A 53877-nucleotide genomic window follows, 5' to 3' on the forward strand; every position below is an offset into this window, starting at 1 on the left:
GGCAGTGGTGATCAGTCGATGCGGTTGCTGCTGAGCGGCCGGAAAAACGAAGTGCGATACACCGGAACGCCGCGAGTGCCTTGGACGACTTGGGTGTGCGGAGAGGAGCTCTCGTCCCTCAGGTGCTGCAAGACCTTCAGTCGGCGATGACCGGAATTCTCACGCTCCATCCGATATAGGCGCTGGCCGAGTTCGTCCATGTCGTCGTAGTGCATTGTCATCGCGCTCCCTGTCGCTGCGCACGAAGACGCTTCGCGGCTTCTTCGATCTCCATCTCCTCAGCACGCTTCAGGGCAGCCTGGTGAATGCGCTGCTGGCGTTCCCCTTCGGCCTTCAGGCGCTCTTCGGTGGTCGGCATGACTGCCTTGCGAGCTGCGATGTCGGCGGCACGTGCCTGCGTCATCGGTAGCGTGTGTGCGGTCAGCTGGTGCAGCTCAATCTCTAGGGAGCGGCGGCGCGGATGATCCGCTGGGATGACCATGTGGGGCTTGCCGGTGTTCTTATCGAAGGTGCCGGTGGTTTCGCTCAGAAGCTTTGTCACTGCGTCACGGCGACGTTCCACCTGACGGATCATCTCTGCCGGGTCAGTGGTGTGAAGCATCTCCGTTTCTTCGTCGGCCGAGTACGGCTGCTCGTGGTCGACGCGGAGCTGCTCCACGGATGCGGACAGGTTCTGCTCAAAGCTGGCGATGTGGTCGGCGTAGGGGGTGTTGTTGGTGGTCATGGGGAGTCTCGGTGATGTGATGGGATCAGTTGGCGGTGGTGGCAGATGCGAGCGCACCTGCCCAGAGCTTGCTGAGCTCTGCGTCGACTTCCGCCGGGGTGGCGGCATCAAGCTCAGCTGCGACCTCAGCGAGAACGCTGTATCCGACAGTGCCTACATGGCGGGCGACGACTTCGGTAAAGGTCAGACAGCCTTCAATAGCGCGGATGGCGCGGAGCTGATTGACGATGGTCAGCAGGAAGGCGATCTGCTGTTGCTGCGTGATCGTTTGTTGGGTGTCGTGCATGGGAGGTATTCCTTTCGGGCGCAGATGTCCGTCCGTGCCGATGGCTCAGCACGGATGAACGGTGGCGGTGGGTGGTTGGATCAGGGGTACAGCAAGACACGCACGGAAGGTGTGCGCAGAGAAACCGGCGGGAGGCCGGAAGGAGAGCCAGCAGGCTGGCAGGATGCGGGATCGACCGATGCCTACAGGAGGAGCCTGAGGTGGTCTTGAGGGAAGTCCTCGGGTTTTACCCAAGGAGGGAACTGGTAGGAGGGAACCTGTAGAAGGAACCTACTGAAGGAACTCTAAGAGGGAACCTTAAAGATAAACCTTAAGGTTTTTAGGGTAGCACCACTGTCAAGCCCTCCATTTTTTGGTCAGCAGCGCAGTCCGATCTTTGGTCATCATCAGCTGCGGCCTCCTCTACCTCATGCCGCGTCGGGTCTAGAAGCTGGGCCGCTGGGTAGGTATGGAGATGAGTGAGTGTCTCCGCTACGGCATACCCTGCAGGAGCTCTCAGCGGTATTCGTGAGGGTGCCTCTCGGGTACTGCGTGACAGGTCGAAAAAGGGAGTGATCAATTTCCCGAACAGGGTCGCTGACGTGCGTGGCGAAAAAAAGCAAAACAGAGGAGCCCGGACGCGCGCGGGCAAATCGAAAAAGCCCATGCGCTCGCAGGGAGCGCACGGACAACACCCACCGAGGCCAATCGGTAGAAGGGGCGGCAACGCTGCGTGCGTTTATTCGATTGTGCGGCCTAATTGATCGTCGGCGATCTTGCAGAGAACGTGATCAGGCGAGCACCGGGATTCCGAGGAGTGTCCTCAGGTTCTCCGAAGGTGAGTGGTAATGCGGCCGGTTATCCGAAGGTGGGCGCTAATTGAATCGGCGCTCAGTGCTGCAGCTCTCCGAGGGTGTGTGCCAATAGCACTCGGCGGAACCCTCAGGCCATCCTGCGAGGAGCCTCAGCGCCCACCATGCGACGGATGGCGGTGATCTGGTAGATGTTTCCCCTGCTGTTCTTGTGGCCGGCCTTGGTCAGCTCCTCGGCGATCTCTCGCATCGAGCGCCGTTGTCCCGTCGCAGGGTTCCGGCGGTAGAGCTTGCGGGCCAGCGCGACAACCTCAGGCTGCGTTTCGGCCATGCTCTTCCGCCCCTCACACTTGCCGTGTGTGGATCGCTTGCGGTCACGGGCTCCCCTCAGCTTGGCAACGGTCATTGCCTTGTCGAACTGCGCAACCGCGCCGAGGATCTGCCGCACCATGACGGCAGTGGGTGTGTCGTCGAGGAAGTTGTTGGGAGAGTCGACCGCGATCAGTTCGATGCCGCGTGCCTGCAGTAACCGATACCCGGTCTCTTGAACGATCAGGTCACGCGCGAAACGCGATGCGGTTTCCACAAGGATCGTGCGGATCTCTGGGTGTTCCCCCAAGTAGCTCAGCATCGCGGAGAAGCCCGGGCGATCTTGAATCAGGTCCGAGCCCGACACGGCGGCGTCGTAGAACGGAGGCTCGTGAACGATCAGCCCATGTCGCTTGGCGTAGTTGGTGATCGCGGTCAGCTGCCTCTTGTGGCTGTCCTTGTCTTGTCCGGTGTTCGTGGCCGAAGAGGTGCGGAGGTAGGCGACTGCTGCTGCAGGCTTGGAAGTCATGGCGTCCGTGCATATTGGCTGACCTGAGGCCAAGCATGCCAAGGCTTCCACGATGAACGCAAGCACCAAATCTCAAGAATTGGTGTTTATTTGATGGGCATACCAAGGACTAGTCGGGAACCTGATCGGCCTCTCGGAGCCTTGGTCGCATGGGGTTGTCAGCATCAGCTGGCCCCTTTGTCCAAGGTGTTGACCATCCGACCATGAGCACCAAGGGATTTCTTTTTGCGCGTCCCCTTGAGGCCGCCGTAGTGGCGACAGCACCGCATCTCCGACGCGACGGGTCGATGCGATACCCACTTGGATTCCCTTTCGCACCCCTCAGGTCAACGGCTGCCATCCACTAACGGCAGGTCCGAGGTCGGGGTGCGGAGAAACTTTGCAACAAGCATCTCCTCACTCCTTTGGCAGGGGAACGAGGCTTTAGCCTAGCGCTGATGATTCGTTACACACAACTTGGCGGGTGATCGAGGGAGGCCCCACGGGGGTAATCACTGCGCTTGATCGATCGATACCGCTTCGGATTTTTGCGGCAAAACGGCTGAAGTAGTTCCAATTGCTGGCTATGATCGGCCAGAGGCTTCGGTAGGGGGAGACACAATGAAGCGCAGTGTTCTTGGCCTATTGCTCACCCTGTCATGTGCCGCAGCCTATGGGCAGGTGGGCACGTCGACAACGAATTGCTTCGCAGGCGTAGCAGGGGATTTCCACTGCACTACTACTCAAATCGCGCCGCCTCCGCCTCCGCCGCCGATGCCTGTTTATCAGGCGCCTCAACCCGTGGTGGTTCCCAACGCAGCTCAACTTCAACTCCAGCAGCAATTGTTGATGCAGCAACAACAGATTCGGATCTTTGAACAGCGCCAGGAACTCGACGCCCAGCAGCAAGTTGTGAGTGCGCCCAAAGCGGCGCCAGATAATACGGATCTGAAGGCAGCCTACTGCACAGGAGTTGTGGAGGCCCAACTACGTGTTTTCAGGCCGGCCAGCACGAATACGGCAACCAGTAGCGGGCTGCGGGAGCAACAGACAGCAAAGCTGCAGCGACTGAGGGCTTACATCAATCCGCGCCTACAGACGCTCGATCCGGCACCACTGCTGGCTGCGCGAGCGCAGGGAATGGCGGATTGGCCTCTGGGCGAGAAGCAAAAAACGCAATGTTTCGTTGAGTGCTTTCAGGGTGAGGGTGACCATTCTCATTGCGCTGCGCAGTGCGATGGTGCAGGCGAGGCATCTCAGCACCTGAAAATATGCGAGAAACTCAGCTTCATGCCCTATTGAGTTTCAGAACGGGGGCTTGCGGTTCTGGATCGTCGACACTGCTTCGAATCTTTGTCGCAAATCGGCCGTGTAAGTCCAGATGCTAGACTTTCGTCAGATACTGAGGATTAGCTTCAATAAATTTGTCGGCGCTGAACGGAGTCCTACGCGACGCGTACGATGATCTGCAGTGAGTGCAGTTCGTATTAGCAGTGCCGATTTGCGGGCCGGATAAATAGATCAGCCGATGATCGACTTGCCAGCAGCGAGAGCAGAACGGGTCGCCTGTTGGTTTTCCTTCGGCATCCGCTGTGTAGAAGGCATCCAACAGGCGCACAACCGTTGCCTTCAGTTGCAGGGTATCTCGCAGTTCTTCTATCTCGTGCTGAAGCCGCTGTTTCTCATCCTTGGATGCGGCGAGTTCGATCTTGATGTCCGCCAAGGAGTTAATCAGTTCGGCTGCACGAAGTTTTAGCTCCGCGACTTCTATCGCACTGGAGGCTCCCGCAAGCGCCTTTGCGATTTTTATCGAGCCCTCTACTGCCGCGTAGGCTCGACCGATCGAATCGATGTCCATGATTGCCCCCGTGGATGTACGCGAGAGCATACCAACGAAAAAGCCCCGAGGTTTCCCTCAGGGCTTCTTTGAAGGTGTACTAGACGGGTGTACTAGCGTTGCGCTAACTCGTCTTGTAATGCCTTGAAATACAGGATTTTTCTACAACTGGTACCGGTGATAGGACTCGAACCTACACGACATCGCTGCCAGCGGATTTTGAGTCCGCCGCGTCTACCATTCCGCCACACCGGCACTGCAGCGGGTCATTATGCCGGGTTCAGTGGACCGGGTCGAGCCCCAATTGACGGTCGGTGCGCTGGTACTGGTCATGGCCCAGCGGCTGGAAGACGGCGCAGTGCGTCATCTGGCCGGAGTAGATGTGCAGGCTCACCGCGACGGCGTTGTCGCTGGGGTTGCGGATGGTGTGGTACTCGTGGGGCGGGATCAGGCTGCCAGCGGAGCCGGGGCCGGCCTGGATGGAGCCCACGGGCTGGAAGCGGTAGTGGCCGTCCTCATCTGCAAGGCGCTCGTACTGCACGACTTCCAGCGCACCGCTCCAGACGCCTTCCACGCACCACATGCCGCAGTGGTCGTGGATGGGGGTGCCCTGGCCGGGGCCCCAGGTCATGGCGACAACGCAGTAGCCGTGGTCTTCGCTGTGATACAGCTCGCGGCGGGCGTAGCGGCCTTCGGCGGTTTCGAACACGCACTCAGGCAGCGTCACTTCGTTGTTGCGGATGAGGCTGCACAGGCTGTTGCGGAGGCTGTCGGTAACGGCGCGGGTGCAGTCGTTGGAGACGGCGGCGTCGATGGCATCGATCAGCTTGCGGGAACCGGGGAAGTCGAGGGTGAGCATGGTGTTCTCGGGTTACGGCTGCCGGGCCATCTTAGCAGCGCTGGCCCGGGCACGCAGACGGTCGTTCAGAGTCGGGCGAGGAAGCCGCCAATGGCCCGGCTGTAGTTGGGGATGTCGACCAGAAAGGCGTCGTGGCCCTGGGGGGAGTTCAGCGCCACAAACTCGACGGCGGCGCCTGCCGCTTTCAGGCCCTCGGCAATCTGCTCCTGTTGCTCCAGGGGGAACAGGATGTCGGTGCTTACGCCAATCACCATGGCCTCTTCGATGCGGATGCGCTTGAGGCCCTCCATGATGCTGCCGTCGCCATATTCGGCGATATCGAACCAGTCGCTGGCGCGCGAGAGATACAGATAGCTGTTGGGGTCGAAGGTGTGCACGAAGCGTTGCGCATGACCCTGGAGGTAGGACTCCACTTCGAATTCGAAGCCGAAGGGGTTGTCGTCGCGATTTTCGGCTTCGAGGCGGATTCGAGCGAAGCGGCCGTTCCATTCCATCGCCGAGCGGTAGGTGATCACACCAAGCTTGCGGGCGATGCTCATGCCATCTTCGGGGTAGCTGGTCTCGCTGTAGTGGCCCTTGTTCCAGCGCGGATCGAGGCGAATGGCCTCGCGCTGCAGCGAGCGGATGGCGATGGCGAAGGGTTGCGCCTGCGGGGCGGTGTCCACGCTGATGTGGGCGCGCACGCTGCCCGGATGCAACACCATGTAAGCCAGCGCGCTCATGCCACCCATCGAGCAACCGATGAGGCAGGCGAGCTGGTCGATGCCCAGGCTGCTCACCGCGGCATGCGCGGCGTTGGCCACATCCTCCAGTGACAGCTCGGGAAACTGCAGGCGATACGGCTCGCCGCTGGCAGGATTGATCGAGGCGGCGCAGGTGGAACCCTTGTCGCTGCCCAGCGAGTTCACGCAAATGACGAACCAGCGCGAAGTGTCGATGGCTTTGCCGGGGCCGATCATGGCCTCCCACCAGCCATCTGACGGGTCTTCCGCGTTGGAGGCGGCATGCGCGCTGGGCGAGAGGCCGGTGAGGATCAATACCGCGTTGTCACGCGCGGGGCTGAGTTCGCCCCACGTTTCGTAGGCAACACGGGCGCCGTGGAGTTCGCCTCCGCGCTTCATCGCAAAGGGCGAGGGAAGGGCGAAGTAACGGCGCGCGTCATGAGTCATCAATGGACCTTGTCGATATCTATTTTGATAGGTGTCCGCGTGCTGACATCGACGACACCGGCATCGCCCTCAAGGTCACCTGCCTGTGCCATGCCCTGGCCGCTCTTGCTGATGCGGGCGCCGACGAACACGCGTGCCGCGGAGGATAGTTTGAGTTGGGGTGTCATGCCCATCGCGTCGGTGAGCGTCACGGTGGTGGGCAGGGTGGTGGCATCCAGCCGGGCCACAGCCAACGGCATGGGCGGGCCTTGTTCCGCGCGGGCGTAGACGAACAGGGTGTCGCCCGGCGCCAGCTTGCTCTTGAGATCCGGGGAGAGGCTAACCTGTACCTGCAGCGCAGCGCCTTGAGTCTCGGCCGACCCCTGGGCGTCGGTGGCCGGCTTGCTGTCGCCGCCAGCGCGTGCATCGGCCACGGCAATCTGTTCGGCAACCGCTTTGGCTACGTTGGAGCCCGGTTCCAGTTGCGGCTGCAGCTGGCGCCAGGTGGCCGCCGCTTCGGCGTACTGGTCGTGCTGGAACTGACTGATGCCAAGCAACCACAGGCCGTGTTGGCTCTGCGGGTCGAGTTTAACGGCGCGCTCCAGCAGATCCCGTGCACGGCCTTCGATGCGGTGATCGTCGCGCAGCAGCGAATCGGCTTCGGCCCAGCCCACCATGGCGGCGCTGTTGTTGGTATCGATGCGCAAGGCTTGCTCGTAGGCGGCACGCGCCTCGGCGGAGCGATGCATGACCGCGCTGGTCTGCCCGAGCAGCATCCAGCCTTGCAGGTCGTCAGGCTGCTGCGCGAGGTGCGCTTTCAGTTCCTCGACGGCTTGGTCGATGCTCAGCCTGGACTCGGCGTGCTGCACACCATTCAGTGCCACCGGCGTGCCGACGATGAGATACAGCCCGACGGCTGCCATTGGCATGGCAATCGATACGCATAGCGCCAGCGCAAAGATGCCACGCGACCGTCCCTGCATGCGCCCATGCCGTACCAGTGGCAACAGCAGCAGTGCCAGCGCCACGGCGATCATCGCCGTGGCGATCAGATAGAAACCAAGCTTCACCAATCGTCCCCTTCGTCGGCCGCTTTGTCGTCCACGGTGTTGACGGGCGCCACGCGGCTGCGCCGGCGAATGGTCACCACCACCACGGCCGCGCCTGCCAGCAGGATCACCAGCGGACCGAACCACAACAACAGCGTGCTCGTTTTGACCGGCGGGTCGTACAGCACGAAATCGGAATAGCGGTCGACCAGATACTGTTTGATCTCGTCATCGCTCTTGCCAGCCTGCATCTGCTCAAACACTTCATGGCGCAGATCGCGGGCGAGGTCGGCATTGGAGTCGGCGAGATTTTCGTTCTGGCAGACCAGGCAGCGCAGTTCGCGCGTGAGATTCTGGAAGCGTACTTCCTGCGCGTGATCCTTGAAGGGCAGTGGCTCAATGGCCTGAGCAAAGGCGAGGCCGGCGATCAGGAACAGCAACGCGAACAGCACCTGAGGGAGCGCACTTTGTGCGCGACGCCATGTTCGCCGCTTTGTCTGGTTGTCGCCCACAGGGTGGGCTCCCACAGAAAAGGAAAACGGGCGGATCATGGCTGCTCCTTGGCGAGAGCTGCGATGGCCGGCTTCAATTCCTTCTCGATCGCTTCCGGCGTCAGCGGCCCGATGCGCTTGTAACGAATCACGCCCTTGCCATCCACCAGAAAACTTTCCGGCGCGCCATACACACCGAAATCGATGGCGGTGCGTCCTTCCTGATCCACGATCACCATGTCGTACGGATCACCGTGTTTTGCCAACCAGGCCTTCGCGTCATCCGCCGCGTCTTTGTAGTTGTAACCGATGATGGGCACGCCGATGGACTTGCCCTGCGTCATCAGCACCGGGTGTTCCTCGCCGCAGGCGATACACCAGCTGGCAAACACGTTGATGAGATACGGCTTGCCCATCAGGGCTTCGCGGCTGACCGTCTGGGTGGGGTCGTCCAGCTTGGGCAGCACGAAGGCAGGGGCGGGCTTGTTGATCAACGGTGAAGGCACTTCGCGCTGGTCGTGCTGGGTGTTCCACCAGATGCCGAAGCCGAACAGCGCCACCAGCAGCATGAACCCGAAGAACGGCACCAGGCGGCTCATGCACGCGACTCCTGCAGGGCAGCGGCCGGCACCGCTTCGGTTTCTGCAACGCGTTTGGCGCGGAAGCGGCGGTCAGCGGCGGCAAAGAAGCCGCCCAGCATCATGAACAGGCCGCCAGCCCAGATCCAGCGCACGAAGGGTTTGTCATACAGGCGCAGCGCCCACGCGCCATCCGGCTGCGTGCGATCCATCGGTTCGCCCAGTGCTACGTACAGGTCACGGGTGATGCCCGGATTGATGGCCGACTCGGTCTGCACCTGGCCGCGTGTGTAAGTGCGCTTCTGCGGGTGCATCACTGCCACCTCGCGCCCGTTGCGCATCACCGTCACTGTGCCCTGGTCGCCGTGCCAGTTCGGGCCTTGCGTTTCATGCACGCCATCGAAGCGGAAGTCATAGCCGCCGATGCTTTCGGCCTGGCCCGGCGACATGCGCACGTCTCGCTCAACGCTCAGCGCATTGGTAAGCAGGACGCCGGCGAGGAACACGCCCACGCCAAAGTGCGCGAGCAGCATGCCCGCCATTTCCGCCGGATAGCGGCGGCCCGCCGGCATCTCGCGCCAGCGCTTGACCACGTAGAGCAGGGTGCCGAAACCGCACCACACGGCGGCGGCCGTGCCGGCAATCGCCTTGGTCTCACCGTCGGTAAGGAAGGCGGCAATGATGGCGCACGCTATGGCGGCGAGGCCGGCACGCCACATGATGCGCTTGAGCAGAGGCGTATCGCTCTTGCCCCAGCGCAGATACGGACCAAACGGCAGCAGCGCCACCACAGGCAGCATCAGCAGGGTAAACAGGAGGCCGAAATACGGCGGGCCCACCGATACCTTGCCCAGGTTCAACGCATCACCCACCAGCGGGAACAGCGTGCCCAGCAGCACCATCGCCGCTGCCACGGTGAGCATCAGGTTGCCGATCAGGATGGCTGTTTCGCGCGACACAACACTGAAGGGCTTTCCGCCCGCCACCTTTGGCGCGCGCAGCGCGTACAGCAGTAGCGAACCGCCAACGACCACGGCGAGGAAGCACAGGATAAACAGGCCACGCTTCGGATCCGAGGCAAAGGCATGCACCGAGGTCAGCACGCCCGAGCGCACCAGGAACGTGCCCAGCAGCGACAGCGAGAACGCGAAGATGGAAAGCAGGATCGTCCATGCGCGCAAGGCGCCGCGCTTCTCGGTCACGGCCTGCGCATGGATCAGCGCCGCACCCACCAGCCACGGCATGAAGCTGGCGTTCTCGACGGGGTCCCAGAACCACCAACCGCCCCAGCCCAGTTCGGCATACGCCCACCAGCTGCCGGCCACGATGCCCGCAGAGAGGAACGCCCACGCCACATTGGTCCATGGCCGCGCCCAACGCACCCAGGCCTGTTCCAGCTCACCGCCGAGCAATGCCGCAATGGAGAACGCAAACGCCACCGAGAAACCCACGTAGCCCATGTAGAGCACGGGCGGGTGGAACGTCATGCCAGGATCCTGCAGCACCGGATTGAGATCGGCACCGTCGGCCGGCATCGGCAGCAAACGCAAGAACGGGTTGGAGGTGAAGATGATGAAGGCAAGAAAGCCGACGGACACCAGGCCGAGCACGCCAAGCACGCGTGCCACGAATACCTCGGGAAGATTGCGACTGAACACCGTCAGCGCGAGCGTCCACAGGTTGAGGATGAAGATCCACAGCAGCAGCGAACCTTCGTGCGCGCCCCACACCGCTGCGATGCGGTAGTACCAGGGCAGGGCAAGATTGGAATTGTCGGCGACGTACTGCACCGAGAAGTCGAACTGCAGGAACGCCCACACCAGCAGCACAAAGGCCAGCGATACAAACACGGCCTGCCCCGCCGCAGCGGGGCGCGCAACGGCCATCAACGCGCGATGGTTTCGCCAGGCGCCGATCAGCGGCAACACGCCCTGCGCGAAGGCCAGCAGCAGGGCGAGGATCAGCGCGAGTTGACCGAGTTCCGGTGTCATTGCGGCTTGTCCTGTCCGGCGGTTTCGTCGACTTGTTTGCCTTGATGCGCCTTGGCCATGGCGTCCTTCAGCTCCTTCGGCATGTAGGTTTCGTCATGCTTGGCCAGCACTTCGGTGGCCATGAAGCGTGCGTTGTCCATATGCCCGGTGGCGATCACTGACTGGTTGTCGCGAAACAGGTCCGGCAGGATGCCGGTGTATTCCACCGGCATTGAGCCAGCGGCATCGACCACGGTAAAGGTGACCTTGAGCGAATCGCTGCTGCGCTGGATGGAGCCTGCCTTGACCATGCCACCGAGGCGGAAGGTCTTGTAGCTGTTGGCCTGGCCGGTTTGCACCTGGCTCGGGGTAAACAGGTAGTTCATGTTCTGCTGCAAGGCGAACACGATCAGCCCCACCGCGACGACCGCTGCTGCGGCGACGAGAAGAACGATGGTGAGTCTGCGTTTGCGAGTGGGGTTCATGTATCGCTCGTGGTGTGATCGCTCAGGGCGATGCAGGGGTGCGTTGTTGCTGGCGAGCACTCTGTCGCGCCATGCGTGCGCGCAGTTCGCGCAGGTTGCGGCGGCGGCGCAGGCCGGGGCTGAGATAGTCGGCCGCCAGCACGATGAAGAACACCGCAAAGGCCGGCCATACGTAGGCGGCGTAGCCACCCATCGTCAGGAAGTGATCCCACGAGAACGGGCTCATGGGCGGCCCTCCTGATCTGCAATCTGACGCACCCAGTCTTTGCCGCTTTCCATCGACAACAGATCGGTGCGCACGCGGCCAAACAGGCTAGCGATGTAATAGAACTTGGTGGCGACCATCATGGTCAGCAGCGGCCACAGCATGTCGCTGCTCATCTTCGAGGGACCAAGAATGCGTACCGTGGAACCCTGATGCAGCGTGTTCCACCAGTTCACCGAGAAGTGCACGATCGGCACATTGATGATGCCGATGATGGCGAGAAACGCCGCGGCGCGCGCGCCCTGGCGACGATCCTCGAACGAGTGATACAGGCCGATCACGCCCAGATACAGAAACAGCAACACCAGTTCCGAGGTGAGTCGCGCATCCCACGTCCACCAGGTGCCCCACATGGGCTTGCCCCAGAGCGAACCGGTGACCAGGGTGATGAAGGTGAAGGCCGCACCGATGGGCGCCGATTCCATTGCCACCACTTCGGCCAGCTTGATGCGCCACACCAGCGAGATGAACGAGGCGACGGCCATCAATCCATAGATGAACAGGCTCATCCATGCACAGGGCACGTGGATGAAGATGATGCGGTAAGCATCACCTTGCTGATAATCGGCCGGGGCCAGTACCAGGCCGCCGTACAGCGCGATAGCGCCAAAAAGCAGAGCAAGGCCAAGGGCCCAGGGGCGCAGTACACCCGCGAAACGGTAGAAGTTAGGCGGCGAGCTGAGCTTGTGCACCCACAAGGGGATCCAGTTGGCCATCGTCTTATGCGTCCAGAGCTATGCGGAGGGCGGCGGCACAGGCCAAGGGGGCCAGCACCAGCGCCATGACCAGCGCAGCGCCAAGCCAGGCGATGGGTGCAAGCCACGGCAGCCCCTGTTGAGCCGCGGCGACAGCGCCTGCGGCAAAGATCACCACGGGTACGCAAAGCGGCAGCAACATCAGCGCCAGCAGCATACCAGAGCGTCGCGAGCCGGCCGTGAGCGCCACCAGCACCGCTCCAAGCAGGCTCAGTAGCGGTGTTGCCAACAGCAGTGCATACACCAGCACGGGCATCACCGCGGTGGGGAGATGCAGCATGCCGGCGAGCAGCGGCGCAATGACGATGAGCGGCAATGCAGTGGTTACCCAGTGCGCTAGGATTTTCATGCCCAGCATCAGCGCCAGTGGCTGAGGGGACATCATCAGTTGCTCCAGCGAGCCATCCTCGATATCGCCGCGGAACATGGCGTCCAGCGCGAGCAGCATCGCCAGCAACATGGTCACCAGCACCGCGCCGCCCGCAATCCGCTGCAGCAAGGCGTCTTCCGGGCCCAGCGCAAACGGGAACAGGGTGATGACGATCAGGGCGTACAGCACCGGCATGGCGATATCGCCACGGCGGCGCCAGGCCAGGGTGAGGTCGCGGCGCAACACGGCGGCGCAGGCGGAAGCGAGCGTCGCGTGACTCATGCGTGCATACGTACCCGTTTGGGTTCGCCCTGGAGAAAGCTCACCGCGCCATGGCTGGTCACCAGTGCGGCGCCACCCTCCGCGGCATGCTCGAGCAGCAGGCGGTTGACCAGTTCGATGCCGGTGCGGTCGAGATTGGCGTAGGGCTCGTCCAACAACCATAGCGTGGCGGGAAGCAGGAGCAGGCGGGCGAGGGCGGCGCGCTTCTTCTGGCCGGCAGAGAGGCGGCGCACGGGTTCATCTTCGTACCCGGCCAGGCCGATATCGTTCAATACGTTGGTGACGTCACGGCCCGGGCGCTTGCCATACGTACCCGCAGCAACGGCAAGGTTCTCGCGTGCGCTGAGATCAGACTTCAGCCCGAGGTGATGGCCGAGGAACAAGGTGTCACCAAGGTGCTCGATGCGCCGCCACGGCTGGCCACGCCAACGCAGTTCGCCCTCGTCCAGGTGCAGCAAACCGGCCAGGATGCGCAGCAAGGTGGTCTTGCCGCTGCCGTTGTCGCCTTCGACCAGCGCCACTTCGCCCTCATGCAGGCAGAAATCCAGGGGACCAAACACGGGTTCGTCCTGGCGGTAAAACGAGAGCGCCCGCGCTTCCAGAAGAAGCTTCTGCGGCGAGGGGGCAGTGGCAGACAGGGCAGTCATCGCGCGATTGTCCGAAATGCCTGACAGGCTTGTCCATGCGGCGCGGTGCCGCCAAGGGGGCCTGTCACGGGGTGAGGGATCAGCTGGCCTGAGATGGAGCAGCCATGGGCGGAGGCTTTCATCCCGGCGCGGCGAGCAGGCGAAGACGGGCAAAGCCCTGGCCATCGCCATGGACGTATGCGTTCTGTCCGAACGCCTGGCCCAGTGCATCGAAGGCGCTGGCGGGTGGGCCAACGACAAACAGGCTGCGCTCATGCCAGCCATTGCTGCCCACGCCCACCGCTGCGCGCGTGGCGCGGACGTGTGGCATTTGCTTCAAGCGCTGCAGCAACTGTTTTTGGGCGAGCTGGTTTCGTGCCCGCGACTGGGGCTGGGACAAGGGATTCCATGCCGTGATGAAACCCCAGTGGTAGTAGCCCGTCAGGTCACGCAAGGTGTCGGGCAGCGGGCTATCGATGCGGATGCTGGCCCAGCCACCGCCCGTCAGGCGCACCCGATAGTCGGTGGCCCGATAGGCGGCGAGCAGTGCCTCATCCATGCAGCACGTCAGGCAACGGCGGCAGCGTGGCGCGCAATGCTGCGACCGCGGCATCCAGGTCGACTGAACGGGCGTGCGTGGACCCACGCAACAGCTGTTCAAGCAACTGATCCTGCGCGCGCCCGCGTTCAAAAGCGTAGGCATAGGGCAGGTGAGTAAAGGTGACCATGCGATAGCGCGCCATGAAATGCTGCGGCGCCCGTTCGGCCAGCAAAGCGCCGAGTTCACGTTTGGCGAGATAGTGCGGATCGGCGACGGAGTCGCGCATCTCGATGTAATTCTCCAGCGCCATCGCCGCGATTGCGTCGCTGTTGGGCTGGCGAATGCGCTGAAACTCGGCGAATACCTCGGCCGTATCGTCTGGCGCTTCGGCCAGCAGCGAGGCCAGCACGACAGTGTCTTCGAAGCCGCAGTTCATGCCTTGTCCGTGGAACGGCACGATGGCGTGGGCAGCATCGCCCACCAGCAGTGCGCGCCCTCCCAGATGCCAGCGCTCCAGGTAAAGCGTGGACAGCGTACCTACGGGGTGGCCGTCGTAGTCCGCAGCAAAATCGGGAATCAGCGGCAGCAGATCGGGGAAATCGTCCTGGAAAAACGTGCGCGCGGCGGCAGCATCGGGCAGCGTGGTGAAGCTGGGGTGTGCGCCCTGCGCTGGCAGGAACAGCGTGACGGTGAAGGTACCTTCGGTGTTGGGTAGCGCGATGCACATATAGCCGCCGCGCGGCCAGATATGCAGGGCATGGGGTTCCAGCGCGAACTGGTCGTGCCCGCCGCTGTTTGTCACCAGATCGGCCGGAAGCGTGCCTCCTGATGGAATCTCCAGTTCCTTGTAGGCGTGGCCCAGGCCTTCGATGCGCTCGCCCAGCGGCGCGTGCTTGCTCATCGCTGCACGCAGGGCGGAGCCGGCACCGTCGGCGCCAATCACGACGGGGGCGTCGATAGTGCGCTCGGCGCCACTTTCATCGGCAAGTCGGATGCGGCCCGCATCGAAGTCGGCATCGACCAGCGACTGACCAAATTGGAACCGCACGCCCGCGGCTTCCGCAGCATCCAACAGCAGCATGTTGAGGGCGCCGCGCGAGACCGACCAGATCACTTCGCTGTCGTCCACGCCGTAGCGCTGCAGACCGGAACGGCCGTCGCGGGTGTGGACCATGCGTCCGCGCATCATCACCGCGCGCTGGAGTACGTCGTCCGCCAGCCCCGCCTGCCGCAGTGCGTGCAGGCCGCGCTCGGCCAGCGCCAGGTTGATGGAGCGCCCGCCGACAAATCCCGCGATGCGCGGGTCGGGGCGCTTCTCATACACATCTACCGCAAATCCACGTTTGGCCAGCTGCTGGGCAAGCAGCGCGCCGACCAGGCCGCCGCCGATGAGGGTGATGTGCTTCGCCATGGAGCTCCGCTGATAGGCAATGCGTGAAGCGCCAAGAGTAGCGGGTCAGCGGCGGGCGGGCGATGGCAGCATGTGCGGGGGCGGTTACCCGCATTCGCGTCAGGGGCTGAGGAGCCGTCATCCCAGCGAAAGCTGGGATCCAGTGCCGTGGCTCTGACGCATTAAAGTCGCTGGATGACCAGCCTGCGGCTGTTGTGAAGCGCTTCCTGCTTTCGCTGGGATGACGATTGAGAGCAGGGGCGCAGGAAGAGGGCGTCAGAAGCTCATGAAATACCCGCCGTTGACCGGCAGGTTGGCACCCGTGATGTAACCCGCATCGTCGGCGGTGAGGAAGGTGACGGCGCGTGCAATGTCGCCGGGCAAGCCGAGGCGGCCCACTGGAATATCCGCAACGATCTGCTCGCGGATATCGGCGGGCACGGCGGCGACCAGCGCCGTGTCACAGTAGCCCGGCGAAACGGTATTGACCGTAATGCCCTTGCGTGCCGTTTCGCGTGCCAGTGCCATGCCGAAGCCGTGCACGCCCGCTTTGGCGGCCGAGTAGTTGGTCTGTCCGAACTGGCCAGTCTGGCCGTTCACCGAGCTGAGGTTGACGATGCGGCCGAAGCTGCGCGCGCTCATGCCCTCGACGACGTTGCGGCACATGTTGAACACGCCATCGAGATTCACGCGCATCAGCTCGTGCCACTGCTGTGGCGACATCTTGCGCAGGCTGGTATCGCGGGTAATGCCGGCGGCATTGACGAGAATATCCACACTGCCGTGGGCCGACTCGACCCGGCCGATCAGGTCGGCGCAGCTTTCGAACTGGCTCACATCCGCGGGTTCGAAACGAATCGCGCCATTGAGATCAGCTACTTCCTGCTGAAACGCATGCAAACGCTCTTCGCGTGCGGGTAGGTCCACGGCAATCACCTGACGCCCGGCCTGCGCCAGCTGGCGGCAGATCTCCGTGCCCAGGCCGCCAATGCCTCCGGTCACGATGGCAACGCGTGGCGTTTGGGCAGACAGGCTCATGTGAAGGACTCGTGCACATGCCGCACGGCAGCACGTGCTGTGCTGCAGCGGCGGAGGGAGGGAAGGGCCGGCGCTGCAACAGCGCCGGCAGATGACTTAGCCGGGCTTTTTGCCGCCGCGCGGCGGCGTCTGCGCCTGGGTGGCAGCGTCGAGCAGGCCGCGCTGCATGTTGCGCCAGGCGTCCATGTTGCGCTCGGTCAGCTCGTTGAGCATGGACCAGGGCGTCTGGCCCAGCAGGCTGTTGAGCTGCGTGCGGAACTGCTGCTGCTGGTCCAGGAAGACCTGCAGACTACGCTCCAGATACGGGCCCATGAAGCCCTGCAACGAGTCGCCATAGAAGCGGATGATCTGGCTGAGCAATTGAGGCGACAGCATGGGCTGCCCCTTCTCTTCGTGCTCAGAGATGATCTGCAGCAGCACCGAGCGAGTAAGGTCCTCCCCACTCTTGGCGTCGCGGACCTCGAAAGTTTCGCTATCCAGCACCAGCTGTCGGACTTCCTCCAGCGTGATATAGCTGGAGATCTCCGTGTCGTAGAGCCGGCGGTTCGGATACTTCTTGATGATGCGGATAGTTTGTGCCATGCGGCACAAGCTAGCAGAACGTATTGCGCCGCACCAGTCGCCCAAGTGGTATCCATTGCTGCACTGGTCGGCGCAGCAATGCCCCTTGGATCAAATACCTGCCGACAGAGGGCTTCTTAGTGCCCCGGCGCGCCTCCGCTGCCGAAGGGCGGCTTGGCCAGCCAGATCACCGGAATCAGCAAGACAAATAGCACGGCACACAGCCAGAAAATGTCGTTGACCGCCAGGGTCAGCGCTTCCCGGTTCACCAGCTGGTCGGTCACTCCCAGCGCCTGCGAGGTGCTGAAGCCGGCCCGGGTCAAGCCCTGGATCACCTGCGGGGCTGCCGGGTTGGTCGGCACGACGCTCTCGGTCAGGGTGGCGTGGTGCAGGATGCCCCGGTGCTGCCACAGGGTCACGGTCACCGCGGTAGATACGCTCGACCCCAGGGTGCGGAAGAAGTTAGCCAGGCCGCTGGCGCTGGCGAACTCTTCCGGCTTCAGTCCGGCCAGATAGATCTGGTTGAGCGGAATGAAGAAGCAAGGGATGGCAATGCCCATGATGAAGCGTGGCACCACCAGCGTGGAGAACGATGCCGTGCTGTCGAAACCGGAGAACCAGTACGCGGTGGCCGCGAACACGATGAAGGAGAACGTGACGATGCCGCGCAGATCCAGCCTGTCCATGTTGCGGCCGATGATGGGCGAAAGCAGGAAAGCCAGGATGCCCACCGGCGCCGTCGCCAGGCCCGCCCAGGTAGCGGTGTAACCGAGCGTCGTCTGCAGCCACAACGGAAACACCACGTTGATGCCGAAAAACGCAAACATGCCCAGCGACAGGGCGATGACGCCGGCCGTGAAGTTGCGTTTGCGGAACAGGCTCAGGTCGATCACCGGGTGTTTGGCGTGCAGCTCCCACACCACCAGGAAGACCAGGCATACCACCGCAATCAGCCCCAGGGTGACGATCAGCGGCGAGGCGAACCAGTCATGGTCATTGCCATTGTCGAGCATGAACTGCAGGCAGCCCACGCCGACGACCAGCAGCACCAGACCTATCGCGTCGATGGGTGCCTGATAAGTCTTGGTTTCACGCTTGTGCAGCAGCGTCCAGGTGATGATGCCCGCGAGCACACCCACCGGCAGGTTGATGTAGAAGATCCACGGCCACGAGAAATTGTCGGTGATCCAGCCGCCCAGAATCGGGCCGAAGATGGGGGCGATCACCACGGTCATGGCCCATAGCGCCAGCGCGATGCCTTGCTTTGCCTTGGGGTAGCTGGCCAGCAGCAAGGTCAGCGACAGCGCCACCATCGGGCCGGAGCCGGCGCCCTGCATGAGGCGCGCGAACACCAGCATCGGCATGGACGTGGCGAGGCCGCAGAGCATGGAGAACACCACGAACAGCATCACCGAGACGACGAAGGTCTTCACTTCGCCGAAGCGCCGCGCAATCCAGCCCGTGAGCGGCTGCATGATGGCGCTGGCGAGCGAGTAGGAGCTGATGGTCCAGGTGCCTTCGCTGGCGCTGACGCCCAGGCTGCCGGCGATGTGCGGGACGGCGACGTTGACGATCGTGATGTCCAGCACCTCCATGAAGGTGCTGAACGCGACCGCGATGGTCAGCAGAACCAGCGCGGTGCCGTGCAAAGGCGGCAGCGGCTTGATGTCATTGGGAGTAGAGGCCATGTCGGGCTCGAGTCGCGGGTCAGTTAGCGCTGCGCTTGCTCAGATTGGCCTGGATAATCTTCTCGGCTTCCTCGTCGGCCTTGTTGGCCATCTGTTCGTAGACGTCCGTTTGCGCAATCGGCTGACCGTTGCCGGGGGCGGCATTCATCGCGCCCTTGTCGTTGGTGATATCCACCGTGACTTCCGTCGAAAGGCCCACGCGCAGCGGATGCTGATCCAGTTCCTTGTCGTCGAGCGCGATGCGCACCGGCACGCGCTGCACGACCTTGATCCAGTTACCGGTGGCGTTCTGCGCTGGCAGCAGCGAGAACACACTGCCGGTGCCGGCGCCAAGGCCGATCACCTTGCCGTGGAACTCGGCGCTACCGCCATAGACATCCGCCACCACCTTGGCCGGCTGGCCGACGCGAATATGGCGCAGCTGGTTTTCCTTGAAGTTGGCGTCCACCCACAGGTCGTGCAGCGGCACCACCGTCATCAGCTGCTGACCCGCCTGCACGCTGTTGCCAACCTGCACGCTGCGCTGGGCGACGTAGCCGGTGACCGGGGCGTAGATGTTGTTGCGCCGCGCAGCGATCCATGCGGCGCGGAAATTCGCGCGGGCCTGTTCCACCGATGGGTTGGTGGCGATCTCCGTGCCTTCGACGGCAGCGCGCGTGGCTGCTGCCTGCGCCACCGCGGCGTCCAGCGAGGCCTGTGCCTGATCGACGCTGTCACGCAGATGCTGCACGGTTTCGGGCGCTTCGGCCTGTTCGGCGATCAACGGCTGACGGCGGGCAAGATCGGCTTGCGCCTTCTTCAGGTCCACCCTGGCCTTGGCAACCTGGGCGTCGGCGCTAGTGGCCGAGTCGGTCTGTTGGCGCACCTGGCGCACCACCTGCGCGAGCTGGCTGCTGGCCTGCTGCAGTCGCACGTCGGCATCGGTGCTGTCGAACTTCACCAGAACCTGACCGGCTTCGACGCGCTGCGTGTCATCCGCAAGGATGGCCACCACCGTGCCAGGCACCTGCGCCGAAATCGCCACCTGATTGCCGCCCACATAGGCGTTGTCGGTCGTCTCGCGAGTAGAGAACACGAACAGCCACAGCAGCACCCACAGGCCGCCGGCAAAGAGGAGAACGAAGGTGACGATGAGCAGCGCGCGCCGCCGCTTGGCCGGATCCTTTGCGGCCAAGCCGCTGTCGTTATCGTTCTTAGTGACGGCGGAATCAGTGGCGCTCATCAGTGGCGTCTCCGGAAAGGGTCGCAGGGGAAGTGGGGGCAGGCGTGCTGGAGACCTGATCAGGCGTACTGGCGCGATAGCCGCCGCCTAAGGCCTTGATCAGCGATACATCGGTGGACAGGGCTTGCGCATGCAAATTGACATCGTCGTCCTGCAGCTGCAGCAACTGCGCCTTGGCACCAAGCGTTTCGCGAATATCGCTGACGCCGCGCTTCACGCGCGCTTGCGCGTTGTCGAACAACTGCTGATTGGCAGAGATCTCATGGGCCTGCTCCTTGCGCCGGCCATCCAGTTGTTGCGCAGTAAGACTCTGCGTGGCGACATCGCGCGCGGCACTGAGCACGGTGCTGTTGTACTGCGCCACCGCGGTATCTAGCTGGGCCCTGCTCACGCCGTAATTCGCGTCGAGCAGGCCGCTGGTGAAGATCGGCAAATGTAGGGCAGGCGTGAGCGCAAACACACGGCTTCCACTACTGAACATCTTGTCCAGATCAATGCTGGACAGGCCCGCCATAGCGCTGATGCTGATATCGGGATAGAACTCCGCACGCGCAACGTCGGTCTGGCGCAGCGCGGATTCCACCTGCCAGCGGCTGGCGGCGATATCCGGCCGGCGTGCCATCAGGTCGACGCCAACGTTGTCCGGTAGTCCGCTGTTGGTGGCGGGTAGGGCACGTGGCTCCATGGGCGGCAACTGTGCAGGCGATACGCCCAGCAAGCTTGCGAGAGCGGCCTGGCGAATGCGTTCGGAGCTTTCCAGGGCCACCAGCAACTGGCGCGTCGCGGCGAGTTGTGCCTGCGCAGATTGCACGGTGTCAGGGCGGTCTACGCCCTGGCGCACGCGAAGTTGGGCGATGCGTAGCAGTTGCTCCTGCGTTTGCACGGACTGCTTGGCAATGCCGATGCGCGCCTCGTCGGCCAGCCATCCGAAGTAGGTGTCGGCTACCGTGCTCTGAATCGCGAGCGCTGCCGCGCTGTGTTGCGCTTCGGCGGCGTGGGCCTGATCCACAGCGGCCTCGATGGTGTTGCGCTTCTTGCCCCACCAGTCAAAGTCGTATTGCGCCTGCACGCCGATGTCGCCCTGGTTGTACCAGGTGAAGCCAAGGAATTTGGGCGGAATCAGCCCGTTATCGCTCAGGCGTTGGCGAGCCACCTGCGCGCTGCCATCGACACTGAGCCCGGCCTGGGCTTTGGCCACCCGGATCGACTGTTGAGCAGAGTCGATGCGGGCATGCGCCTCCGTCAGATCGGGCGAGCCTTTCATCGCCATCGCGATCAATTGATCGAGCTGCGGGTCGTTGTACTGGCGCCACCACTCGGCATCAGGCCAGCCAGCGCGCGTGGCGGTCTGGAGGCCTGCCAGGGGAACATCGTCGCGAATGGCGGGATGGCCCAGTTTGGCGGGGATCGAACAACCGGCCACGGCCAACGCAACGGCGCAGGCAAGTGCTGCGCGCTGGGCCATTCCGTGGCGAATCGGGATGCGTGAAGTCATGGACTAGGGTCCGAGCGATGAACTGAATCGATGTCGAGAAGTACCCGCCGCAACAGACGTTCAAGCGTGCGCTTGTCGCTGGCATTCAGGGATGCGAAGGAGCCGAGCACTTTCGGGAATAGCGGGGGAAGCATCTTTCGCACCAGGCGTTTGCCAGCTGCGGTGATGGTGAGAACGATGCGCCGCCGGTCTTCCGCGCTGGGAGCGCGGGTAATGAGTCCGGCTTTGACCAGCACGTTACTGATGCGCGTCATATTGGTCGCGCCTTGCTGTGCAAAGTCGCAAAGCTCGCTGGGCGAGGCACCTTCGGGCGTGCTGTAGAGAATCATCAGCGTGCGGAAGTCGCTGTCGTTGAGGCCGTGCGGCTTAAGCTCGCGCTCCAGCTCCGTGAGCATGGTGGTACCGGCCAGCATAAGCAGCCGGGTCAGGCGTACTTCCTGCTGCGGGACATCAGGAAGCATCTCGCCCACGCGGGCGATACCGGCATCCATATGGTCCAGGCATTCATTCAGCTTGCTCATTTCATCAGAGAATAGTTCGCTGGTGAACTATTAGGCTAGCACCGCTCCCGTGACGTCTACAAGCCTTCAGGGAAATTGAAACAATCGCATCGCGTTCTGCGTGGTGGCGGCTGCCACGGATGTTTCACTTTCATGGCGCAATTGTGCGATCACGCTCAGCACTTCCATCAGGTGGGCCGGCTCGTTGCGTTGGCCGCGATGACAGGCGCCGGGCTGATCGGGCGCATCCGTTTCCAGTAGCAACCATTCGATGGGCATGCTCGCGACGATGGAGCGGAGGCGTTGAGCGCGGTCGTAGGTCACCGGGCCGCCGATGCCAAGATGAAAGCCGATGTCCCACAGTCGCTGAGCCTGTTGCAGGCTTCCCGAAAAACTGTGTACGACGCCGCGCAGCCCGCCGATGCGCTTGAGGGTGGACGTGACCTCGTCCACGGCGCGTCGCGCATGCACGATCACGGGTAGGTCAAAGTCGCGAGCAATGCGAAGCTGGCGGTGGAAGTAGTCGCGTTGGCGCTGCGGGTCGAGTTCGGGCAGAAAAAAATCAAGGCCAATCTCGCCGACGGCGATGGCGCGATGGGTTTGCAGCTGTGTCACCAGTTCGTCCAGGTGGGCGGGCTGGTGCTGATCCAGGTACATCGGGTGCAGCCCGTACGCCGGGTGGGCTTGCGCGTGGCTTGCGCAGAGCGAGGCGATGCGTGCCCACGAGGCCCGGTCAATGGCGGGCACCACGATATGCCGGATTCCGGCCTCGCGCGCGCGCTCAAACATGGCCTCCTGGTCGGACTCAAAGCTCGCATCGTCGATGTGGGCATGGCTGTCGGTGAGCTCGAGCACAGTTTCAGGCGTCCTGAGTTTGAAAAAATGGCTGGCTTCGATCTAAGCAAACATTCAGTGACCCAGAGGTTCAATGGTTACGCTGGGATCGAATTCGAGCAGGAGCGGGGGCGCTCCGCCGGTCCAGACAGGAGAATATTATGAACAGGTTGGTCGTTTCGGCGCTGCACGTTGGTTTCGCCGGTGTATTGGTGTTGGGTCTTTCGGCGTGCAATCGGGACGCAAACGCTGACGGTGGCGTCGGCGCCATGGCGCAGCAGCAAGGCGCTTCCAATGGTGCCAAGTACGCGCGCGTCGTCAACGTAACGCCCGTGCGCGAGGCTGCCAGCGCGCCGCAGCAGCAGTGTCATGACGAGGTGGTCACCACGCACAAGCCGGTGCAGGACACGCATCAGATTGCCGGTACGGCCATTGGTGCCGTCGCAGGCGGCCTGCTGGGTAACCAGATCGGCGGCGGCAAGGGGCGCACGCTGGCCACCGTGGCGGGTGCGGTTGGCGGCGGTTACGCCGGCCACGAAATTCAGAAAAACCATCAGGAAAACGCAACGCAGCAGACCACGCAGCGTCGCTGCAACACGGTGCAGGGCAACTCCGGCGACCGGGTGGTGGCGTACGATGTGACTTACGAGTACAACGGTGTCACCCGCACTGTACGAATGGATCGCGATCCGGGCGACAGGCTGCAGGTACAGGAAGGTGTGGTAGCCGTATCTGACGCTCACTGAGGATTCACGCCATGCAGACACTGCTTAAACATTTGGCTGTCTTGGGACTAGTTTCCGCAATAGCATTTCTTTCGGGATGTGAGACACCCCCGCAACGGCAAGTAACTTATACCGGTGCGTCCAATCGTTGTGAGCAGTGTGGCGTGGTCAGTGACATACGCCAGATCCAGACACAGAAAGGTTCGTCGCCGCTCGGCATGGTCATCGGCGGCATCGCCGGTGGCGTGATCGGCAACCAGTTCGGCGGAGGTAGTGGCAAGACGCTGACGACGGTCGCCGGCGCAGTGGCCGGTGGCGCGATCGGTAATCAGGTGGGCAAGAACTCGGGTGGTCCTGACGTCGCGTGGCAGGTCACCGTCAAGCTTGATGACGGTCGCTATGCGACGGTGACGCAGGCCGCTGACCCGCAGGTTCGTCCTGGCGATTACGTGCAGATTCGCGACAACCTGGTTTATCGACTCTGATAAACGGACGTCTGGACGTCCAAATAAAAAAGGCCCTCTTGCGAGGGCCTTTTTTTATTGCGGTTATTCTGGTTAGTTGCTGACAGCGTAGAAGGCGTGATCGCCAATGGTCTTGACGCGCTTGGTAGACCACGCGGGCGAAGATGCGAGCGTAGCGAAGTGATCTGCCTGTGGCACATACACTGTGCGCTCTCCCTTCGGCAGGCTCCAGTTGCTGATCGAGTCGCCAGCAATCTTCCACGCCTTGGTCCAGGAGTTGAGATCGGTTACTTCGAAACTGCTCGCGGTTGTTGTCAGTGCGAATTGACGCGGAGAGGTCACTACCTCACAAACGCTATCGCCCCAGGTGCCGCGGTCGCGACGACGAAGGGCCACTTCGGCCACGGCGTATTGGCCGATGGTCGATTCACTGCGTGCCTCGAGATACACCGTCGTGGCCAGGCAGGTCTGGTCCGCGAGGGGTTGGGGCAGCACGGACGCCAGCCACAACAGCATGGAAAGTTTCATTGTCTGCCTCCAGCGTGCTGTACGCGCGAGGTCGATACTGCTGACTTCGACGCGCCGTTGCGGTGGACGGGCGGGCAGGCCGTTCCACCTGGATTAAATCGCCTCGACCGAAACTTGTGGTCAGGCGGTTTGCCACGGGATTGTGGCCAGTCGAGCGGCTGATCCGGTGCCACTCAAAACTTTTTGTGCTGCAAAGCCATGCTCGGGTACTAACGACCACGTTGCCTGCAACTGCATCCGCACCTAATGGCGGCATGTACTCCGACATTTCTGTCGGGTCGCGCTGATCCGGACCCCTCCGGTTCGTCGCGTATGTGGGCACCTCGGGCAGTGGGTGCCATTCAATTTAGTTGGCGGAGCCTAGTGGTCAGTTCCGCGTCTGGCAAGTGCCGTCGTTCACGTCACACTCACATTCATGATTTTGCGCGAGTGCATTTGCGTGATTGTTTCTTACGCTGACCAACTCTGTACAACGCGCAAGGTGATGCTTTCGTCGATGGCGACAGATGCATGGCTCTTCAGCAGGTCGATGACGTCGTCATCGATGACGGCAAGTGCGGTGGCACCGCCTTCATCGTGGACTGCATCAAGCAGTTGACCCACTGTCTTGCCGTTCTGGCGCAGCACGGTGCCCCCAGTAAGCTTTGGCGACAATACGACGCAATGCATATGCCGCTTCAGGCCACCGCGATAATGCAGGCGCGCGACGATTTCCTGGCCCGGGTAACAACCTTTGTCGAACGCGACGGCCTGCAATCGTTCCAGCGAAATGGCCTGCGGCAGCAACTCACCGATGGTGCTCGCGGGGAGCCACGGCCAACCCTCGCGAATCTGCAGCGACCGCCAGGTGTCATCGGAAGCATGACCTACGACGAGGCTGTGCGTGCCGCATCCGTAAATACGGAGATCACCTTCATCGTGGAAGGCGTAGGTGTTGAGCGCCGGTCCGGTGCCGAGGGCGCGAGTGGGCTGAGCGGACAGCTTTACCTTGGCGCGAAATACGAAGCGCTGCAGCCCTTGCGCCAGGGATGCGGCATCGCCACCGCGCAACAGCAACAATAGAGAGTCATGGGCGATGCGCGCCAGGTGAAACAACGCGCGCACGCGCCCCTGGGCATCCAGCCAGGCGCTGAACTGCCATTGCCCAACGGATAGTGCGCTCACGTTGCTGCTGAACTGGCCTTGCGCAAACGCTATGGCGTCGGCGCCTTCGATGAGAAGCGTTTCTGCGGAGTGGTCGGTGGTCATAAGCGAGCGAGGTTGGGGGCGGGCTGGCGGTTGCACAAGGGCGGAGGGTTGCTGGCAGACCATCGCCCGGCCGTCAAGGTTGTGCTGAATTTACGCAAGTATTACGCTTTTACAGCTTTCACATACCATGTCCGATACTTCCTCCCAACCTAAGTCCTCGCCGGCTTCCGTTCCCGCGGAGCAAGCGACCGTGCCCGCCGTTCCGGCAACGGAAAAGACCCCGGTGGAGCGGCCGGCCCCGGATCCCACTCGCTATGGCGATTGGGAGAAGAACGGGCGCTGTATCGACTTCTGATCCGCCGCGCCGGCTTTTTGCGTCGGTGCGTCGGAGATAGGGAAGGGCGGTAAAGGGCATCAGCGATTCCACCCAGGATAGCCGCCATGGCAGATACGCAACGACCGCTCTCTCCCCACATGGGCATATATAGGTGGCAAGTGCAGATGGTGACCTCCATCGTGCACCGCGCTACCGGCATTGCCCTTTCCGTAGGAACCCTGCTGGTGCTGTGGGGGGTGTTCTCCCTGGCCCATGGCGAAGACTCCTATAACCAGTTCAAGACCTGCATCGGCAGCCCGATCGGCCTGGTGCTGATGTTTGGCTGGACGTGGGCGCTTTTCTATCACCTGTGCAACGGCATTCGTCACCTGATCCAGGACGGTGGCATGGGTTACGCCATCCCGCAGTTCGTCCGTTCCAGTTGGCTCGCGATCGTCGGCAGCATTGTGCTGACCATCATCGTGTGGGCCTATGTGCTGATGAGTGGAGGTGCGGCATGAGCGCGAATGGTCAGCAGCACGACGTGCGCACCCAGTTGCGCAATCCTCTGAAGCGCGCCCGTGGCCTCGGCTCGGCGCAGTCCGGTGTCGGCCACTGGTGGACACAGCGTGTCACCGCCGCGGCGCTGGTATTTCTCGCCCTGTGGTTCGTGGTGACCGTGCTCAGCATGTTGCACGCTGACTACGCGACCGCCCACTCGATCGTCGCCAAGCCGTGGAATGCGGTGCTGTTGGTGGCATTCGTGCTCACGGTGTGCTGGCACGCAGTATTGGGCCTGCAGATCGTGATCGAGGACTACGTCCATACCCGCTGGAAGGAGGTCGCCCTCCTGGTGCTGGTGAAGTTCATTGCAGTACTCGGCACGCTGGCGACGCTGATGGCCGTGCTGCACGTGGCGCTGGGAGCCTGATTCGATGGAAAGCTACAAGATCCAACAGCATAAGTACGACGTGATCGTGGTCGGCGCCGGTGGCGCGGGCCTGCGCGCCACCTTCGGCCTGGCCGAAAAGGGCCTCAAGGCCGCGTGCATCACCAAGGTGTTCCCGACGCGCTCGCACACGGTGGCGGCGCAGGGCGGTATTTCCGCCGCGCTCGGCAACATGGGTGAAGACGACTGGCGCTTCCACTTCTACGACACCATCAAGGGTTCGGACTGGTTGGGCGACCAGGACGCCATTGAATACATGTGCCGCGAGGCGATTCCGGCCATCATCGAGCTGGAGCACTACGGCGTGCCGTTCTCGCGTACCGAGGAAGGCAAGATCTACCAGCGCCCGTTCGGCGGCATGACCACCCATTACGGCAAGGGCACCGCGCAGCGCACCTGCGCCGCGGCCGACCGTACCGGTCACGCCATCCTGCACACGCTGTACCAGCAGGCGCTGGCGCATGACGCCACGTTCTTCATCGAGTACTTCGCCATCGACCTCGTCTTCGACGAAGAGGGCGTGTGCCGCGGCGTGCTTGCGCTGGACATGAACGAAGGTACCTTGCACTTCTTCCGCGGCCATGCGGTGGTGCTCGCTACCGGCGGCTACGGCCGTGCCTACTTCAGTGCCACCTCGGCGCATACCTGCACCGGTGACGGTGGCGGCATGGTGCTGCGCGCGGGCCTCGCGCTGCAGGACATGGAGTTCGTGCAGTTCCACCCGACCGGCATCTACGGTTCGGGCTGCCTCATCACCGAAGGCGTGCGTGGCGAAGGTGGTTACCTCACCAACTCCAACGGCGAGCGCTTCATGGAGCGCTACGCGCCGAACGCCAAGGATCTCGCTTCGCGTGACGTGGTCAGCCGCGCCATGACGATGGAAATCCGCGAAGGCCGTGGCGTGGGTGAGCACAAAGACCACATCCACATCAACCTGATGCACCTGGGCGCCAACGTCATTCACGAACGCCTGCCCGGCATCGCCGAATCGGCGCGCATCTTCGCCGGCGTGGACGTGACGAAGGAGCCGATCCCGGTCATTCCGACCGTGCACTACAACATGGGCGGCATCCCCACCAACTATCACGGCGAAGTGGTGCAGAAGCACGGCGACAACGTCGACGCTGTCGTACCGGGTCTGTTCGCGATCGGTGAAGCGGCCTGCGTGTCGGTGCATGGCGCCAACCGTCTCGGCTCCAACTCGCTGCTCGATCTGGTGGTGTTCGGCCGCGCCGTGTCGCACCGTTGCGCCGAGCTCATCAAGCCGGGTGCGCCGCACAAAGATCTGCCGGCCAGCGTGCTGGACAAGGCGCTGGGCCGCTTCGATGACCTGCGTCATGCCAAGGGCAGCCAGCCGACCGCAAAGATTCGCGCAGAAATGCAGCGCACCATGCAGTCCGATGCAGCTGTGTTCCGTACCGGCGAGTCGCTCAAGGAAGGTTGCGAGAAGATCTCGAAGGTGTACGACTCCTTCAAGGACGTCGGCGTCAGCGATCGCTCGCTGGTGTGGAACTCCGACCTGATCGAAACGCTCGAGCTGTCGAACCTGCTGGGCCAGGCCGTGGCCACCATGTACTCGGCCGAGCAGCGTACCGAAAGCCGTGGCGCGCATGCCCGCGAGGACTTCCCTGACCGCGACGACCACAACTGGCAGAAGCACACGCTGGTGGCGGTTGATGAAGCTGGCAAGCCGAACTTCGATTTCCGTCCGGTGCACATGTACACCATGACGAACGATGTCGAAGTCGTGCCGCCCAAGAAGCGCACTTACTGATACCCGGACTGGAGAGCCACTGTGGCAGAGTTTTCGCTACCCAAGAATTCCAAAGTCCAGCCGGGCAAGCACTTTCCGGCGAAGGACGCAAAGAAACCGCGTACGTTCCGCATTTACCGCTGGTCGCCGGATGACGGTCAGAACCCGCGCATTGATACGTACGAGGTCGACATGGCTTCGTGCGGCCCGATGGTTCTGGACGCGTTGCTGAAGATCAAGAACGAGATCGACTCGACGCTGACGCTGCGCCGTTCGTGCCGCGAAGGCATCTGCGGTTCGTGCGCGATGAACATCGACGGCACCAATACGCTGGCCTGTACCAAGGCCATCGAAGACTGCGCCTCGGGCGACGTGAAGATCTACCCGCTGCCGCACATGCCGGTGGTGAAGGATCTGGTGCCGGACCTGACGCACTTCTATGCGCAGTTCGCTTCGATCAAGCCCTGGCTGCGCACGCAGAGCCCGGCGCCTGCCGACAAGGAGCGCCTGCAGTCGCCGGAAGACCGCAAGAAGCTCGACGGCCTTTACGAGTGCATCCTGTGCGCCTGCTGTTCGACCAGTTGCCCGAGCTACTGGTGGAACGGTGATCGTTACCTCGGTCCGGCGATCCTGCTGCAGGCCTACCGCTGGATTGTCGACAGCCGCGACGAGGACACCGGTGCCCGCCTGGACGATCTTGAAGATCCGTTCAAGCTGTATCGCTGCCACACGATCATGAACTGCGCGCGCACCTGCCCGAAGGGTCTGAACCCGGCCAAGGCGATTGCGGAGATCAAGAAGCTGATCGTCGAGCGTCGCGCGTAAGCTGTTGCTCTTTCCCTCTCCCCTGCGGGGAGAGGGTAGGGTGAGGGGTGGGTGCTCGCGACAGGGCCTCCATCTGCCGCGCTTGAGGCAAGATTGACCCCTCACCTCAATCCTCACCCCGGAGGGGAGAGGAGGCACACTTAGGAGGCACTTCGCGCAATGGACGAAGCCCGCATCAAACGCCTCCGCTGGCGCACCCGCCGCGGCACCCGGGAACTGGACGCCTTATTTGGCGGTTGGCTCGACGAGCGCTTTGCCGATGCCGACGAATCGCAGCGCCAGGCCTTCGATGAATTGCTGGATGTGCAGGACCCGGACCTGTGGGACTGGGTGATGGGGCACGCCAAAGCGACCCGCCCGGACTGGCAGGCCATCATCGATGACATCCGCACCCGCCATCGGCTTTGAATACCGTCCTTCACGTTGGTTAGGCCGCCTGCTTTGCGCAGTGTCGGTACTGGCTGTGCTGTCCGTCTGGCTGAGCGGCGTGCCGTGGGCAGTAAAGCTGTTGCTGGTCACCGTGCTTGTAGCCGCGGCATGGCGCACGATCGCGCGTTTGGCCGATTCCCGGGTAACCGCTGCAGGCTGGGGCCGTGACGGCGGCTGGAGCTTGCGCATAGAGGGCAGCGAGGACGTAGCGGCCACGCTGCAGGCTTTTCGAGTGGTCGGTGGAACCGTGGTTTGGCTCAGACTCAGCGTGCCAGGCCATGGCGGTGCGTCGCTGTTGTTGGCCCCTGATAACAGCGATGCCGATATCCGTCGCCGTCTGCGCATGCGCCTGGCGTTGCCTGCATCGGCAGGCTCACTCGCTACGGGCACTCTTTCCGAAAGACGTGGTCCTACGGTTTAGCCGCGTATCAGGCGATAATCGGCATCCTTCGGGCGGCCAGCCCTTTTTGACCCCATCAAGCGACCGCCCATGTTCCGACCGCTAGAGCTTTTCATCGGCCTGCGTTACACGCGCGCCAAGCGTCGCAATCAATTCATTTCTTTCATTTCCACCGTTTCCATTGTGTGCATCGCCATCAGCGTGACGGCGCTGATCACCGTGATGTCGGTGATGAACGGATTCGATGACGAGCTGCGTTCGCGCATCCTGGGCGCCATCTCGCATGCCACCGTGTCGGGCATGCCGGGGCAGGCGGTGCAGGAGTGGCCGCGCGCCGTGAAGATCGCCGAGACCAACAAGCACGTGAAGGGCGCCGCGCCCTACGTGGAAAGTGAAGCGTTCCTGCAGGCACGTCGGTCCACTGGCGGCTTGTTGCGCGGCATCGAGCCGGCAGAGGAGCCGCGTGTGTCAGACATCGGCCAGCACATGGTCGATGGCAAGCTTGACGCACTGACGCCGGGCAGCTGGAACATTGTGTTGGGACGCGAACTGGCGTTGCAGCTGGGCGTGGCGGTGGGCGACAAGGTCATTGTCGCGGTGCCGTCGTTCCAGTCCTCGCCGATTACCGGCAGTGTGCCCGCCTTGCGCACGTTCACCGTGTCGGGCGTATTCGAAATGGGCATGCAGGAGTTCGACTCGGGCCTGGCGCTGGTCAACATGACGGACGCCGAGCGACTCAACCGGCTCGGCGGCCCGACAGGTATTCGCCTGCGCCTGGACGATATGTTCAATGCGCGCGAAGTGGCGCATGAGCTGGCTGATCAGCTTGGTCAGGTATATCGCGTGGATACCTGGATGGACAGCCACGCCAATTTCTTCTCCGCCATCTCCATGGAGAAGAAGGTGATGTTCATCATTCTCTCGCTGATCATCCTGGTCGCGGTGATCAACCTCATCTCGATGCTGATGATGCTGGTGACCGACAAGCAGGCCGACATCGCCATCCTGCGTACGCTTGGCTCCACGCCGCGAAGCATCATGGGCATGTTCATGGTGCAAGGCGTGCTGGTCGGTTTTGTCGGCATCGGCTTCGGCGTGGGCCTTGGCGCGTTGCTGTCGTGGAAACTGCCGGTCATCGTGAAGTGGATCGAGCACGTCACCGGCGTCACCTTCCTTTCGCCGGACGTCTATTACATCAGCGAGCTGCCGAGCAAGCTCCTGGCGAGCGACGTGGGTTGGGTGGCCTTGATCACCTTCTTGTTCTCGCTGCTGGCCACCCTCTATCCCGCATGGCGTGCGTCGCGCACCCAGCCCGCGCAGGCGCTTCGCTATGAATAAGCCCATGAGCCATAACAACGACATCGTGCTGCGCGCGAGCCATATCGCCAAGACCTACGAGGAAGGCGATCTGAAGACCGACGTGCTCTCCGACGCCAGCTTTACGCTGAAGCGTGGCGAGACGCTCGCGATCGTAGGCGCGTCGGGTTCGGGCAAGAGCACGCTGCTGCACATCATCGGCGGCCTCGACACGCTCACGCGCGGTGAGGTGGAAGTGGAAGGCAAGAACCTTTCGCGCCTTTCCGATGCGGACCGTGGTCGTGTGCGCAACCGGTCGATGGGTTTCATCTACCAGTTCCATCATCTGCTGCCCGAATTCACCGCGCTGGAGAACGTGTGCATGCCGCTGCTGATTCGCGGCGTGGCCATCGCCGAAGCGGAGAAGCAGGCCGCGGATTTGCTGGGTCGCGTGGGCCTCGAAAAGCGCATCGGCCACAAGCCGTCGGAGCTCTCTGGCGGCGAGCGCCAGCGTTGTGCAGTGGCACGCGCTCTGGTGACGCGTCCTGCCGTGGTACTGGGTGACGAGCCTACGGGCAATCTGGACGAAGGCAACGCCGCGCACGTCTATGACCTGATGCTGGAACTCAATCGCGAGATCGGCACCAGCTTCATTCTGGTCACTCACGACAGCCGTCTGGCCGCGCGCATGGATCGCACGCTGGAGCTGCATAACGGCGTGTTGATCGAGAAGGTTCACGCTTGATCGCAAGGGCTGCCGCAAGGCAGCCTTTTTGATCCAACCCCTACACACATTTCGGCTTCGCCGCAGGTATCTGCACACTAACCTGTCTTCTTCCACACGGAAGAGGACAGATCGTGCGCAAGGATGGGGCGCTGGTGCCCGGCGTCATGCTGTTGCTCGGCGTGCTCGCGGTGCAATGGTTGGTTGTGCTGCCGCCGCGCTGGTTGTGCATAGCGTTGGCGATGGCGGCGCTCGGCCTGATTTGGCGCAGCGGATACTGGCGCACGTTGGCGTGGTGCCTGCTGGGTTTCGCCTGGGCCTGCTGGCGCGGCAGCGTAGGCATGGACGCGCGGTTGCCGCGTGATCTGGAGGGACAGGATGTGCGCGTCGTGGGGCAGGTCGTGAGCCTGCCCTTGTCTCGCGACGATGCCACCGGGTTCCTGCTTGCCGTTGATCAGGCAACGTTGAACGACGCGCCGCTGGCGTTGCATGGAAGGGTGCGCGTGAGCTGGTACAACGGCGCGCCCGAGGTGACGCCGTGCAGCCGATGGCAACTGACCTTACGTCTGAGGCGCCCGCGCGGACTCGTCAATCCCGGCGGTAGCGATAGCGAACGTAGTGCGCTTGAGCGCGACATCGTTGCGGTGGGGTACGTGCGCGATGGCGTGTCGAACACGCTGCTTTCCCATCCACGCTTTTGTATCGACCGTGTGCGCGACGCGATCAGCCGTGGCATTGCATCGCGCGTTGCCGATGCGCATGACGTGGCGCTGCTGCAGGCCTTTTCGGTAGGAGACATCAGAGGGCTGAGCCAGCACGATTGGGAAGTGGCGCGTGCCAATGGCATTCCTCATCTCATCGCGATTTCCGGATTCCATGTGGGTGTGGCGGCGCTGTTTGGTGCCTGGCTTGGGCGCTTGCTGTATGTCCTGTGGCCGGGGTTGGGTCTGCGCTTGCCGCGACCGCAGACGCTGGCGGCGATGGCCATGTTGGCGTCGGGTGTCTACAGCGCATTAGCAGGCTTTGGCCTGCCGACCGTGCGTACGCTGCTGATGATCACGGTGGTGGCGTGTGCGCGATGTTCCCGTCGCCAACCGACAGGTCCGCAGTCGCTGGCGCTGGCTTTGGTGGCGGTGTTGCTGGTCGATCCGTTGAGTGCGCTGACGGCCGGCTTCTGGCTGTCGTTTATTGGCGTGGCGTTTCTCATGCTTTGCATGACCGAGCGTGGCAAGGGCTTGCGTGGGTTCCTGCATGAGTTGTCGATGGGCCAGATGGTCATGACGCTCTCGCTGATGCCGTTGACGATGTGGTTCTTCGGAGAGGCCTCGCTGGTGGGAGCCTTGTCCAATCTCATCGCCGTACCGTTTGTCAGCTTCGTGATCGTGCCCGTCGCGCTGGTAGGCATGATCATGCTGGCGCTATGCCCGCCGCTGGCGGCACCGGTGTTCCGGCTGGCGGGATGGTTCTCCCATGCGCAGTGGTGGCTGCTGGAGCACATGGCTACCTGGCCGGGTGCGCATTGGTATCTGCCGGAGATCTCCTGGTGGGCGCTGCTGCTGGCCACGCTGGGCGCCCTGTGGCTATTCATGCCTCGCGGCATGCCTTTGCGATGGCTGGCTGGGTTGCTGTTCTTGCCGCTGTTGTGGCCCCAGCGTGACATACCCGTACACGGCGGCTTTCAACTGTGGATGCTGGATGTGGGGCAGGGCCTGTCGGTGTTGGTGCGCACGCAGCATCACGCGATGCTCTATGACGCGGGAGCGCGATATCCCTCTGAGTTCGATCTGGGCGAGGCCGCGGTGCTTCCCTCTATTCATGCCTTGGGCATCCATCGCCTCGACTTGCTGGTCGCCAGCCACGCCGACAACGATCACGCGGGTGGCATTCCAGTAGTGGCGGCGGCTTTTCCTGAGGCCGAACGTTATTCCGGGGAGCCGGATCGACTGCCGATCGCCATGGCGCCCTGCAAGGCGGGGCAGAAGTGGTCATGGGATGGCGTATCGGTGCGCGTGTTGCCGCCGTCCAGCGAGGCTTTGGGGCCGGGCAATGACCGGTCCTGTGTGCTTCTGATCGAAGGGCAGGGCGGCAGGGTCCTGTTGACAGGTGACATCACCTCGCGGGTCGAGCCAGCCGTCGCTGAGGCGGTGCCGCAAGGGCCGCCGATGGTGCTGTCAGTCCCGCATCACGGTAGCCGGACCTCGTCCAGCGCGTCCTTCATCGACGTCACGCAACCTGTGTTGGCGCTGGTGTCGTCCGGCTGGCGCAACCGCTTTCGCCACCCGAATCCGCGAGTGATGCAGCGTTATGAGGAGGCCGGGGTGCCCTGGCTCAATACCGCCACGGCGGGGGCCATCCAGGTTGATTTTCCGCCGGACCGCCCCCTTATGTGGCGGCCAGGTGGCGAGAGCGTCAGTCCCGCTATTGGCGCGAATGAGACGCCGGGCGGCGGAATGCTGACGAACATGAACGGGCGGGGCTGCGTCCCACGCTTTTCGCAACTGCCACAGGTGCCGCGGAACGGTCCGGCGAGACTGTTATGATGCGCCCTTCCTAAACGATCGAAGTGGCGCGGAGTCGTTGTGCTGGAAATCCTGATGGCTGGTGGCTGGGCGATGCTGCCCATCCTGATCTGTTCGGCGGTCGCGTTGGCGATCGTGCTGGAGCGTTGCTGGACCCTGCGCCGCCGCTCTGTGCTCCCGCCCGGCCTGGGCGAGGAAGTGCGCAACTGGGCCCGCTCGGGCCAGCTGGATCCCAATCATCTTGCGACGCTTGCAAGCGGCTCCCCGCTGGGCGAGTTGCTCGCATCGGCGCTGGCTGTTCGGAATCGTCCGCGCGAGCTGATCAAGGAGCGCATCGAGGACACCGGCCGCCATGTGGTGCACCGCATGGAGCGTTACCTCAATACGCTTGGCACCATTGCGCTCATTGGCCCGCTGCTCGGCCTGCTGGGCACGGTCATCGGCCTGATCCGCATGTTCATGGAAGTGATGCGCGGCGGCGTAGGCGATCCGATGAAGATGGCTGGCGGCATCGGCGAGGCGCTGATCTGCACCGCTACCGGTCTGATCGTGGCCATTCCGGCTTACGTGCTGCACCGCTACTTCCGTTCCAAGGTGGCGGGTTATTGCGTGGAGATGGAAAAGCAGGCGACCGAGCTGCTCGACGAACTGACCGTCAACCAGTCCGCACCGACTGTGCGCCCCCGCGCGCCGCGCGCCACCGAGTCGAGCGCGAGCTGACGCATGCGTATCGGTAACGACCGTCGGCAGGACGATTTCGAGATCAACGTGATCTCGCTGATCGACGTGCTGCTGACCCTGCTGATGTTTTTCGTGCTTACCACCACCTTCATCCAGCACTCCCGGATGCAGGTGACGCTGCCTAAGGCGAGCGCCGAAGAGCGCGACATGCAGGCACCCGCGATCACCGTGGTAGTGGATCGCGATGGCCATTTCTACGTCGGCAGCGATGAAGTGATGGGCGAGGGCATCGAGCCGCTCAAGCAGGCTATCGCCAACGCCGCCGGCGACGACCGCGAGCGTCAGGTCACCATTCGCGCGGATGCCATGACGCCGCATCAGAATGTGGTGACGGCCATGGATGCGCTGGGCCAACTCGGCTTTACCAAGCTTTCCATTGCCACCACGCCCAGTCAGGAAGACAAGGGTCGATGAGCGACGGCAAGAAGAAAGTCGCGCTGTGGGACGCAAACAGCCGGCAGGTCTATAAGCGGTTGCTCGGCTACTCGGCGCGCTACTGGCCGGTGATCGTGATCGCCATGATTGGCTTTGCCGTGGACGGCGGTGCGCTGGCGTACTTCACCAGCAAGTTGCAGCCGATCATGGACAAGCTGCTGGAGCAGAAGGACCCTTACCTCATCCGCTGGATGCCGCTATGGATCATCGCCATTTTTGCGGTGCGCGGCGTGGCTATCCTGATCAGCAACTACGGCATGGGCTATGTGTCGCGCAACGTGGTGCAGTCCATGCAGCGTGACGTGTTTGCAGCCTACCTGCGGCTGCCCGCGTCCTTCTTTGGCAGCGAGCACTCCGGCCACCAGATATCGCGCATCACCTATACCAGCGAGCAGGTGGCAGGGGCGTCTACGGATGCGCTGAAGGCGAGCGTGACCGAGACCGTCACCATCATCGGCATGTTCGTGGTGATGCTGTACAAGAGTCTTTATCTCACCACGGCGCTGTTGATTCTGGTGCCCGCCATCGTGCTCATCGCCTCGGCGGTCAGCCGCCGCTATCGCGTGGTCAGCCGGCGCATCCAGGGCATGATGGGCTCGGTCACAGGCACCGTGGAAGAGACGGTCAAAGCCCACCGCGAAGTGCGTATCTATGGCGGGCAGAAGCAGGCCAACGAGCACTTCAAGCAGGTGACTGACCGCGCGCGCTATCTCAACCTCAAGATCGTCGCCACCCAAGCCATCTCGGGGTCGTCTACCCAGACCGTGGGCTCGCTCGCACTCGCGGGCATGGTGTTTCTGGCTTCGCGTCCGTCCCAGATCGATCACATCTCTCCCGGTGTGTTCATCGCTGTGCTTACGGCCATGGGCGGCATGCTGTCGTCGCTGAAGCGGCTCACCAACGTGCAGTCCACCGTGCAGAACGGTATTGCGGCGGCGGAGAGCCTGTTTGAGATCCTCGACATGCCGTCAGAAGTAGATCGTGGCACCAAGGTGCTGGAGCGCACCAAGGGCGACCTGCGTTTTGAAAAGGTCGGCTTGGTCTATCCGCAGGACAATTTCGAGGCACTGCGCGATGTAGACCTGCATTGCGCTCCTGGCACCGTTACTGCCCTGGTGGGACGCTCGGGCAGCGGCAAGAGCAGCCTGGTCAGCCTGCTGCCGCGCTTCAACGAGCCGACCACCGGGCGCATCCTGCTCGATGGCGAAAACTACGAAAGCTACACGCTGGCCTCGCTGCGTCGGCAGATCGCATGGGTCGGCCAGAATGTGGTGTTGTTCGATGGCACCGTGGCCGAGAACATCGCCTATGGTGAGCTGGCTGGGGCCAGTGAAAAGGACATCATTGCAGCCGCCGAAGCGGCCCACGCCATGGAGTTCATCGTTGGACTGCCTGACGGCATCCATAGCCAGATCGGCGAAGGCGGTAATCGGCTTTCCGGCGGTCAGCGCCAGCGCCTGGCGATTGCGCGAGCGATCCTGAAGAACGCCCCCATCCTGGTATTGGATGAAGCCACCAGTGCGCTGGATACGGAATCGGAGCGACTGATCCAGCAGGCATTGCAGGAGCTCATGAAGGATCGCACGACCCTGGTGATCGCCCATCGCCTGTCCACCATCGAGCACGCCGACCAGATCGCGGTGATGGATCAGGGGCGCATCGTGGAGCGGGGCACGCACACCGAATTGCTGGCGCTGGACGGGCAGTACGCCACCCTGCATCGCATGCAGTTCCAACATCAGAGCACCGACTGAGGGGCACGCGATGGCTTTGGCCGACCGCCTTGAATCGGCCTGGTACGGTACCGGTCATGCCCCTTGGTGGACCGGGCCGCTGGCGGCGCTGAACGGCGCGTTGACCCGTCTGCGACGCGGGCTGTATCGGCTCGGCGTACTGCGCAGCACGCGCCTTGCCGTGCCGGTGGTGGTCATCGGTAACCTTACTGTCGGTGGTACCGGCAAAACGCCCGTGACCATCGCCGTCGCCGAAGCGCTGCGCCGTCGCGGGTACACGCCCGGTGTCGTGAGTCGTGGCTATGGCGGCACCCAGAAAACGCCGGTACTCCTTGGGGCAGCACCCGACCCCGCCGTCGTGGGTGATGAGCCATGCCTGATCCGGGCCAGTGGCGTGGCGGTGGCTGTCGGCCGCGATCGTCCTGCCGCGGCGAAGCTGCTGATCGAGGCTGGCTGCGATGTAGTGATCGCCGACGACGGTTTGCAGCACTACGCCCTCGCTCGGGATGTGGAAATTTGTGTGATCGACGGGGTACGTCGTTTCGGCAATGGCCGGCTGCTACCAGCGGGACCGCTGCGCGAACCGCTGTCGCGACTGCAGCGGGTGGACTTTCGCATCTGCAATGGCGGCGTGCTTGCTCCCGGCGATGTGGCCATGCAATTGCAGGGCAGTTCCGTACGGGCGCTGGTCGACGATCACGTCAAGCCGCTTACCGATTTTTCCGGGCAAGCCGTGCATGCGGTGGCGGCCATTGGCCATCCATTCCGCTTCTTTGCCAGTCTGCGCTCACAAGGATTGCAGGTTATCGAGCACGCGTTTCCCGATCACCACGCCTTCGTCGCAGGGGATCTGGCCTTTGCCGACGGCCTGCCTGTGCTGATGACGGAAAAAGATGCCGTGAAATGCGTGCGTTTTGCCCAGCCGCAATGGTGGGCAGTGCCCGTCAGGGCTGCGCTGCCGCCAGCCTTCTTCGATGACCTTGAAGCCCACGTGCAAAGAGCAGGGGCATCAAAAGAACCCTAGACGCAAAAAAGCCGGCCCTCACGAGCCGGCTTTACTTTTGATGCTACGACGTTTGCTTACTGGATGCGGGCGATATTGCCGTTCGGCTCCACCTGCACCATGTCGCCCACGCGAATCGCGCTGGCATCTGGCACGGTCACGTTGGAATAGCCGCCGTTACCCATCTTGATGCGCAGGGTGAAGCTCTGCTGGCCCGCACCGCTGTTGGCGCCGATACGGTTGCCCGCATAACCGCCGCCGACGGCGCCAGCGATGGTGGCGAGGGTGTTGCCCTTACCCTTGCCAACCTGATTACCCAGCACGCCACCGGCGATACCGCCGATGATGGTGCCGGCCATGCTGTGGTCGTTACCCTGGGTGACGTTCTGGTCGATCGATTCCACCGTGCCGCACTGGTCGCAGCGCACGAAAATGCCGTCGTTGCGGATCAACACGTTACTGTTGCCACGCGCCGATTGCGCCTGGGCGGAAAACGAACTGACGGCGAGCAGGGCGGCCAGGGGAAGCAGGAACATACGCGAATGAAGCATTGACTCTCTCTCTCCTTGGGGTCGGTTGCGGCATCAGTCTAATTGGGAAGGCTGAACCACAGGACAAAGCAATTAACTATGATGTGCACTTTGGGGTCCCGGTGTCGTGACAGCCTCGTCATGTCTTGCCGGCCCCGTCTTTCGGAGTTCCCATGAGCCTGGTCCAAGTCCCTGTTTCTTACGGTGAGCTGATCGACAAGATCACCATTCTCGAAATCAAGTCGAAGCAGATCGCCGACCCGGCCAAGCTGGCCAATGTGCGCACCGAACTGGATCTGCTCAACACCACCTGGGCGGCCCATCCGGCCTCGAAGACGGACATCTCCGGCGAGCGCGCCCGCCTCCTGGCGGTGAACGAGGCGCTGTGGGATATCGAGGACCGTATTCGCCTCAAGGAAAAGGCACAGGCGTTCGATGCCGAATTTATCGAGTTGGCCCGCGCGGTGTATTTCCAGAACGATGACCGTGCTGCCGTGAAGCGCGAGATCAACGTAAAGCTCGGCTCACAGCTGGTCGAGGAAAAGTCGTACCAGGATTACCGCGCAAAATAAGCGCGGATGACCGCTTTGCATGAGCGCACAAGTGCGCTCCTGCCGTTTTGGGTCAGGCCAAGCCGAGATGGACGGCGCACGCGTCGAATCGTTCGATCACCTCGTCCACCCCGATCAGATCCATGACACCGGGCTTTTCGATTTTGCTGCCCCAGGGAATCTCGCTGGCCGGCTTACCCAGATATTTGCGCGATGCCTCGTCGTATTTGTCCACGCACCAGCGGCGATCGGAATAGGGGCCGGAACGGTTGGGGTTGCTGGCGGCGTGCAGCCCCAGCACTTTGCAGCCGACGGTGTTGCCCATGTGCATCGGCCCTGAGTCCGGGGTAAGCAGCATGGGCGCGCGCACCAGCATCGCCATCATTTGCTTGAGCGTGTCCTTGCCCGTCAGGTCGAGCGGGGTGTGGCGGCAATGGCTCAGCACGGCGTCGGCCATTTGGCGCTCCAATGGCGACGGGCCACCCACCAGGACGACACGCCAGCCCTTCGCGCTGGCGTGATCCATGACGGCCGCATAACGCTCAGGGCGCCAGTTGCGCAACGTGTGACTGGAGGTTGGGCTGACCAGCAGCGTGGGTGTCTCGCCCGGCAGCTTCTCGGCCGCCCAGGCATGGGCTTCCTCAGGAATCGGGATATCCCAACGCACTTGCGTCTGCTTGAGGCCCAGTGGCTCGCAGAAGCTGCCCAGGGCATCGAGCACGTGCTCGCCAGTGCGCGCGGGAATGCGCTGGTTGATCACCAGCCCGTGACCGTCCTTGGCGCGCGCGGGGTCATAGCCAATGCGCCGGGTTGCCTTGATGAACAGGCTGAGCAGGTTGGAGCGCAGCGCCACCTGCATCTGCAGCAGTGCCTCGAAGCGATGACCTTGCAGTGCCTGGCCGACGGCACGCATGCCGTCAAAGCCGGCGCCCTTGTCGAACGTCACGAAGTTCACCCCGGGCAGATCGCCAACGAGCTTTCGCTCCAGCTTGCCAACGATCCAGGTCAGTTCCGTTTGCGGCCAGGCAGCCTGGAGGGTGCGCACCAGCGGTACCACATGGGTAACGTCGCCGATGGCGGAGGTGCGCAGCAGGCAGATCGAGTCTGGTGTAGGCATGGGGTGTTCTGATCTATGCAACGGGGGTGTCACCGGTCATGTCTGCCCGTAGCAGCGCAACACGTCGCTGTGGGCAGGCAGAGCCGGCCCAACGGGTGATGACCAGGAAGCCCACAAAATGTGGGCTTCCTGGTCATCATGCCATCTTCGTTGCATAGATCAGAGCAGCCCTCGGCTAGAATCACGGGACTTTGGGCTTGGGCGGGCTGCGAAAGCACAGCGTATGGCGATGCAGGAACGAATCCGCAAGAACGCCACTGGTGCGATTCTGTTCGACGCGGCGGTGTCGTCACAAGTCGACGACGACTGGTTCGAGCCCGAAACATGGCGTGTGCTGGGGGCTCTGCGGCGGCAGACAGGCGGTCGTGGCGGCGTAGCGATCATCGATACGCCTGCCGGCGAATGCGTGCTGCGCCATTATCGGCGCGGCGGCATGGTGGCCAGGCTGATGGGGGATCATTACCTCTGGAAAGGGGCAGAGCGCACGCGCTGCTTTGCCGAGTTTCGCCTGCTTGGTGCGATTGCTGCGATGGGGCTTCCAGGGCCCCAGGCGGTGGCGTGCCGCTATCGTCGGCTCGGGCTGTTTTATACCGCCGACCTGATCACCCGCCGTATTGCCCATGCGCAAACATTGGCTGAGCTTCTCGCTGCAGGGCAATTGGACGGCGAGATGGCTGAACTGGTGGGTGCGTTGGTGGCCCGTTTTCATCGTGCCGGCATTTGGCATGCCGACCTCAATGCGCACAATGTGCTGGTGACGTCGGAACAGCTCTATCTGATCGACTTCGATCGCGGTCGCCGGCGCGCGCCTGCCGAAGGCTGGCAGCAAGCCAATCTGCAGCGGCTGCGTCGTTCGCTGGTGAAGCTTGGGGCCGCGGCTCAGGGTGAGGCAGCGTTCGAAGAAGCGCTGTGGAAGCCCCTACTTTATCGCTACGAGCGGACGCTTCGCGCATGAACTGGAATCTGCATTTTCTGGGAGTCGGTGCGGCGCATGCCGTGGAGCTCGGCTCGTCGGCCGTGGTGCTTGAGCGTGACGATAAGCCGGTGCTGCTCATCGATTGCGGCCCGGACACGTTGGATCGCTATGTGGCCGCGTACGGCGAGCCTCCGCGAGCGCTCTTCATCACGCACACGCATATGGATCACGTCGGCGGCATGGAGCGGTTGTTTTTCCGCCTGTGGTTTGACGAACAGTGGCGTGGCCGCACGCGCGTGTTTCTCCATGCCGGGCTGATGACTTGGCTGCAGGGGCGTGTGGCGGATTACCCGAACGTGCTGGCCGAAGGTGGCGTCAATTTCTGGGAGGCGTTCCGTCTGGTGCCGTGCACGCGCGGATTCTGGCTGGATGGGCAATGGTTCGACGTGTTCGCTACGCGTCACCACATGGCCGGCACCTCCTACGGCGTCGCGCTGGCGGGGTGCTTTGCCTACACCGGAGATACGCGCCCGATTCCCGAGGTACTTGCCAGCGTGGCAGGCGGCACCGAACGGATTGCCCATGATTGTGGGCTGGTGGGGAATCCTTCGCACACCGGTATCGACGATATCGAGCGTGAGTACCCGGTTTCCTTGCGTGAACGGCTCCGGCTCTACCACTACGGCAGCGAAGCCGATGGCGCGGCGCTGGCCGCGCGTGGCTACGCCATCGCACGACCTGGTGAGCGCGTGGTCTTGCCGTCACCTGCGCCCACGCGTTCCGGCGCCGGATAGTTCTTCACCCGCATTGAGACGCCTCTAACGCCATGAGTTCCAGCTATCTGCGCAAGTTGCTCCGTTACCGTGCCTGGGCCGATGGTCTGACCTACGAGGCGGTGGCTAACTTGCCTGAGGGCGCCGCCAGCGCGCCGCGTGCCACTATTTTCGGCAACATGTTGCGCACGCTGAGCCACACGTGGGTCGTCGACGATATCTTCAGGGCGCACCTGCAGGGCCGTGCGCACGGCTACACCAGTCGCAACACGCTCGAGGCGCTGACGTTCGACGCGTTGTGGCAGCGGCAGCAGGCCATGAACGCGTGGTACCAGGACTATGCCGCGACGCTTTCGCCGGCACAGGCCGCCGAGGTAGTCGCGTTTCAGTTCATTGGGGGCGGAGCAGGGCGTATGACGCGGGAGGAGATCATCCTCCACGTGGTCAATCACGCCACCTACCATCGCGGTTTTGTGGCCGACATGTTCTATCAGGTTCCCGCCAGACCGCCGGCCACCGATCTGCCGGTGTTCCTGCGCGATGTGCCGCAGGAAGGGGATTGAGGCCGGGTGCTATCTTGTGTGAATGGCCTCGTGCCGTTATCCTTTCGCCTCTTTGCCGGGGCCTGATGGCCCGGCGAGTGGTTTCACCATTGCGGAGAGGTGTCCGAGTGGTTGAAGGAGCACGCCTGGAAAGTGTGTATACGGCTTATCCCCGTATCGCGGGTTCGAATCCCGCCCTCTCCGCCAGTGAGTGAAACCGAGCGGCGGCTTTGAGCCAACGCATAACGTACGTCTCTATGGTGGCCCTGTCGGTCCCCCCGCGACGATAGTTCGTAAACTCCGCCAGGCCCGGAAGGGAGCAACGGTAGCGAATGATTCGGGTGCCGGGGTGTGGCTGGCAGGGCCGCCGCCTTTTCCGGGGTCGGAATCCACGGCTGTCGAGGCCTTACTGACTTGCCGTGGTCGACTTGGCACAATCCATGTTCGCCCCAAGGTATCCAGGCATGTCTTATCAGGTACTCGCGCGCAAATGGCGCCCTCGCAAGTTCGCTGAACTCGTCGGGCAAGAGCACGTCGTGCGCGCGCTCACCAATGCGCTCGACACCGGCCGCATGCACCACGCCTACCTGTTCACCGGTACCCGAGGCGTGGGCAAGACCACCATCGCGCGTATCTTCGCCAAGTCGCTGAACTGCGAGCGTGGCGAGTCGGCCGATCCCTGTGGCGAGTGCGCTGTCTGCACCGCGGTCGATGCGGGCCGCTTTGTGGATCTGCTGGAGATCGACGCGGCCAGTAACACCGGCGTGGACGATGTGCGCGAAGTGATCGAGAACGCGCAATACGCCCCCGCTCGTGGCCGCTTCAAGGTGTACCTGGTCGACGAGGTGCACATGCTCTCCAAGCCGGCCTTCAATGCGTTGCTGAAGACGCTGGAAGAGCCGCCGCCGCATGTGAAATTCCTGCTGGCAACGACCGACCCGCAGAAGCTGCCGGTAACGGTGCTGTCGCGTTGCCTCAAGTTCAATCTCAAGCGACTCCTGCCGGAACAGATTTCCGGGCAGATGCGTCACATCCTGGGCGCCGAAAACATCCCTTACGAGGACGCGGCCATTGCCGAGCTGGCACGTGGCGCGGATGGCTCGCTGCGCGATGGTCTGTCGCTGCTGGATCAGGCCATCGCCTACGGCGGTGGCTCGCTGCGCGTAGATGACGTGCGCGCCATGCTGGGCAGCGTGGCCCGCGGGCAGGTGCTGGGCCTGCTGCAGGCGCTGGCCGAAGGCAGCGGCGAAGCACTGATGGCCGAGTGCGCGCGCATCGCCTCGTTCTCGCCGGATTTTGGTGGCGTGCTGGACGACCTGGCCAGCGTGCTCCATCGCCTTCAGTTGATACAGCTGGTGCCGGGCTATCGTCCGGAACAGGACAGCAGCGATGACGCCGCCCTCGTGGCGCTGGCGCAGCAACTGGCGCCTGAGGATGTGCAGCTCTACTACCAGATCGCCACCACCGGTCGCCGCGACCTGGCCATTGCGCCGGATGCGCGCACGGGCTTTGAAATGGCGATGCTTCGCATGCTGGCATTCCGCCCGGCCGACGGTGGTGGTTCGTCCACCGAGCGTTCCTCGGCGGGCGCCGCGCCACGCGCGCCTTCGGCACCCCCTCGCGCTGCAGCGCCGGTGGCGAACGAGCGCATGCATGTGGCAAGCGTGACCGAGACCCCGGCACCGCGCGCCGCGCCCGTTGCCGCGCCGGCACCCGCACCCGCACCCGTGTCGCCAGCGCCGTCCCGTGGGCCGGTGGCCACGGATGCGCGCGGCCTGCCGCATTGGGATGTGTTGATCGAACAGGCCAATCTGCGCGGCCCATTGGGCCAGCTGGCCCAGAATGCCGCCTTGCGCGATCGCGAAGGCCAGACCCTGGTGTTGGCCCTGCAGCCAGCGCACATGCATCTGGCCGTCGAGCCGATGATGAGCCAGATGGAAGAGCGCATCAGCCAGGCCATGGGTGAGCGTGTGCGTCTGCGCTTTGTCGAAGAGCGTGGCGCGGCCGCCGAAACCCCGGCGGCGCGAGCCGCCAATGCTCGCGAGGCGGCGCAGTCGGCTGCCGAGCAAGCCATCGAAGAAGATCCTCTGGTGCAATCGCTCAAGCGCGAATTCGGCGCGCGCGTGGTGCCCCAGTCGATCAAGCCATTTGAGAACTAAACGAGATAGCGGAGTGACGTCATGAGAGGACAGATCGGTCAGCTGATGCAGCAGGCCCAGCGCATGCAGGACGAAATGAAGCGCGCGCAGGAAGAGATCGCCCGTCTGGAAGTGACGGGGAGCGCCGGTGGCGGGCTCGTCACCGTGCAGATGACTGGCGCACACGAGGTTCGCCGCGTGCAGATTGATCGCAAGCTGTTCGCCGATGATCCGGAGATGGCCGAGGATCTGGTGGCCGCCGCCGTCAACGATGCGGTGAACAAGGTGGCGGAAGTCAGCAAGAACAAGCTCGGTGGTGTGACCTCGGGCCTGAATCTGCCGCCCGGCTTCAAGATGCCGTTCTGACGTTTTCCTGTGGGAGCGCACCCCGTGTGCGACAACCCATCCCCCGAGGGAATGGAGCGGAGATGCTGACGGGGCCATGTGGCGAACGCCGGTGACAGGGGTAACGACGCATCTCCGTGCTCGCGTTCAAGGTGCGCTCCTACAGTGATATTCGATTCATGAGCAAGCTACTCACCGATCTCATCGAAGCGCTCCGTTGCCTTCCCGGCGTCGGCGGCAAGAGTGCCCAGCGGATGGCCTTCCATTTGCTGGAACGTGATCGTGAGCGTGGTTTGCGTCTGGCGCAGGTGCTCGATCAGGCCATGCGCCAGATCGGCAACTGCTCGCGCTGCCGCAATTTCAGCGAGACGCCGGTGTGCGCGCTGTGCGGCAGCAGCAGCCGGGATCGTCAGGTGCTTTGCGTGGTGGAATCGCCCACCGAACTGGCCGCTATCGAGCAGGCCACCGGGTACCGCGGGCAATACTTCGTGTTGTTGGGGCGGCTTTCGCCACTGGATGGTCTTGGGCCGGAAGAGCTGGGCCTGGACCTGTTGGCCGAGCGCCTGGGTGAGGGCGAGCTCGAAGAAATGATCATCGCCACCAATCCCACCGTGGAAGGCGAGGCGACCGCGCACTACCTGGCGCAACTGGCGCGCGCGGCCAATGTCCGGCCCACCCGGCTGGCTCATGGTGTGCCATTGGGCGGCGAGCTTGAATACGTCGATCGCGGCACGCTTGCGCATGCCTTCGGCAGCCGGCAATCAGCCGAGTAATGTCCGTGGAACCGACGCTTTCGTTTGAGATTCCCACGAGCGATGAGTATCGCGCACTGCGAACGGCCGCCGGGTTGAGCATGATGTCGGCCGAGGGCGCGGATATCGGATTGCCCGCCAGCTGGTGTTCGGTTTGCGTGCGGCATCGCAATGAACTGATTGGCATGGGCCGTATCGTGGGTGATGGCGGCCTGTTTCTGTTCGTGGTGGACATCGCCGTGGCGCCAGACTGGCAAGGGCAGGGCCTGGGGCGGCGCATCATGCAGGCGCTGATGGACGATGTGCATGCACGTGCACCCGCGCGCACCATGGTCGGCCTGATAGCTAACGGTGTCGCTCATCGACTGTACGAACAGTTCGGTTTCAAACTGGTGGCGCCGGCTGCACACGGTATGCTGCTGCGTCTTTGAATCTACGGAGTTCCGTCATGGGCGATACCATTTTCGGCAAGATCATTCGTCGCGAAATTCCGGCCGACATCGTTTACGAGGACGACGACGTACTGGCGTTCCGCGATCTCAATCCGCAGGCGCCGGTACACGTGCTGTTCGTCCCGAAGAGGGCCATCGCCACGCTGGATGGCGCCACCGCCAGCGATGCCGAATTGCTCGGCAAGCTGCTGCTGGCAGCGGCTTCCTATGCTCGCCATGAGGGCCTGGCCGACGAGGGCTATCGCACCGTCATCAACTGCAATGAGCATGGCGGGCAGACGGTATTCCATCTGCACGTGCATTTGCTGGGTGGCCGCCAGATGCATTGGCCGCCGGGTTGATCCGGCGCAATTAGCCATTAGCAGTCAAAAGAAAACGCCGGCCAAATGCCGGCGTTTTCTTTAAGCGTGATCAACCGTGTCGCGGCGGTGCCGATCGGGGTACAACGATCACACGCGAGGGGTAGTAGCCACCCCAGGCTCCCCAACCCCACGGACCCCAGCCCGGGCCCCAGTAAGGACCCCAATACGGGCCCCAGTACGGGTCGTAGTAACCCGGGTAGTTCACGTAGACACGCTCGGGCCACAGATAAACCACGTTGGCTTCAATGCGGGGGTAGGCATAGTTGTAATCGCCCACTTTCTGCGACACGGAGCCCTGCAGCACGCCAGTGACGGTAATGTCGCGGCCTTGCGTGAATACTTCCGGATCGTAGAAGCCCGCACGGCACGCCATGAAGCGGCCCTGGGTTTCGTTATTGCTGGCCGAGGCCGCCGGGCGTGCCTGACTGTCGAGCGGCCGCTGGAGCACGTAGAAGCAGGTTTCCTGCGGCCCCGGTTCGGTCTTGATGATCTGGCCGCCCCAGCGCACCTGCACGGCGCCGGTGGCGCTACCCTGTTGCGCGGCGACCGAGGTGATTTCGGTGAATGTGCCTTGCAGCGGTTGCGGCACCGTTGCGCAGGCGGCCAGCGTCGCTACAGCGGTCGCGAGAATCAACGGCTTGAACATGGACATGACGCGTTTCTCCATCGTGTGGTGGATGGGTGACATCCACGGTCCCATATCATTTGACCACGCGACGCGGCCGAAAATCCCGCGCCGCCTGACGAAAGTCCTTCAATAGGTCGACCGGCGGTTTTTCGTGCGCATAGCGCAATTCCAGATAGGTCCTCATCAACTGCTCCAACTCGGTGCGCTGGCTGGGGAGGGCTCGCGCTGCCCGATTGAAGTAATGCTGCGGTCCTTCGCTAGCACGGCGGGCTACGCCCACCGCTGCCAGCCTTCGTTCAAGCACTTGCATCGCGGTGCGCGCCGGGTCGGCCGGGGGGCGTTTCCACATGGCCCATGACAAACCCAGTGCCGCGAACAGCGAGCCGCCGAAGGCCAGCAACAAGCCCAACGTGCCCGCGTTGGTGTCCTGGAGTCCGAACGGCGTCAGCATGCCGTGCTGTCGAAGCTGGTCGAAGCCGATAACGCCTTGGTTCCACCAGCGGTTGACGACATCCCAGCGATTGCGCACGTCCAACCACCAATGATTGGGTGACCAGTCGGAGGTTGCACTGGCTGCGGCTGCGCCCAGGCTGACTCGTTCGGGTCGCACGGCGGCGGTGGGGTCGACGCGCACCCAGCCGCGCCCTTGCAGCCAGACTTCGCTCCACGCATGGGCATCTGCCTGGCGCACCAGCAGGTATTGGCCCGTGGTGTTCCAGTAGCCGCCCTGGTAACCCGTCACCACGCGTGCGGGGATGCCGGCGGCACGCATCAGGACGGTAAAGGCCGAGGAGTAGTGCTCGCAAAATCCCTCGTGGGTGGCGAACAGAAAATCGTCGACAGCGTCGCGGCCGAGTGGGGCGGGCGCCAGCGTGTAGTTGAAGCCGCCATCGTGGAACAACGCCAGCGCCGCCTGGACGGTGGCGGCATCGTTGGTGCCGTGCTCGGCACGCCAGCGTTCGGCGAGTGCGAGCGTGCGAGGGTTGAATCCTGCAGGCAATGCCAGAGCGAAGCGGCGATCGCGTGCATCGAGCTGCGCCTGCAGGCGATAGCCCGTCGCCGAGCGCATCGCATACACGTAGGCGTCGTTGACGGGGCGATCGGTGAAGACCTCGCCATCCGAGGTCAGCTGAGCCCGCTCCGGGACGCTTACCGGCACATCCAGTGCAGGCAGCAAACGCTGCCCGTTAGGTTCGAGGCTGATCGTGTAGCCAGTGGTCGGGCCGTGTTCGATGCTGATGGGTGTCTGGCCGGCATCGCGGGTACTCCAGCGTCGTCCGTCGTAGCTCCACATGACGTAGGCGCGGAAATAGCGCTGCATCTTCGGCGGCGGCGCTTCATCGAAGCTGACGCGCATCGCTGGCCGGTCGTCGATGAGCAGCTCGGACATGTCGCCTGGCGACATGTCCGGACTGAGGCCAGTGCGCGACTGCGATGCGTTGGGCGCCCCCCACAGCGGTGAGCTTAGCCGCGGTACGAAGACGAAGGCGAGCAAGGCGAGCGGCAGCGAGGCGACGAGCAAGCGAAGCGCCGGCAATAATTCGCGCGGCAATGTGGTGGCAGGGCGCGCAGGCTCCAGCGCGCGCAGGGTGGCCAGGGCAGGCAGCAGACCCAGTGCTACCAAGGCTGTGGCAACCATCCCCTGGTCGAACAGCAGGGCGGCCATCAAGGCAAAGCAGCTGAAGGCGGCGCCGACGCGCACATCGCGAGACGTTTCGGTTTCCAGCAGCTTCAGGATCAGCAAGCCGACAGCGAGCGCCGCACCGGGCTCGCGTCCGAACAGCGTGCCGTAGTGGAAGATCACTGCGGCCGACAGCAGCGCCACCAACGGTAACTTCAGGTATAGCGGCGCGCGACCACTACGCGTACGACGTTGCCACCAGCGCAGCCCGAGGGTGGCGGCCAGCGCGGCGGTGAACCAGATCGGCAGGTGCGGCGCATGCACGCCCAGTACCGCCGCCACGGTGATGCAAAGCAGGTCGAATGGACGCGTACCGATCGGCGCCTGTGGCTTGCGGCGAAAGAGGGCGAATCGCATCACGGCAGGCTGGCCAATGCGTCCATGCAACGCGTGTAATGACTGCGGCCGTGACCGAGCGCAATCTCGTCGTTCGGCAGCCACAGGCTGGTGGGGCGCCCCACTGTTTCGGCCTCGCCGAGCCAGCGCGCCAGTCGGGCAATGCGCGCTTCGGTCGGCAGTTGCGACAGCTGGCGCCAGTCCAGTCGCCATTCTTCCTGCGATTCCGGCTCCTCGAAGTCTTTGACCAGCAGGTTGGGATGGCGGGCGCTGTGTTTCCACGCAATATGCCGCTGCGGGTCACCGATGCGGTAGTCACGCAGGGCAGCGATGTCTTCGCCCTGGTGCAGGCGTTGGTGCTGTCCGGCGTCGCCAGCGTGCGCCGGCGACGGCCCGCTGGTTTCTGGCCGTGGCCACACCAGTACGGTCTGGTCCGGGTGGATCCAGCTCCACGCATGGAACAACCCCAGCGGCCAATGGCTCCACAGCTTGATGCGCGGCACCGGCTGCCAGCCTCGCTGGGAGGTCGGCAGATTCATCGGTATCAGTACTTCGCCACGCGCCGCCACCGAGAACGCGTCGACCTGGTCGCGCATGTAGATCTGCACGGACGGGTGAGGGTGATCACCGCCGGCAAAGACCAGCTGCAGCACCAGTGGCTCCCCAGCCATGGCGTGTCCCTGACGTACGGCGGTGAGGCGCAGGCCATTGAGACTGCGAAAGGCCACCAGCATGCTCGCCGCACTCGCTGAGCCGACCAGGCAGGTAAGCAGCAGGGCCGCGTTGTTGTTGTAGTTGAGCGAGCCGATCAGCATCACCAGCAGCAGAACGCTGAACGCGGCGCCGAATCCCGTCGGCACGATATAGACGCGCCGGCGGTGAAGGACGATGGGCAGCGGCTCGGCGCGCTTATAGCGCGTCAATGCCGGCAAGCGCCGTTCGGCCCAGTCTTGCCAGCGCCGAAAGGTGGCCAGCATTAATCCACCGCGACGTCAGCGAGCAGGCTGCGGGCGAGGCTATCGCCGCTTGCACCTCGCGTCGTGACCAGGCGATGAGCGGCGAGCGGCACGAACAGGGCCTGGATGTCTTCCGGCAGCACATGCTGTCGACCGCTCAGGAACGCCCAGGCGCGTGCCGCGCTCAGCAGGGCGAGGCCCGCGCGGGGTGACAGGCCGGCGCGTACATCGGCGTGGCGACGGGTCGCGGCGAGCAATGCCTGCAGGTAATCCAGCAACGCCCCGCTTGCGGTAATGGTTTGCACCTGTCGCGAGAGTTCGGCCAGGGCGGCGGCATCAAGCTGCGGCGTCAGTTGCGCCAGCAGGTCGCGGCGATCGCTGCCGGTCAGCAGGGCGCGTTCGGCGGAGGCGTCCGGATAGTCCAGTGAGACGCGCAGCATGAAGCGATCCAACTGCGAGTCGGGAAGCGGGAAGGTACCCGCCAGGTCGAGCGGGTTTTGCGTGGCCACGACAAAGAACGGCTGCGGCAGCAGGTGGGTCTGTCCGTCGACCGTGACCTGGCCTTCCGCCATGGATTCCAACAAGGCGCTCTGGGTTTTGGGCGTTGCGCGGTTGATCTCGTCGGCCAGCAACAGGCCGGTGAAGATCGGTCCGGGATGAAAACGGAACTGACCCGTTTCGCGCTCATACACGCTGACGCCGATGATGTCGGAGGGCAACAGGTCGCTGGTGAACTGCACGCGCTGGAAATCCAGCGCGAAGCTGGAGGCTAGCGCGTGCGCCAGGGTGGTCTTGCCAACGCCGGGCACGTCTTCAAGCAACAGATGGCCGCCAGCCAGCAGACAGGTGAAAGCGAGCTTGACCTGGCGCGGCTTGCCCAGCACCACGCGATTGACCTGGGCCATGGCGGCTTCCAGTCGCGTGCGCAACGTTTCATCGTGCAGCGGAGTAATGGCAGACATGGGATTCCGGCAGCGGGGATGGGGGAGCAGCACTTGCGAGTGATGCAGGCAGTGTAGCCGTGGCTCTCGCGCACTGGCGAGCCATCTTCCGTATGACTTTTTTGACGCTGTGACGTAGCAGGCGAATGCTTGCCGACGCATCGTCACTGCAGGGTGACGGGACGCATTGCCAGGGCGCTTGCGCCGATCAGGGCAGGGGAATGCCGGCCTCTCGCAATAGCCGCGCCAGCGCAATCAGTGGCAGACCGATCAATGCGCTGGGGTCTTCGTTGTCGATGCGCTCAAAGAGGCTGATGCCAAGCCCCTCGCACTTGAAGCTGCCGGCACAATCGAGCGGTTGTTCGCGCTCGATATAGCGCGTGATTTCGTCGGTACCGAGGCTGCGAAAGTAGACGCGGGTGTGATCGGTATGGACGAGATTCCTGCCGTTGCGGGTGTCGTGCAGGCACAGCGCCGTGTGGAAATGCACCTCTCGTCCGGAACTGGCCGCCAGTTGTGCGCGGGCGCGTTCGGCGGTGCCGGGTTTGTCGAGCACGAGACCCTCGAGCTCGGCCACCTGGTCGGAGCCGATCACCAGTGCATCCTTTAACCCCTCGGCGGCGGCATGAGCCTTGGCTATGGCCAGACGTAGCGCCCGGTCCCTGGGGCGCTCGCCCGTTAGCGGGCTTTCATCCGTGCCGGGCGAGCGCTGTTCGAAGTCGGGGTAGAGCCGCCGGAGCAGCTCGGCGCGATAACGGGATGTGGAGCCAAGTACCAGGGTCGGCAGGCTCATGCATCGTGCTCCCGCCGCAGATGATCCCGCATGGCGCTGTCCAGATCGTGCTGGGCACGATCCAGCGCAGTCAGCAGCGGACGCAGCCGGTCGCGTGTGTCGTTCATGGTGGCCACGGCATGGTCCAGCTGCTGCTGGCTGGCTTTCGGGGCCTCGTCACGAATCCAGATGCGTTGCTGAAGCAGGGAGCGCAGCCCCGCGTCGATGGCGTGCCGTGCTTCCTGCTCGCCGCTGGCGGGCTGGTCAGGGTTGAGCGACATCACGGCGTGGGCATGCTGGAGGCCCGTCCGGCACGTCTTGAGATCCAGCTCCAGCCGGTCGGCCAGTTCCAGCAGCTGGCGCATGCTGCCGGTGCGCCGATCAGCGCGGCGGCGGTAGATCACTGCCGCCAAGCTCAGGGTCGCAACAATTAATGAGACGATCCCCAGTCCGAGCATCAGATAGAAGTTCACGGATCGGCCGGCTCGCGACGTAATAAGAGGCATAAAGTCTGCCGTACCGGAAGCATTCAGGCAAAATAGCCCGCGGCGGGTGTCTGGCAGTGACCAACCCGTTGACTTCAAGGTGTTGTAATCCTAAGATTTCGCGTCTATGTCCGTGACACTGCCAGAGTCCGTGGACGCTTGGCGCATGGTCTCGGCGCGGCGTTCGTTCCAAGGGGTATTGCCCGTAGTCGCCCTGAAGCGACTGGGCGAGGCCTTGGCCGGTACGGAAGGGACGGTGCAATACGAGCTGGATTTTGGTCGCGACGAATTTGGTACCTCGTACCTCGATGTTCGCGTCCAGGCCCCGCTCACGCTGACCTGCCAGCGAACCTTGGATCCGTTTGTACTGCCTGTGACGGTGGATAGCCGGCTAGGGTTGATCCGCTTTGAGCGCGAAGAAGCGGCCCTGCCGCCGAATGTCGAGCCGCTGCTGGTTGCTGACGACGGCAAGCTGAGTTTGCTGGATGTCATCGAAGACGAATTGTTGTTGGCGCTGCCGCTGGTCCCGGTGAATCCGGACAGTACGCTGCCCGAAGAAGTAGTAGGCCCCGGGCCGGAGGAGATCTCCTCAGGTGAAGGGCGTTCCGATAACCCGTTCGCGGTTTTGCGCGAACTCAAGAAACGTTGATTTAGCTGGAGATTCGCCATGGCCGTTGCCAAGAGCCGCAAGACCCCGTCCACCCGCGGCATGCGTCGTTCGCACGATGCGCTCAAGACCGTGCAGCTGGCCACCGATCCGACCAGTGGCGAGGTGCACCTGCGCCACCACGTCACCAAGGATGGCTACTACCGCGGTAAGAAGGTCATCGACACCAATACGTCGGTGGTCGAAGAGGATTAATCGTTCCCGCAAGGGATACGGTTTCGCATGGCGGCGCGATTTCGCGCCGCTTTGCGTTTATGCGATCACCCACGTAACGTTGGCGGATTGCAAGTCTGTTACAGCTTC

General features: G+C 63.2%; 63 protein-coding genes, 2 tRNA genes and 1 other RNA gene. 30 read left to right on the plus strand and 36 right to left on the minus strand.

The window, feature by feature from the left end:
• Window positions 1-11: 11 nt before the first annotated feature.
• The 4 genes from OQE56_RS10510 to OQE56_RS10525 form a co-directional block, all read right to left on the minus strand.
• Window positions 12-215: a hypothetical protein gene (locus OQE56_RS10510; RefSeq protein ID WP_267224129.1), complete on the minus strand. Its 204-nt coding sequence runs from the start codon at window positions 213-215 to the stop codon at window positions 12-14.
• A 2-nt stretch (window positions 216-217) separates the two neighbouring features.
• Complete coding sequence (locus tag OQE56_RS10515; RefSeq protein ID WP_267224132.1) at window positions 218-724, minus strand: hypothetical protein; 507 nt, start codon at window positions 722-724, stop codon at window positions 218-220.
• Window positions 725-749: 25 nt separating this feature from the next.
• Window positions 750-1010, minus strand: a complete 261-nt coding sequence (locus OQE56_RS10520; RefSeq protein ID WP_267224134.1) for a hypothetical protein — start codon at window positions 1008-1010, stop codon at window positions 750-752.
• Between the two features lie 921 nt (window positions 1011-1931).
• Window positions 1932-2639 carry a recombinase family protein gene (locus OQE56_RS10525; RefSeq protein WP_267224136.1) on the minus strand — a complete coding sequence of 236 codons (708 nt, stop codon included), beginning with the start codon at window positions 2637-2639 and terminating at the stop codon, window positions 1932-1934.
• A 600-nt stretch (window positions 2640-3239) separates the two neighbouring features.
• Between OQE56_RS10525 and OQE56_RS10530 the strand changes: the two genes are divergently transcribed.
• Window positions 3240-3920, plus strand: coding sequence for a hypothetical protein (locus tag OQE56_RS10530; RefSeq protein ID WP_267224138.1), 681 nt, complete (start codon window positions 3240-3242; stop codon window positions 3918-3920).
• 82 nt (window positions 3921-4002) lie between these two features.
• Here OQE56_RS10530 and OQE56_RS10535 read toward each other — a convergent pair whose 3' ends face one another.
• The 22 genes from OQE56_RS10535 to OQE56_RS10640 all read right to left on the minus strand — a co-directional run bounded on the left by OQE56_RS10535 (window position 4003) and on the right by OQE56_RS10640 (window position 22623).
• Window positions 4003-4476 (minus strand): hypothetical protein, encoded by a 474-nt coding sequence (locus OQE56_RS10535; RefSeq protein ID WP_267224140.1) that lies wholly within the window; start codon window positions 4474-4476, stop codon window positions 4003-4005.
• A gap of 148 nt (window positions 4477-4624) precedes the next feature.
• Window positions 4625-4710, minus strand: a tRNA-Leu gene (locus tag OQE56_RS10540).
• A gap of 25 nt (window positions 4711-4735) precedes the next feature.
• Window positions 4736-5314: a cysteine dioxygenase family protein gene (locus OQE56_RS10545; protein WP_267224143.1), complete on the minus strand. Its 579-nt coding sequence runs from the start codon at window positions 5312-5314 to the stop codon at window positions 4736-4738.
• Between the two features lie 65 nt (window positions 5315-5379).
• The gene (metX, locus tag OQE56_RS10550; RefSeq protein ID WP_267224145.1) at window positions 5380-6483 is read right to left on the minus strand and encodes a homoserine O-acetyltransferase MetX; all 1104 of its coding nucleotides are present in this window, start codon (window positions 6481-6483) and stop codon (window positions 5380-5382) included.
• The gene (locus tag OQE56_RS10555) at window positions 6483-7532 is read right to left on the minus strand and encodes a tetratricopeptide repeat protein (RefSeq protein WP_267224147.1); all 1050 of its coding nucleotides are present in this window, start codon (window positions 7530-7532) and stop codon (window positions 6483-6485) included. Before OQE56_RS10555 ends, metX begins: the two co-directional genes overlap by 1 nt.
• Entirely contained in the window at window positions 7529-8062 is a 534-nt protein-coding gene (locus OQE56_RS10560; RefSeq protein WP_425601616.1) for a cytochrome c-type biogenesis protein, read from the minus strand. The genes OQE56_RS10555 and OQE56_RS10560 overlap by 4 nt, the downstream gene beginning before the upstream one ends.
• The gene (locus OQE56_RS10565) at window positions 8059-8601 is read right to left on the minus strand and encodes a DsbE family thiol:disulfide interchange protein (protein WP_267224148.1); all 543 of its coding nucleotides are present in this window, start codon (window positions 8599-8601) and stop codon (window positions 8059-8061) included. Before OQE56_RS10565 ends, OQE56_RS10560 begins: the two co-directional genes overlap by 4 nt.
• Entirely contained in the window at window positions 8598-10571 is a 1974-nt protein-coding gene (locus tag OQE56_RS10570; protein WP_267224149.1) for a heme lyase CcmF/NrfE family subunit, read from the minus strand. Before OQE56_RS10570 ends, OQE56_RS10565 begins: the two co-directional genes overlap by 4 nt.
• On the minus strand, window positions 10568-11035 hold the full coding sequence (gene ccmE / locus OQE56_RS10575; protein WP_267224150.1) for a cytochrome c maturation protein CcmE: 468 nt from the start codon (window positions 11033-11035) through the stop codon (window positions 10568-10570). Before ccmE ends, OQE56_RS10570 begins: the two co-directional genes overlap by 4 nt.
• Window positions 11036-11057: 22 nt before the next feature.
• Window positions 11058-11261: a heme exporter protein CcmD gene (gene ccmD, locus OQE56_RS10580; RefSeq protein WP_267224151.1), complete on the minus strand. Its 204-nt coding sequence runs from the start codon at window positions 11259-11261 to the stop codon at window positions 11058-11060.
• A complete protein-coding gene (locus tag OQE56_RS10585) occupies window positions 11258-12016 on the minus strand; it encodes a heme ABC transporter permease (RefSeq protein WP_267224152.1) in 759 nt (252 codons plus the stop codon). Before OQE56_RS10585 ends, ccmD begins: the two co-directional genes overlap by 4 nt.
• Window positions 12017-12020: 4 nt before the next feature.
• Complete coding sequence (ccmB, locus tag OQE56_RS10590; protein WP_267224153.1) at window positions 12021-12707, minus strand: heme exporter protein CcmB; 687 nt, start codon at window positions 12705-12707, stop codon at window positions 12021-12023.
• Complete coding sequence (gene ccmA / locus OQE56_RS10595) at window positions 12704-13354, minus strand: cytochrome c biogenesis heme-transporting ATPase CcmA (protein WP_267224154.1); 651 nt, start codon at window positions 13352-13354, stop codon at window positions 12704-12706. Before ccmA ends, ccmB begins: the two co-directional genes overlap by 4 nt.
• Before the next feature lie 118 nt (window positions 13355-13472).
• Entirely contained in the window at window positions 13473-13892 is a 420-nt protein-coding gene (locus tag OQE56_RS10600) for a DUF3293 domain-containing protein (protein WP_267224155.1), read from the minus strand.
• Window positions 13885-15285, minus strand: coding sequence for an FAD-dependent oxidoreductase (locus OQE56_RS10605; protein WP_267224156.1), 1401 nt, complete (start codon window positions 15283-15285; stop codon window positions 13885-13887). Before OQE56_RS10605 ends, OQE56_RS10600 begins: the two co-directional genes overlap by 8 nt.
• A 255-nt stretch (window positions 15286-15540) precedes the next feature.
• Window positions 15541-16302 carry an acetoacetyl-CoA reductase gene (gene phbB / locus OQE56_RS10610; RefSeq protein WP_267224157.1) on the minus strand — a complete coding sequence of 254 codons (762 nt, stop codon included), beginning with the start codon at window positions 16300-16302 and terminating at the stop codon, window positions 15541-15543.
• Between the two features lie 96 nt (window positions 16303-16398).
• Window positions 16399-16884 carry a polyhydroxyalkanoate synthesis repressor PhaR gene (phaR, locus tag OQE56_RS10615; RefSeq protein ID WP_267224158.1) on the minus strand — a complete coding sequence of 162 codons (486 nt, stop codon included), beginning with the start codon at window positions 16882-16884 and terminating at the stop codon, window positions 16399-16401.
• 116 nt (window positions 16885-17000) lie between these two features.
• A complete protein-coding gene (locus tag OQE56_RS10620) occupies window positions 17001-18551 on the minus strand; it encodes a DHA2 family efflux MFS transporter permease subunit (RefSeq protein WP_267224159.1) in 1551 nt (516 codons plus the stop codon).
• 19 nt (window positions 18552-18570) lie between these two features.
• On the minus strand, window positions 18571-19773 hold the full coding sequence (locus OQE56_RS10625; protein WP_267224160.1) for an HlyD/EmrA/EmrK family protein: 1203 nt from the start codon (window positions 19771-19773) through the stop codon (window positions 18571-18573).
• On the minus strand, window positions 19760-21268 hold the full coding sequence (locus OQE56_RS10630; protein WP_267224162.1) for an efflux transporter outer membrane subunit: 1509 nt from the start codon (window positions 21266-21268) through the stop codon (window positions 19760-19762). Before OQE56_RS10630 ends, OQE56_RS10625 begins: the two co-directional genes overlap by 14 nt.
• The gene (locus tag OQE56_RS10635; RefSeq protein ID WP_267224164.1) at window positions 21265-21789 is read right to left on the minus strand and encodes a MarR family winged helix-turn-helix transcriptional regulator; all 525 of its coding nucleotides are present in this window, start codon (window positions 21787-21789) and stop codon (window positions 21265-21267) included. Before OQE56_RS10635 ends, OQE56_RS10630 begins: the two co-directional genes overlap by 4 nt.
• A 66-nt stretch (window positions 21790-21855) precedes the next feature.
• Window positions 21856-22623, minus strand: coding sequence for a TatD family hydrolase (locus OQE56_RS10640; RefSeq protein WP_267224166.1), 768 nt, complete (start codon window positions 22621-22623; stop codon window positions 21856-21858).
• A gap of 140 nt (window positions 22624-22763) precedes the next feature.
• Between OQE56_RS10640 and OQE56_RS10645 the strand changes: the two genes are divergently transcribed.
• Together OQE56_RS10645 and OQE56_RS10650 are read left to right on the plus strand one after the other, a co-directional pair.
• The gene (locus tag OQE56_RS10645) at window positions 22764-23348 is read left to right on the plus strand and encodes a glycine zipper 2TM domain-containing protein (protein ID WP_267224168.1); all 585 of its coding nucleotides are present in this window, start codon (window positions 22764-22766) and stop codon (window positions 23346-23348) included.
• A gap of 143 nt (window positions 23349-23491) precedes the next feature.
• Entirely contained in the window at window positions 23492-23812 is a 321-nt protein-coding gene (locus OQE56_RS10650) for a glycine zipper 2TM domain-containing protein (RefSeq protein ID WP_267224170.1), read from the plus strand.
• A gap of 72 nt (window positions 23813-23884) precedes the next feature.
• On the opposite strand, the gene OQE56_RS10655 is transcribed toward OQE56_RS10650, so the two are convergent.
• A complete protein-coding gene (locus OQE56_RS10655; protein ID WP_267224172.1) occupies window positions 23885-24319 on the minus strand; it encodes a cell wall hydrolase in 435 nt (144 codons plus the stop codon).
• Window positions 24320-24769: 450 nt separating this feature from the next.
• Complete coding sequence (gene ygfZ / locus OQE56_RS10660) at window positions 24770-25567, minus strand: CAF17-like 4Fe-4S cluster assembly/insertion protein YgfZ (RefSeq protein ID WP_267224173.1); 798 nt, start codon at window positions 25565-25567, stop codon at window positions 24770-24772.
• Window positions 25568-25694: 127 nt separating this feature from the next.
• Here ygfZ and OQE56_RS10665 point away from each other — a divergent pair, with 127 nt between their 5' ends.
• From OQE56_RS10665 to lpxK, 14 genes are all read left to right on the plus strand, one after another.
• Window positions 25695-25862: a DUF1674 domain-containing protein gene (locus tag OQE56_RS10665; RefSeq protein WP_267224175.1), complete on the plus strand. Its 168-nt coding sequence runs from the start codon at window positions 25695-25697 to the stop codon at window positions 25860-25862.
• A gap of 86 nt (window positions 25863-25948) precedes the next feature.
• The gene (gene sdhC / locus OQE56_RS10670) at window positions 25949-26344 is read left to right on the plus strand and encodes a succinate dehydrogenase, cytochrome b556 subunit (RefSeq protein WP_267224177.1); all 396 of its coding nucleotides are present in this window, start codon (window positions 25949-25951) and stop codon (window positions 26342-26344) included.
• Window positions 26341-26754, plus strand: a complete 414-nt coding sequence (sdhD, locus tag OQE56_RS10675) for a succinate dehydrogenase, hydrophobic membrane anchor protein (protein WP_267224179.1) — start codon at window positions 26341-26343, stop codon at window positions 26752-26754. Before sdhC ends, sdhD begins: the two co-directional genes overlap by 4 nt.
• Before the next feature lie 4 nt (window positions 26755-26758).
• Window positions 26759-28546, plus strand: a complete 1788-nt coding sequence (gene sdhA / locus OQE56_RS10680) for a succinate dehydrogenase flavoprotein subunit (protein WP_267224181.1) — start codon at window positions 26759-26761, stop codon at window positions 28544-28546.
• A gap of 21 nt (window positions 28547-28567) precedes the next feature.
• Window positions 28568-29350, plus strand: a complete 783-nt coding sequence (locus OQE56_RS10685; protein ID WP_114823391.1) for a succinate dehydrogenase iron-sulfur subunit — start codon at window positions 28568-28570, stop codon at window positions 29348-29350.
• Between the two features lie 159 nt (window positions 29351-29509).
• Complete coding sequence (locus OQE56_RS10690) at window positions 29510-29758, plus strand: FAD assembly factor SdhE (RefSeq protein ID WP_267224185.1); 249 nt, start codon at window positions 29510-29512, stop codon at window positions 29756-29758.
• Window positions 29730-30200 (plus strand): protein YgfX, encoded by a 471-nt coding sequence (locus OQE56_RS10695; RefSeq protein WP_267224187.1) that lies wholly within the window; start codon window positions 29730-29732, stop codon window positions 30198-30200. Before OQE56_RS10690 ends, OQE56_RS10695 begins: the two co-directional genes overlap by 29 nt.
• Window positions 30201-30269: 69 nt before the next feature.
• Window positions 30270-31517 (plus strand): lipoprotein-releasing ABC transporter permease subunit, encoded by a 1248-nt coding sequence (locus OQE56_RS10700; protein WP_267224188.1) that lies wholly within the window; start codon window positions 30270-30272, stop codon window positions 31515-31517.
• A 4-nt stretch (window positions 31518-31521) separates the two neighbouring features.
• Window positions 31522-32220, plus strand: a complete 699-nt coding sequence (gene lolD / locus OQE56_RS10705) for a lipoprotein-releasing ABC transporter ATP-binding protein LolD (protein WP_267224190.1) — start codon at window positions 31522-31524, stop codon at window positions 32218-32220.
• Window positions 32221-32333: 113 nt separating this feature from the next.
• Window positions 32334-34739 (plus strand): DNA internalization-related competence protein ComEC/Rec2, encoded by a 2406-nt coding sequence (locus tag OQE56_RS10710; RefSeq protein ID WP_267224192.1) that lies wholly within the window; start codon window positions 32334-32336, stop codon window positions 34737-34739.
• 54 nt (window positions 34740-34793) lie between these two features.
• Complete coding sequence (locus OQE56_RS10715; protein WP_267224362.1) at window positions 34794-35438, plus strand: MotA/TolQ/ExbB proton channel family protein; 645 nt, start codon at window positions 34794-34796, stop codon at window positions 35436-35438.
• A 3-nt stretch (window positions 35439-35441) separates the two neighbouring features.
• Window positions 35442-35873: an ExbD/TolR family protein gene (locus OQE56_RS10720; protein ID WP_267224194.1), complete on the plus strand. Its 432-nt coding sequence runs from the start codon at window positions 35442-35444 to the stop codon at window positions 35871-35873.
• Window positions 35870-37648, plus strand: coding sequence for a lipid A export permease/ATP-binding protein MsbA (gene msbA / locus OQE56_RS10725; protein ID WP_267224195.1), 1779 nt, complete (start codon window positions 35870-35872; stop codon window positions 37646-37648). Before OQE56_RS10720 ends, msbA begins: the two co-directional genes overlap by 4 nt.
• Window positions 37649-37658: 10 nt before the next feature.
• Window positions 37659-38651, plus strand: coding sequence for a tetraacyldisaccharide 4'-kinase (gene lpxK, locus OQE56_RS10730; RefSeq protein ID WP_267224197.1), 993 nt, complete (start codon window positions 37659-37661; stop codon window positions 38649-38651).
• A gap of 56 nt (window positions 38652-38707) precedes the next feature.
• Here lpxK and OQE56_RS10735 read toward each other — a convergent pair whose 3' ends face one another.
• Window positions 38708-39181, minus strand: coding sequence for a glycine zipper 2TM domain-containing protein (locus OQE56_RS10735; protein ID WP_267224198.1), 474 nt, complete (start codon window positions 39179-39181; stop codon window positions 38708-38710).
• Window positions 39182-39333: 152 nt separating this feature from the next.
• Between OQE56_RS10735 and OQE56_RS10740 the strand changes: the two genes are divergently transcribed.
• Window positions 39334-39732, plus strand: a complete 399-nt coding sequence (locus OQE56_RS10740; protein ID WP_267224200.1) for a DUF6165 family protein — start codon at window positions 39334-39336, stop codon at window positions 39730-39732.
• A gap of 52 nt (window positions 39733-39784) precedes the next feature.
• Here the strand turns inward: OQE56_RS10740 and OQE56_RS10745 are convergent, their stop codons facing one another.
• Window positions 39785-40828 carry a glycosyltransferase family 9 protein gene (locus OQE56_RS10745; protein ID WP_267224202.1) on the minus strand — a complete coding sequence of 348 codons (1044 nt, stop codon included), beginning with the start codon at window positions 40826-40828 and terminating at the stop codon, window positions 39785-39787.
• A 223-nt stretch (window positions 40829-41051) separates the two neighbouring features.
• Here OQE56_RS10745 and OQE56_RS10750 point away from each other — a divergent pair, with 223 nt between their 5' ends.
• The 10 genes from OQE56_RS10750 (at window position 41052) to OQE56_RS10795 (ending at window position 47087) form a co-directional block, all read left to right on the plus strand.
• Window positions 41052-41783: a 3-deoxy-D-manno-octulosonic acid kinase gene (locus OQE56_RS10750; protein WP_267224204.1), complete on the plus strand. Its 732-nt coding sequence runs from the start codon at window positions 41052-41054 to the stop codon at window positions 41781-41783.
• Window positions 41780-42538: an MBL fold metallo-hydrolase gene (locus OQE56_RS10755; RefSeq protein WP_267224206.1), complete on the plus strand. Its 759-nt coding sequence runs from the start codon at window positions 41780-41782 to the stop codon at window positions 42536-42538. The genes OQE56_RS10750 and OQE56_RS10755 overlap by 4 nt, the downstream gene beginning before the upstream one ends.
• 32 nt (window positions 42539-42570) lie before the next feature.
• The gene (locus OQE56_RS10760) at window positions 42571-43080 is read left to right on the plus strand and encodes a DinB family protein (RefSeq protein ID WP_267224208.1); all 510 of its coding nucleotides are present in this window, start codon (window positions 42571-42573) and stop codon (window positions 43078-43080) included.
• 93 nt (window positions 43081-43173) lie between these two features.
• Window positions 43174-43266, plus strand: a tRNA-Ser gene (locus tag OQE56_RS10765).
• 60 nt (window positions 43267-43326) lie between these two features.
• Window positions 43327-43423, plus strand: an RNA gene (ffs, locus tag OQE56_RS10770) — signal recognition particle sRNA small type.
• 100 nt (window positions 43424-43523) lie between these two features.
• Window positions 43524-45218, plus strand: coding sequence for a DNA polymerase III subunit gamma/tau (dnaX, locus tag OQE56_RS10775; protein ID WP_267224210.1), 1695 nt, complete (start codon window positions 43524-43526; stop codon window positions 45216-45218).
• Between the two features lie 21 nt (window positions 45219-45239).
• The gene (locus OQE56_RS10780) at window positions 45240-45563 is read left to right on the plus strand and encodes a YbaB/EbfC family nucleoid-associated protein (RefSeq protein ID WP_267224212.1); all 324 of its coding nucleotides are present in this window, start codon (window positions 45240-45242) and stop codon (window positions 45561-45563) included.
• 158 nt (window positions 45564-45721) lie between these two features.
• The gene (gene recR, locus OQE56_RS10785; RefSeq protein ID WP_267224215.1) at window positions 45722-46315 is read left to right on the plus strand and encodes a recombination mediator RecR; all 594 of its coding nucleotides are present in this window, start codon (window positions 45722-45724) and stop codon (window positions 46313-46315) included.
• Window positions 46315-46725, plus strand: a complete 411-nt coding sequence (locus OQE56_RS10790; RefSeq protein ID WP_267224217.1) for a GNAT family N-acetyltransferase — start codon at window positions 46315-46317, stop codon at window positions 46723-46725. The genes recR and OQE56_RS10790 overlap by 1 nt, the downstream gene beginning before the upstream one ends.
• Window positions 46726-46742: 17 nt before the next feature.
• The gene (locus OQE56_RS10795) at window positions 46743-47087 is read left to right on the plus strand and encodes a histidine triad nucleotide-binding protein (RefSeq protein ID WP_267224219.1); all 345 of its coding nucleotides are present in this window, start codon (window positions 46743-46745) and stop codon (window positions 47085-47087) included.
• Between the two features lie 70 nt (window positions 47088-47157).
• Here OQE56_RS10795 and OQE56_RS10800 read toward each other — a convergent pair whose 3' ends face one another.
• From OQE56_RS10800 to OQE56_RS10825, 6 genes are all read right to left on the minus strand, one after another.
• Window positions 47158-47760: a Slp family lipoprotein gene (locus OQE56_RS10800; protein ID WP_267224221.1), complete on the minus strand. Its 603-nt coding sequence runs from the start codon at window positions 47758-47760 to the stop codon at window positions 47158-47160.
• Window positions 47761-47809: 49 nt separating this feature from the next.
• On the minus strand, window positions 47810-49774 hold the full coding sequence (locus OQE56_RS10805; RefSeq protein ID WP_267224223.1) for a transglutaminase TgpA family protein: 1965 nt from the start codon (window positions 49772-49774) through the stop codon (window positions 47810-47812).
• Window positions 49774-50730, minus strand: coding sequence for a DUF58 domain-containing protein (locus OQE56_RS10810; RefSeq protein ID WP_267224225.1), 957 nt, complete (start codon window positions 50728-50730; stop codon window positions 49774-49776). The genes OQE56_RS10805 and OQE56_RS10810 overlap by 1 nt, the downstream gene beginning before the upstream one ends.
• Complete coding sequence (locus tag OQE56_RS10815; RefSeq protein WP_267224227.1) at window positions 50730-51671, minus strand: AAA family ATPase; 942 nt, start codon at window positions 51669-51671, stop codon at window positions 50730-50732. Before OQE56_RS10815 ends, OQE56_RS10810 begins: the two co-directional genes overlap by 1 nt.
• A gap of 187 nt (window positions 51672-51858) precedes the next feature.
• The gene (locus OQE56_RS10820; RefSeq protein ID WP_267224229.1) at window positions 51859-52443 is read right to left on the minus strand and encodes a Maf family protein; all 585 of its coding nucleotides are present in this window, start codon (window positions 52441-52443) and stop codon (window positions 51859-51861) included.
• On the minus strand, window positions 52440-52895 hold the full coding sequence (locus OQE56_RS10825; RefSeq protein ID WP_267224231.1) for a hypothetical protein: 456 nt from the start codon (window positions 52893-52895) through the stop codon (window positions 52440-52442). The genes OQE56_RS10820 and OQE56_RS10825 overlap by 4 nt, the downstream gene beginning before the upstream one ends.
• 178 nt (window positions 52896-53073) lie before the next feature.
• On the opposite strand from OQE56_RS10825, the gene OQE56_RS10830 reads away from it, so the two are divergent.
• Window positions 53074-53556 (plus strand): YceD family protein, encoded by a 483-nt coding sequence (locus OQE56_RS10830; protein ID WP_267224364.1) that lies wholly within the window; start codon window positions 53074-53076, stop codon window positions 53554-53556.
• Window positions 53557-53574: 18 nt separating this feature from the next.
• Complete coding sequence (gene rpmF / locus OQE56_RS10835) at window positions 53575-53769, plus strand: 50S ribosomal protein L32 (protein WP_019466219.1); 195 nt, start codon at window positions 53575-53577, stop codon at window positions 53767-53769.
• The last annotated feature ends 108 nt before the right edge of the window (window positions 53770-53877 follow it).

The sequence above is a fragment of the Dyella silvae genome, from assembly GCF_026421305.1.
Lineage (GTDB): Bacteria > Pseudomonadota > Gammaproteobacteria > Xanthomonadales > Rhodanobacteraceae > Dyella > Dyella silvae.

Bases quoted from the DNA above. Each gene is read 5' to 3' on its own strand.
- OQE56_RS10510 (WP_267224129.1), bottom strand. From the start codon at position 215: ATGCACTACGACGACATGGACGAACTCGGCCAGCGCCTATATCGGATG.
- OQE56_RS10515 (WP_267224132.1), bottom strand. From the start codon at position 724: ATGACCACCAACAACACCCCCTACGCCGACCACATCGCCAGCTTTGAG.
- OQE56_RS10520 (WP_267224134.1), bottom strand. From the start codon at position 1,010: ATGCACGACACCCAACAAACGATCACGCAGCAACAGCAGATCGCCTTC.
- OQE56_RS10525 (WP_267224136.1), bottom strand. From the start codon at position 2,639: ATGACTTCCAAGCCTGCAGCAGCAGTCGCCTACCTCCGCACCTCTTCG.
- OQE56_RS10530 (WP_267224138.1), top strand. From the start codon at position 3,240: ATGAAGCGCAGTGTTCTTGGCCTATTGCTCACCCTGTCATGTGCCGCA.
- OQE56_RS10535 (WP_267224140.1), bottom strand. From the start codon at position 4,476: ATGGACATCGATTCGATCGGTCGAGCCTACGCGGCAGTAGAGGGCTCG.
- OQE56_RS10545 (WP_267224143.1), bottom strand. From the start codon at position 5,314: ATGCTCACCCTCGACTTCCCCGGTTCCCGCAAGCTGATCGATGCCATC.
- metX (WP_267224145.1), bottom strand. From the start codon at position 6,483: ATGACTCATGACGCGCGCCGTTACTTCGCCCTTCCCTCGCCCTTTGCG.
- OQE56_RS10560 (WP_425601616.1), bottom strand. From the start codon at position 8,062: ATGATCCGCCCGTTTTCCTTTTCTGTGGGAGCCCACCCTGTGGGCGAC.
- OQE56_RS10565 (WP_267224148.1), bottom strand. From the start codon at position 8,601: ATGAGCCGCCTGGTGCCGTTCTTCGGGTTCATGCTGCTGGTGGCGCTG.
- OQE56_RS10570 (WP_267224149.1), bottom strand. From the start codon at position 10,571: ATGACACCGGAACTCGGTCAACTCGCGCTGATCCTCGCCCTGCTGCTG.
- ccmE (WP_267224150.1), bottom strand. From the start codon at position 11,035: ATGAACCCCACTCGCAAACGCAGACTCACCATCGTTCTTCTCGTCGCC.
- ccmD (WP_267224151.1), bottom strand. From the start codon at position 11,261: ATGAGCCCGTTCTCGTGGGATCACTTCCTGACGATGGGTGGCTACGCC.
- OQE56_RS10585 (WP_267224152.1), bottom strand. From the start codon at position 12,016: ATGGCCAACTGGATCCCCTTGTGGGTGCACAAGCTCAGCTCGCCGCCT.
- ccmB (WP_267224153.1), bottom strand. From the start codon at position 12,707: ATGAGTCACGCGACGCTCGCTTCCGCCTGCGCCGCCGTGTTGCGCCGC.
- ccmA (WP_267224154.1), bottom strand. From the start codon at position 13,354: ATGACTGCCCTGTCTGCCACTGCCCCCTCGCCGCAGAAGCTTCTTCTG.
- OQE56_RS10600 (WP_267224155.1), bottom strand. From the start codon at position 13,892: ATGGATGAGGCACTGCTCGCCGCCTATCGGGCCACCGACTATCGGGTG.
- OQE56_RS10605 (WP_267224156.1), bottom strand. From the start codon at position 15,285: ATGGCGAAGCACATCACCCTCATCGGCGGCGGCCTGGTCGGCGCGCTG.
- phbB (WP_267224157.1), bottom strand. From the start codon at position 16,302: ATGAGCCTGTCTGCCCAAACGCCACGCGTTGCCATCGTGACCGGAGGC.
- phaR (WP_267224158.1), bottom strand. From the start codon at position 16,884: ATGGCACAAACTATCCGCATCATCAAGAAGTATCCGAACCGCCGGCTC.
- OQE56_RS10620 (WP_267224159.1), bottom strand. From the start codon at position 18,551: ATGGCCTCTACTCCCAATGACATCAAGCCGCTGCCGCCTTTGCACGGC.
- OQE56_RS10625 (WP_267224160.1), bottom strand. From the start codon at position 19,773: ATGAGCGCCACTGATTCCGCCGTCACTAAGAACGATAACGACAGCGGC.
- OQE56_RS10630 (WP_267224162.1), bottom strand. From the start codon at position 21,268: ATGACTTCACGCATCCCGATTCGCCACGGAATGGCCCAGCGCGCAGCA.
- OQE56_RS10635 (WP_267224164.1), bottom strand. From the start codon at position 21,789: ATGAGCAAGCTGAATGAATGCCTGGACCATATGGATGCCGGTATCGCC.
- OQE56_RS10645 (WP_267224168.1), top strand. From the start codon at position 22,764: ATGAACAGGTTGGTCGTTTCGGCGCTGCACGTTGGTTTCGCCGGTGTA.
- OQE56_RS10655 (WP_267224172.1), bottom strand. From the start codon at position 24,319: ATGAAACTTTCCATGCTGTTGTGGCTGGCGTCCGTGCTGCCCCAACCC.
- ygfZ (WP_267224173.1), bottom strand. From the start codon at position 25,567: ATGACCACCGACCACTCCGCAGAAACGCTTCTCATCGAAGGCGCCGAC.
- OQE56_RS10665 (WP_267224175.1), top strand. From the start codon at position 25,695: ATGTCCGATACTTCCTCCCAACCTAAGTCCTCGCCGGCTTCCGTTCCC.
- sdhC (WP_267224177.1), top strand. From the start codon at position 25,949: ATGGCAGATACGCAACGACCGCTCTCTCCCCACATGGGCATATATAGG.
- sdhD (WP_267224179.1), top strand. From the start codon at position 26,341: ATGAGCGCGAATGGTCAGCAGCACGACGTGCGCACCCAGTTGCGCAAT.
- sdhA (WP_267224181.1), top strand. From the start codon at position 26,759: ATGGAAAGCTACAAGATCCAACAGCATAAGTACGACGTGATCGTGGTC.
- OQE56_RS10690 (WP_267224185.1), top strand. From the start codon at position 29,510: ATGGACGAAGCCCGCATCAAACGCCTCCGCTGGCGCACCCGCCGCGGC.
- OQE56_RS10695 (WP_267224187.1), top strand. From the start codon at position 29,730: ATGACATCCGCACCCGCCATCGGCTTTGAATACCGTCCTTCACGTTGG.
- OQE56_RS10700 (WP_267224188.1), top strand. From the start codon at position 30,270: ATGTTCCGACCGCTAGAGCTTTTCATCGGCCTGCGTTACACGCGCGCC.
- lolD (WP_267224190.1), top strand. From the start codon at position 31,522: ATGAGCCATAACAACGACATCGTGCTGCGCGCGAGCCATATCGCCAAG.
- OQE56_RS10715 (WP_267224362.1), top strand. From the start codon at position 34,794: ATGGCTGGTGGCTGGGCGATGCTGCCCATCCTGATCTGTTCGGCGGTC.
- OQE56_RS10720 (WP_267224194.1), top strand. From the start codon at position 35,442: ATGCGTATCGGTAACGACCGTCGGCAGGACGATTTCGAGATCAACGTG.
- msbA (WP_267224195.1), top strand. From the start codon at position 35,870: ATGAGCGACGGCAAGAAGAAAGTCGCGCTGTGGGACGCAAACAGCCGG.
- lpxK (WP_267224197.1), top strand. From the start codon at position 37,659: ATGGCTTTGGCCGACCGCCTTGAATCGGCCTGGTACGGTACCGGTCAT.
- OQE56_RS10735 (WP_267224198.1), bottom strand. From the start codon at position 39,181: ATGCTTCATTCGCGTATGTTCCTGCTTCCCCTGGCCGCCCTGCTCGCC.
- OQE56_RS10740 (WP_267224200.1), top strand. From the start codon at position 39,334: ATGAGCCTGGTCCAAGTCCCTGTTTCTTACGGTGAGCTGATCGACAAG.
- OQE56_RS10745 (WP_267224202.1), bottom strand. From the start codon at position 40,828: ATGCCTACACCAGACTCGATCTGCCTGCTGCGCACCTCCGCCATCGGC.
- OQE56_RS10750 (WP_267224204.1), top strand. From the start codon at position 41,052: ATGGCGATGCAGGAACGAATCCGCAAGAACGCCACTGGTGCGATTCTG.
- OQE56_RS10755 (WP_267224206.1), top strand. From the start codon at position 41,780: ATGAACTGGAATCTGCATTTTCTGGGAGTCGGTGCGGCGCATGCCGTG.
- OQE56_RS10760 (WP_267224208.1), top strand. From the start codon at position 42,571: ATGAGTTCCAGCTATCTGCGCAAGTTGCTCCGTTACCGTGCCTGGGCC.
- dnaX (WP_267224210.1), top strand. From the start codon at position 43,524: ATGTCTTATCAGGTACTCGCGCGCAAATGGCGCCCTCGCAAGTTCGCT.
- OQE56_RS10780 (WP_267224212.1), top strand. From the start codon at position 45,240: ATGAGAGGACAGATCGGTCAGCTGATGCAGCAGGCCCAGCGCATGCAG.
- recR (WP_267224215.1), top strand. From the start codon at position 45,722: ATGAGCAAGCTACTCACCGATCTCATCGAAGCGCTCCGTTGCCTTCCC.
- OQE56_RS10790 (WP_267224217.1), top strand. From the start codon at position 46,315: ATGTCCGTGGAACCGACGCTTTCGTTTGAGATTCCCACGAGCGATGAG.
- OQE56_RS10795 (WP_267224219.1), top strand. From the start codon at position 46,743: ATGGGCGATACCATTTTCGGCAAGATCATTCGTCGCGAAATTCCGGCC.
- OQE56_RS10800 (WP_267224221.1), bottom strand. From the start codon at position 47,760: ATGTCCATGTTCAAGCCGTTGATTCTCGCGACCGCTGTAGCGACGCTG.
- OQE56_RS10805 (WP_267224223.1), bottom strand. From the start codon at position 49,774: ATGCGATTCGCCCTCTTTCGCCGCAAGCCACAGGCGCCGATCGGTACG.
- OQE56_RS10810 (WP_267224225.1), bottom strand. From the start codon at position 50,730: ATGCTGGCCACCTTTCGGCGCTGGCAAGACTGGGCCGAACGGCGCTTG.
- OQE56_RS10815 (WP_267224227.1), bottom strand. From the start codon at position 51,671: ATGTCTGCCATTACTCCGCTGCACGATGAAACGTTGCGCACGCGACTG.
- OQE56_RS10820 (WP_267224229.1), bottom strand. From the start codon at position 52,443: ATGAGCCTGCCGACCCTGGTACTTGGCTCCACATCCCGTTATCGCGCC.
- OQE56_RS10830 (WP_267224364.1), top strand. From the start codon at position 53,074: ATGGTCTCGGCGCGGCGTTCGTTCCAAGGGGTATTGCCCGTAGTCGCC.
- rpmF (WP_019466219.1), top strand. From the start codon at position 53,575: ATGGCCGTTGCCAAGAGCCGCAAGACCCCGTCCACCCGCGGCATGCGT.